Genomic DNA, 48,468 nt, shown 5'->3' with positions numbered 1-48,468 from the left:
GCCCCACGCCCGGGGCGGGCTGCGTCAGCGAGTTGACCTTCAGCGGCAGCAGCGCGGAGTCGGCCGGGCGGCTGTTTTCCGCCAGGCCGTACAGGCCGCCGGCCGCGACGTGCGTGACCGGCCGGAAGGGCTGCGCCACGTTCACCGTCAGGGTGGCGCCCGCCGCCTCGGCGGGCGCCGGTGGGACGAGTGCCCCGGTCAGCGCCCCGGTCAGGGACACCGTCAGCGACCCGGCCAACGCGGACAACAAGGTCGTGCGTCGGGGTCTGCGCATACTTACCTCGCTCTTTCTGTGCTCAGGTGGGGGGTGGAGAGGAGGTGAAGCCGGGACCGCCCGCCCCGATTTCGGCGGCGTGCGCCGCGAGCGGTCCCTTCTGTCGCCGCGGGCCGCATGCTGCGGCCCGCGAGGTCATTCCGTGGCGGCGACCGGGATCCAGACCCGCATCGGGCCCTCGCTCCGGTTCCCCCACAGGAAGTACGGCACCGCCGTGAGCGCGAGCGGCGCACCCGGCCGCTCCCGCCTGATCCCGGTGGCGTACAGCGAGTCGCCGCCCTGGGCCACCAGCCCGCCCACATTGATCACGACGGGAATGTCCGCCAGGTCCTCCCGGTGATCCGCTGTGGCCGGAGCGGCGGCCGCGGGGACGGTGAGGTCCAGCCGCACGTCCTCCAGGAGCGTGCCGGGCGGCAGGTCGGCCTGCTCCAGGCAGTAGACGAGCGGACCACGCGCCAGGGCGACGCAGCCACGCACCGCGTCCACGCGCGGATGCGCGGTCACCTGCCTGACCGGCATCTCCAGGTCGAGGACGACCGTCGTGCCCGGCGCCCAGGCCCGGGTGAGCCGGATGTAGCCGTCCCGTGCGGGGGCCATCACCGGGCCGCCGTCGATGCGGACCGTGTACGCGTCGCACCAGGCCGGCACGCGCAGCGCGAGCGTCCAGGGGGCGGTGGTCCCGGAGGTCACGGTCAGCTCGACCCGGCCCTGCCAGGGATATTCGGTGCGCATGTCCACCTGTACGGCGCCTCCCGCGACCTCGGCGTTCACGCTGCCCGCGGCGTACAGGTGGATCTGCAGGCCGTCGTCGTGGGCGGTGGCCAGGTAGCCGTGCAGCGAGGCCATCAGCCGGGCGATGTTGGGCGGGCAGCAGGCGCACGAATACCAGGGCAACCGGCGCGACGCCGCCTCCTCACCCGAGCCGGTGTGTCCCGTGCGCAGTTGCAGGGGGTTGGAGTAGAAGAAGTGCCTGCCGTCGGACGACACGGCGGCCGCGACAGCGTTGTACAGCGCCCGCTCCATTTCGTCGGCGTAGCGGGCCCGGCCGGTGGCCAGCAGCAGCCGCCAGTTCGCCTGGACGCTCGCGATCGCCGCGCAGGTCTCGGCGTAGGCCCGGTCGGGCGGCAGCTCGTACGGGTCGCCGTACGCCTCGTCGCGGTGGCGCGAGCCGTGCGCGCCGGTCACGTAGGAGCGCCGGTGGACGGCGTCCTCCCACAGTCGCTCGGCCGCGTCCAGCAGCATGTGGTCGCCCGTCTCCACGCCCACGTCGACCATCCCGGCCAGCAGGTAGAGCTGGCGTACGGCGTGGCCGGTGACCTCGCGGGCCTCCCGCACGGGCACGTGGTCCTGGTAGTAGGCGGGCCCGAAGCGCCCGTGCCCGAGCAGCCCCCGCCCGCGAAGGTCGAGGAACCGGCGCGCCAGGTCCAGATAGGGGCGGTGGCCGGTCAGCCGGTAGAGCTCGGCGAGCGCGGTCTCGATCTCCGGATGCCCGCAGACCTCCTCGACACCGTCCGAGCCGAACCGCTCCACTAGCAGGTCGGCGAACCGCCGGGCCACGGCCAGCAGCGCGGGGCTCACGCCGGTGCGGGCCGCGGCCACCGCCGCCTGGAAGAGATGGCCCGCGCAGTAGAGCTCGTGGCTCCAGTCCGGCTTGCGCCACCGATCGTCCGGCGCGACGAGGGTGAAGTAGGAGTTGAGGTAGCCGTCCGCCTGCTGGGCGCGGGCGAGCAGCGCGACCGTGTCCTCCACGAACGACCGCAGCGCATCGTCGCCGGACGAGGTGCCCAGCTCCCAGGCCGCGGCCTCCAGCGTCTTGTGGACGTCGGAGTCGGCGAACCACATGCCGGCGAACGCCGCGTCCGACTCGCCCGCGGCGGCTTGGAGGTTGCCGATGTTGCCGGCGTGGTGCAGGTTGTCCACGCAGTGGGGCAGCGTGTCCTCGGCGTTGCGCCGCTGCCACCGCCCCAGCAGACCTCCCGTGTCGAGACGGGCCTGATCCGGGTTCAGCGGCCACAGCGCGGCGACCGCCCCGGGCCCCGGTGCGACCGGCCCCGCGGAACCGCGGAGCTCGAACGGGGCCGACACCTGCATCGCCCGGGCGCCGGGAGCGGCAGAGGTGCCAGACAACTTCTGCTCAGTCATGCCTCATCTTTCGTGGAGCAGGGGACGTCCTTCACGCCGCCGAACGATTTCCCGCTCACGGCGAGGGACGCGGGAAGCCCGTCAAAGCGGACCACCCTGGTGACTGCGAAGCGAGAAGCCAGGGGCGTGATCGCTTGCAGTAGGAAACTAGGAAAACGATTGCCGTCACGGTATCCAACCGGCTTCCAGACCGTCAATAGCCCGTTTCCACGTTGTTACAGGGGCTTCGGAGTCGCACGTGCGGCCTATAGAGTGGTGCTCAGGCAACCCCCTAGGAAAGTGGAGGAAACGTGGGAAAGCTGGAGCGTCATGCCACGATCGCCGACGTCGCGGCGCTGGCCGGGGTGTCGGTGGGCACGGCCTCCAAGGCGCTCAACGGACGCGGATCGCTGCGGGAGGAGACCCGCATGCGCGTGCGGGAGGCGGCCCGGCAGCTCAGCTTCGAGGCGAACGCGGGCGCCCGGAGCCTGCACTCGGGCCGCACCTACACGGTCGGCATGATCACGACGGACACGATAGGGCGGTTCAGCATCCCCGTGCTGATGGGCGCGGAGGACGCGCTGGGCGCCGGGGAGATGTCGGTCTTCCTCTGTGACGGGCGCGACGATCCCATCCGCGAGCAGTACTACGTCAAGACCCTCCTCAGCCGCCGGGTCGACGGCATGATCGTGACCGGCCGGCGCACCGAGGCGCGGGCGCCCATCGGCGCCAACCTGCCCGTGCCCGTGGTCTACGCCTTCATCAGCTCGGCCGACCCCGGCGACTGCTCGGTGGTCCCGGACGAGGCGGGCGGCGCCCGCAAGGCGGTTGAGCACCTCCTGGCCGTCGGGCGCACCCGGATCGCGCACATCACGGGACCCGAGCACCACAACTCCGCCCGGGTACGCGCGGCCGCGGCCACGGAGCGGCTCGCCGAGGACGGGCTGTCCCTGGTCGCTCCGCCTCTGTTCGGCGGATGGAGTGAGGTGTGGGGTCGTCAAGCCGTCGGCATCCTCCTGGCCGGCCGGACCGAGTTCGACGCCGTCTTCTGCGGCAGCGACCAGATCGCCCGGGGCGTCTGCGACGCACTGCGAGCCGCCGGCCGCCGGGTCCCCCAGGACGTCGCCCTCATCGGCTTCGACAACTGGGACGTCATGACCGAAGCCTGCCAGCCGCCGCTGACCAGTATCGATCTGGACCTCGAAGGGCTCGGCCGGTCGGCGGCGCAGATGCTCCTGGCCGCCATCAACGGCTCCCCCTCCCCCGGCCGCCACGCCCATCCCTGCCGGCTCGTGGTCCGGGAGTCGACCGTCCGGGAGTCGACCACCGTGCCGCTCCCGTGACCGGCCCGGCCCCCGGGGTGCGAGCAGCGGGGGCCGGTCAGCGGTGGACCGCGTCCGGGGCGTCGTCCTCGATGAGGAAGCCTCCGGACTGGTGGTGCCAGAGCCGGGCGTAGGGGCCTTCGGCCTGGAGCAGTTCGCCGTGGGTGCCTTGCTCCGCGATGTGTCCCCGGTTGAGCACGACAAGCCGATCCATCCGGACGACGGTGCTCAGGCGGTGCGCGACCACGAGCGCGGTCCGGTCCTGCATCAACTGCCACAGGGCCTCCTGGACGAGGATCTCGCTCTCCGAGTCCAGGGCGCTGGTCGCCTCGTCCAGCAGCAGGACGGGGGCGTCGCGCAGGATGGCGCGCGCGAGCGCGATGCGTTGCCGCTGACCGCCGGAGAGCTTGACGCCGCGCTCGCCGACCAGGGTGTCGAACCCGTCCGGCAGTGACTCGACGAACTCCGTGACGTGCGCCGCCCGCGCGGCCCGGAGGATCTCGGCGTCGGTCGCGCCCGGCCGGGCGAACGCGAGGTTGTCGCGCACGGACCGGTGGAACATGGCGGGTTCCTGAGGGACGTAGGCGATGAGGCTGCGCAGGTCGGCCTGACGCAGCCGGGCGATGTCCTGGCCGCCGATCAGGATCCTGCCGCCGTTCACGTCCATGAGCCGCAGCAACAGCCGGGTGAGCGTGCTCTTGCCGCCGCCGGACTGGCCGACCAGCCCGATCTTGGCGCCGCTGGGGATGTCGAGGTCCAGGCCGTCGAACAGGGGCGTGCCGCCGGCGTACCCGAACCTCACCCGCTCGAAGCGGACGCTCGCGTCGGCCGGGCGCAGCGGCTGCGGATCGACCGGATCCACCACCGTCGGCGGCACGAGGAGCAGCTCGGTGAACTGGGCCGCCTCGGTGAGCACGCTCTCCACGCGCCGGTAGATCTGGTTGAACTCGAACATGATGCCGATCGCGTTCGTGTAGTAGGTGAACGTCACCACGATGGCCTCCACGCCGAGGCCGCCGCGCAGCGCCACGGCGAGGAGCAGGCCCACGGAGCTGGTGAGCACCGACAGCGGGGCGACGACGGTGTCCACCTTGAGGTTGCCGTAATCCCAGGAGAGCAGGGACAACCTGCGCTGCTCGGCGATCCTCGCCCGATATTCGGCGGCCTCGCGCTCCTCGGCGGCGAACGCGCGGACCGTGTCCATGTTGGCCAGCACGTCGGCGACGTGACCCGACACCAGCACTCTGGCGGCCTCGCGCCGGTCCACCAGCGCCTGGCGGCGGCGGATGAGCGGGGCGACGAGAAACCCGGTGACGATGATGAGGCCCACGAGGACGAGGACCAGCAGCGGGTGGTATCGCCACAGCACCACCGAGGCGAAGGCCAGGGGCACCACCTTGGCCACGATCGAGAACGTGAGCGTGTCGGCGAAGTCCTCGAACCTGGAGGAGAAGCCGATCACCCGCTTGGTCAGCGAGCCGGCGAAGTTGTCGTGGAAGAACGCGGTGTCCTTGGCCAGCAGGTCGTCCATGCCCACCACGCCGAGCCGCTCGATGCCCCGGGCGTCGGCGCGGTTCAGGAAGTGCAGCCCCACCCGCCACAGCACCTCGCCCGCCAGCAGCATCGCGCCGAAGCCGAGCACGTACGGCAGCAGCGCGTCGACGGTGCCGTCCCCGCCGCCGGACAGGTGCCCCACGAGGCCGGCCACCGCCAGCGGCGCCAGATAGAACAGGCAGATGTTCCCCAGCGCCGGCAACGTCAGCGCGGGCACCGCGACCAGCCATTGGCGCCTCAGCTCGCCGCAGTAGTAGCGCAGCGCCAGCAGAACCGCCGACCTGCGCACGGATGGACCGTTTTCAGCATCCTCGATCGACCCGAGCGCAGCCATCAGCCCTCCCCGCACGCCAACCCGCCGTGGCCATGCTCTCGCAGTGCGTGAGGGGAGAGCGAGTGGTTTTCCCGCCACCCCGTAGGGCCGGCCGGCGCCGTACGGGAACGGCGGCGGGTGGACCTCGTACGCGGCCGGGGCACTGGGCATGGCTTCATCAGGCGGGCTGCCACCGGCGCCGCCGCTGTCCGAGGGTGGCGTCATCCAAGGCAGAGTCACACGGCAGAGTCACACGGCAGACCCTTGCCGCCCATGTCCGGCCCCTCGGTACCAGGAAGAGAGGACGCGCTGTGGCCAAGGAAATCTTCGTGGCGTTCGGGATCGACGTCGACGCGGTCGGCGGCTGGCTCGGCTCCTACGGCGGTGCGGGCTCCCCGGACGACATCTCGCGCGGTCTGTTCGCGGGCGAGGTGGGCGTGCCGCGGCTCAACGCCCTGATGAAGAAGTACGACCTGCCGTCGACCTGGTTCTGGCCGGGTCACTCCATCGAGACCTTTCCCGAGCAGTTCGAGCAGGTCGTGGCCGCCGGACACGAGATCGGCCTGCACGGCTACAGCCACGAGAATCCGATCGCGATGACCCGTGAGCAGGAGTCGACCGTCCTCGGCCACTGCATCGACCTCATCGAGACGCGCACCGGCCGGCGTCCCACGGGGTACGTCGCGCCGTGGTGGGAGTTCTCGCCGGTCACCAACGAGCTGCTGCTCGAACGCGGCATCACGTACGACCACTCGCTCATGCACCGCGACTTCGAGCCGTACTACGTGCGCGTGGGCGACACCTGGTCGACGATCGACTACGGCAGGGACGCCCGCGAGTGGATGAAGCCGCTCGTGCGCGGGGAGGAGACCGACCTCGTCGAGATCCCGGCGAGCTGGTACCTCGACGACCTGCCGCCGATGATGTTCATCAAGACCAGCCCGAACAGCCACGGCTTCGTCAACCCTCGCGACATCGAGGAGATGTGGCGCGACCAGTTCGACTGGGTCTACCGCGAGTCGGAGTACGCCGTCTTCACCATGACGATCCACCCGGACGTCTCGGGCCGCCCGCAGGTCCTGCTCATGCTGGAGCGCCTCATCGAGCACATCAACAAGCAGGAGGGCGTCCGGTGGTCCACGTTCGACGCCATCGCGGACGACTTCACGGCCCGCCGGCCCCGGGCGTAACCGTCCTTGCCCCGAGCACAGGAGGGGGTGTCCGGATGAGCGGCGCCTGTGAAGGTCCGGCCGCACGACCGGGCCGGGCCCCTCTTGCCGGCACTGTCGCGCCCCTGAGATTGCCCCGCCGCAACGGGTTCGGGTGCGTGGCTCCTGACCAAGGTGGCTGACATGGAGCGGTGATGCGCATACGTGATCTACGGAAGGACAACCGCCGCTTCCGCTCGGACGTGTATCACTCGCGCCTCTTGCGCGTCAGTTGCCCCTTATGCCTCAGAGAGGGAAGTCCGTGGCTATCAAGTTGCCGGGCGGGCGGAGCATCGGCCTAGTGACGGCCGGCGCCCTGGTCGGGTCGTTCCTGGTTCTGGGTGGCGCGGCCACCGCTTCGTCGGCGGGCGACGCCGCCTTCTACGCGTGTGTGAACAAGAGCACGCGGTATATGCGCCTGGTCAACGCCACGACGAGGTGTAAGGCGACCGAGACGAAGGTGTCGTGGAACAAGACCGGTCCGCAGGGTCCGGTGGGTATCGGCGGCACCGGCGCGAAGGGTGACACCGGGGAGCAGGGCCCGCGCGGTCTGCGCGGTCCTCAGGGCCTGCGGGGTCCGCAGGGCCTGCGCGGCCCGGCCGGTCCGCAGGGCCTCAAGGGCGAGCCCGGCGCCCCGGGCAAGGACGGCACCCCGGGCAAGGACGGCAAGGACGGCGACCGCGGCCCCGCCGGCGCCGCGGGCGCGAAGGGCGACACCGGTCCGCGCGGCCTCACCGGTCCCCAGGGCCCGAAGGGTGAGAAGGGCGAGACCGGCGCGCGTGGTCCCGCGGGGCCGGCCGGACCTGCGGGCCCCGCGGGCTCCGGGGGTGGCTCCGCCAACGTCATCACCAAAGCGGAGGCCCTCTACCTTCCGGCCAACGGCGGCGAAGACAACATCATGTGCCCGGACGACATGGTCGCCACGGGCGGCGGCTTCATCGCCGGCACCACCCCGAGCGCGCCCTACATCATCACGAACGCGCCGTACCTCATCAACGGCAAGGCGGTCGGCTGGAGGCTCTACGGCAAGAGCGTGACCGGCACCATCTATGTGATCTGTATGGGGGGCTAGGTCGTGTCAGACGCTCCCTAGCGGCACCCGGTGGTGCCGGTGATCGGCACCACCTTGCCGTCGGGCGTTCCCGTGGAGCCCCTCCTGATCCCCGTGTCTCGCGCGGACTTCAGCGGGCGCGCAACGGTGCGAGTGCCACGCTCCATGCCACGACCTGGTCCAACATCGTGGTGAGCGGCCCGACATGGCCCTCGTTGGGCGTGAACACGCTGTAGTCCTTGAAGTCGGTGAGCAGGGACAGCGCCACCTGGGCCCGCACGTCGGCCATCTGGAGCTCGCCGGCGATCAGGCGCAGGTGTTCCACCGCACGGGTGCCGCCGACCGAGCCGTAGCTGACGAAACCGACGGCTTTGTTGTTCCACTCGCCGTACAGGAAGTCGATGGCGTTCTTCAGTGCGCCCGACGTCGAGTGGTTGTATTCCGGGGTCACCATGACGAACCCGTCGAACGACGCGATCTTGTCGGCCCACGCCCTGGTGTGCGGCTGCGCGTACTGGCCGAGCGACGGCGGCAGCGTCTCGTCGAGGTGCGGGAGTTTGTAGTCGAGCAGGTCCACGAGCTCGAACTCCGCGTCGGTCCGCTGCGTGGCGATCTGGTGCACCCAGCGGGCGACGGCCTCGCCGTTGCGTCCGGGGCGGGTGCTGCCGAGGATGATCCCGATTCTGGTCATGACAATCTCCAATTCCGGTCAGGGCATAATTCGTCGCGTTGGAAGAGTATGGATACTTCGTTCGTGAAGCAAGTAATCTGTGACTATGACCACACCACCGCCGGTGCCGCCGGTGCCACCGGCGCAGCCGGAGCCGCTGACCGCCGACGAGGAGGCGTTGATCCGCGCGCTGCCTCGCCTGATCTACGCGCTGCCCCGCGCGATCGACGCCGACATGGTGCGCGAACAACAGTTGCCGCTCATTGAGTGGATCACCCTGATGCGGTTGTCGGAGGCGCCGCAGCGACGGATGAGGATGGGCGAGCTCGCGGTCGCCTGCGAGCTCTCCCTGAGTGGGATGACCCGCATCGTCACCGTCCTGGAGCGGCAGGGCTGGGTCGAACGACTCAGATGCGACGCCGACGCCCGCGGGTTGAACGCCGTCCTCACCGACGCCGGCCTCGCCCGCCTGGAACGGGCGTGGCCCAGCAACCTGGCCAGTTTGCGCCGGCACTTTCTCGACCACCTCGAAGGCGTCGATCTCGCCCGCCTCGCCCGCGCGGTCCAGAACGTCGCGGGCAACGCCTGACGCGGCGGGCGACAGCCCGGGCCCGGCGACGTACGGCCGGGACATGGCCGGCATTCCTGACGAGCCCGGATCGGGGAGGAGAGCGGGTCATCTCTCAGGGATGACCCCCGGGTGCGGGTGCGGTCACTGAGCGGCGAGGTGGACGCCGTTGGCCGCGCCGATCACCCGGGTCAACGCCTGGTGCAGGCTCCGCAGCTCGGTCAGCTCCATCCCCAGCCGCTCGACGATCGCGACGGGCACCTTCTCGGCCTGCTCACGCAGCGCGCGTCCCTCGCCGGTCAGCACGATCGCCAGGGAACGCTCGTCGTCGCTGGCGCGCCGGCGCTCGACGAGACCGGCGGTCTCCAGGCGCTTGAGCAACGGTGACAGCGTGGCCGGCTCCAACTGCAGCAGCCGGCTGAGGTCCTTGACCGACAGCGGCGCGTACTGCCACAGGGCCAGCATCACCAGATACTGCGGGTGGGTCAGACCCATCGGTTCGAGCAGAGGCCGATAGAGGCCGATGACCGACCGCGAGGCGACCGCCAGGGCGAAGCAGACCTGGTTCTCCAGAGCCAGAGGGTCGACGATGTCGCCAACGTCACTCATGTGCACCTCCACCGCCATGCTACAAGCTTAGTACACTAACTATTAGTGCACTAAGCAGCGCCGAGAACACAGGAAGTGTCATGGCCCGTAGGAAGAGTCTCGAAGAGCGCATCGCCGACCGCGTCGCCCAGCGCCCGCCGATGAAGGAGAGCAAGAACTTCGAGCACGGACCCGCCAAGTGGATATTCGCCAGCGTCCTGGTGTTCGCGGTGCTCGTCCACTTCATCATCGTCGGCGTCGTCATGATTTTCGGTCACTGACCGAGGCGGCGCCCCGCTGCGGGGCTCGGCCGGCTCCGGCGGGATCATGAGACATCGCGCCCGGCGCATATGCCGAGGGCCCGCGGCGCGGCGGCCGCGGGCCCCGATCGTCGGAGTCCGGTCACCCGTGGGTCACGGGCTGGTGCAGGTGGCCGCCGGGGTGGCCGAGGACCCTCCGGCGAGGAAGCCGAAGGTCGTGCTCCCGTTGGCGGCGACCGAGCCGTTCCACGACTCGTTGCGCACCGTCACGTTCGAGCCGGAGCCCGACCGTACGCCACCCCAAATCTGGGTGATCGTCTGCGAACCCGGCCAGGTCCAGTTCACGGTCCAGCCGTTGACGGCGGAGTTCCCCGCGCGCACCGTGACCTCACCCTGCCAGCCGCCGGACCAGGAGTTGATCACCCGTACCGTCGCCGAGCACGCTCCGCTCACCCCGCCGGACGGCGAGGGGCTCGGGCTCACCGGCGGGCTCGGGCTGGTGCTCGGGCTTCCGCTGGGTGAGGGGCTCGGGCTCACGGGCGGACGCGGCGAGGAACTCGGGCTGGGGCTGGGGCTGGGGCTGGGAGACGGGCTGGAGTCGGTCAGGACCGGGGTCGTCCAGTCTCTCCACTGCGACAGGTTGCCGGACTTCCTGGACGAGACCCGGAACACGGCGGAGGCGTTGCCCGTCTTCAGCAGGAACTTCTGGATGTTCTGCTGCAGCGGAGTACGCCATTCGGACCGGGTGGCGCAGTGGGTGCCGTCCTGCACGTCCGACCAGTAGCTGATGTTGTCTCCCGCGCCGAGCGCCTTGTAGATCTCGGCTCCGGCCAGCGCGGCCACGCTGCCCGACTGGGCGCCCAGCCAGTCGACGTGCGGGTTCTCCATGATGAACAGCCCGCGCGGGGCGATCATGCCCACCATCTCGTGAGTGTCCACCGGCAGTTGGGCGGGATTGCCGGTGAAGGAGCCGAACGCGTCTCCCAGCCACGGCTGCTCGGAGTAGGCGCTGCTCAGCGGCTGCGCGCCGGACTCCTGGGCGACGCCGCGCAGGATCGGAACGCCTGCGCTGCCCGACTCGATCGGCATGGTCAACGCGATGCGCTGGTCGAACACTCCGGCCGTGAAGGCACCCTTCCCGAACCGGGAGCAGCCCGTGACACCGGTCGCATCCGCCTTGAGGATGCCGCCCCCCGACTGCTCGATGACGTCGATGATGCGGCTCACGCCCCAGGCCCAGGCGGCGAGCAGTCCGGTGCTGCTCGAAGAGCCGTAGATGCTGTAGTAGGCACCCTGCTTGTTGTTGCGGGCGGTGCCTTCCTTGCCGACCGTGAAGGGGTCGTAGCTGATGACGGCGGCGCCGCTCGCCTTGATCGTGGCCGTGTCGGCGCCGAATCCTCCGTAGACGATGACGGCCGGGAACGGCCCGGTGCCGCTCGGCAGGTCCACGCTCGCCGAGAAGCTCGCGCTCCTGCCGCTGTCGGACACGTTGACCGTGATGCCGGTTCGCGAGACCGTCCCGGTGACACCTGCCGGCTTGCCGTGCTTGTCACCGTAGACATACCGCTCGGCGAGCTTCTTGATCTCTTCACGGCGGCACCGCCACTCCGACTTGGAGGTGATGCGCTGCCCGTTGATCTTCTTGAAGGGATCGGGAAGCCTGGAGTTGGCCGTCAGACTTCCGAGGTCGGACACCGCGCAGTCGGCGCCCTCGTCCTCGACGCCGGCGGCGGCAGCGGCCGCCTGCGCCGTCCAGGGCGCGAGCGCGCCCACACCGGCGTTGCCACCGGGGATCTCGACCACCGCGAGACCCAGCGAAAGCGCCGCCACGGCGCCGATGACGAGCGCGCGGCGGACACCCGGGGTGCGGCTCCCGCCGCCGGGAGTGACGTCGCCGATCATCGGCCGCCTCCGTGGGAGGGCCGACCGGCGTCGTCGGCGTGTGCGGGCCCGGCCTGCACCGGGCTCGCCGGTGTTGCTCCCGAGACCTTGAGATCTTGCAACACAGTGCTTGACACAGTGCGTCCTTCCTCCCGAGGGGTCCCGGCCCTGTGATGGGTCCGGAGAGAACCGCAAGCCGAATGGAGACGAATGTTTTCGAAGCATCAATGAAACGTTGCAGCATCGCAAGGCCCAAATCAGAGAGGGTCTCCGCCACCCGATGAGAGGGGACGACAGTGCTGTTCGCGGCAGGATTACCGCTACTCTTGCGAAGATTTTTCCGAAATACTCACGAAACTTTCAGCATCGGTGATCGTCTGAGCTGCGGCGACGTCTCACGGCGTTCCGGCGGACGGCCTGACGACGTCGGCGCCCCGCTCGTCGAGCAGCGGCCAGGAGTCGCACGGGGGGACCGGCTGCGTCAGCAGGCGGCTGGTTCCGCGCTTCCTCCCTTCGCGTTTCGCCTCTCCGCTGCATGCCGAGGGCGATCTCCACTGCCCGGCGTGACGCGGGCGACGCGGGTCACCGGCCGCGCGCCGACCCGCGCAGTCGATGACATAGCCTTTGAGCAGGCAAAACGACGACCAGAGGAGAACCCCGCCATGGGTTCGCTCAGCCCTGTTCACTGGATGATCGTGTTGGTGGTGCTCGTGCTGCTCTTCGGCGCGAAGAAGCTGCCGGACACCGCGAAGGCCGTCGGGCAGTCGCTGCGGATCCTCAAGAGGGAGACCGGCAGGATCGGCGACGAGGACGACGCCCCGGCCGCCCGGGCCCGTACGGCACCGGTCTCCCCGGACGCCGAGGAGCGGCTACGAGCGCTCGAAGCGGAGAACGCCCGGCTCAGAGCCGCGGCGGACGCCGCGCGGCGGGACGAGCCCGAGGTCCGCTGAGGCGTTCTCGGCGCCCTGCCGGTGGCGCCGCATGCCAAGAGCCGGCGAACGGCGAGCACCGCGCTCGGCGTCCCGGGCGACAGACACGGGCGTCGTGGGGCCCGTGCGTGGGTGCGTGCGGAGATTCGCCCAGATCGCGCGAACTTCTCCGCGAGGCCCGGACTCCAACAAGGCATGAAGCTCACCCTCTCGCTCCGCGTCGTTCTTCCCGCCGCCGCGGCCGCCGCGTTGCTCTCCGCGGCGGCGCTCCCGGCCGACGCCGCCGCCATGCCGAAGTTCGCCGCGCCCAAGGCGTACGGCACGTCGTTCCAGAGCGACCCCCACCATGACTTCACCAGGCACATCTCGCCGCGACACGACGGCATCCTGCGGGGCTGGGTCACGTATTACCGGTCCGGGGTGGCGGAATACGAGCCGATCAGGTGGGTGAAGGACAGGACCGGCCACACGGAGGGGCACTTCGCGGGCCCGCCCGAGGGTGACGTGACGGCCTACGCCTCTCCCGTGGCGAAGAACGTCGTGTTCTACAGCGCCACCGGGTGCAAGGGCACCACGGTGACCGTGAAGAGCGGCGGCCTCGGGTCGAAGCTGTGCTCCCGCAGTGAGCTGATCTCCCGGATGAAGTCCAAGCATCGCCCGGCGCTCATCACCGTCTATCGCGGCGCGATCGTCAAGGTGCAGGAGATCTACACCCCCTGAGCATCCGAAAGACCGCCGGTCACCCGGCATCGCTCGGCACAGGGCCGGACTTCCCATTTCCCGGAAGCCCGGCCCTTTTCGTGCGGGCCTCCTCCGCGCGCAGGCGCGGTGACCTCGACGTCGGCGCCACTTTCGGCCGACGACGCGGGGGCCGGTCATCGCGTGACGATCGCCGCGACGAGCCGGAGACGCCGATGAGAGGCACTCACCATAATGAGAGGATGTCAACGCCGCGGCAGCGCTACCGGGACCAGGTCCGTTCGGAGATCAAGCAGATCGCCCTCGTGCAGATCGGCGAAGGCGGAGCGGCGGCGCTGAGCCTGAACGCCGTGGCGAAAGAGCTCGGCGTCACGGGCCCGGCGCTGTACAAGTACTTCCGCAGCCGCGACGACCTGCTGACCGAGCTGATCCTGGAGGGCTTCGACGAGGTCGCCGCGGCCGTACGGGCCGCCGCCGGCGAGGGCGCGCCTCGGGAGCGGCTGCACGCGCTGGCCCGGGCCTTCCACGGATGGGCGGTGGCCAATCCGCACCTGTTCCAGTTGCTGGCCGGCACGTCCTCGCCCGGCTACGACGCTCCCCCGGAGAGCGTGCTGCGGGCCCGGAGCGTGCTCGGGCCCTTCCTTCCGGTGTTCGCCGGAGGACACTGCCGCCCGGGGACCGAACCGCTGCGGGAGCAGATGCGGCGGTGGGTGGAGGAGACCCCGGTGGTCGCCGAGTGGGTGCGCGCGTTCGCCCCGGAGGGGGATCCGGCGACCGCCCTGGCCGGCACCGTGATGGCCTGGGCGCAGCTCCAGGGCGTGGTGAGCCTGGATGTTCAGGGGCAGTGCGCCGGCATGGGGCACAGCGGTGCCACCCTGCTCGACGCCGTCATGGACGCCCTCGCCGACAGCATGCGCCTTTAACGGGCATCCTGGAACGATGAGTGAGGAAACGATCAACGCAGCGGCGGCGGGGACCTGGAAGCTCGGCGACCTCACGGTCAACCGGCTGGGGTTCGGCGCGATGCGCCTGACAGGAAGCGCCGCCTTCGACCTCGGCACGCCGAGCGACCGCGAACGGTCGATCGCGGTGCTGCGGCGCGCCGTCGACCTCGGCGTGAACCACATCGACACGGCGGCGTTCTACTTCTCGCGACTGCGCTCGGCCAACGAGCTGATCAACCGGGCGCTCGCGCCATATCCGGACGACCTGGTCATCGCGACCAAGGTGGGCCCCGGACGGGACCCGTCCGGCGAGTGGCTGCCGTTCGCCCGGCCGGACCAGTTGCGCGGCCAGGTCGAGGAGAACCTGCGCCAGCTCGGCCGCGACCACCTCGACCTGGTCTATCTGCGCCAGCCGGGGCTCGACTCGATCGCCGAGCACTTCGGGGCGCTCGCCGAGCTGCGCGAGGCCGGTCTCATCCGGCACCTCGGGATCTCCAACGTCCGGCCAGGGCATCTCGCGCAGGCCCAGGCGATCGCGCCGGTGGTGAGCGTGCAGAACCTGTACGGCGTCGGCGCCACCCGCAGCCGAGGGCAACTGCGCACCTGCGGCGAGCAGGGCATCGCCTTCGTGCCGTTCTTCGCGATCGCCGGCGAGGGCCGCGACCAGGGGGCGAGCGGCACGGACCGTCAGGAGGTGCTCGCCGTGGCCCGCGCGCACGGCGCGACCTCCGCGCAGGTGCGACTGGCCTGGACGCTCCAGCAGGGGCCGCACGTGCTGGCCATCCCGGGCACCGGCAATCCCGATCACCTCACCGAGAACGTCGCCGCCGCCACGCTGCGTCTCACGGACGAGGAGATGGCCCGCCTGGACGCGCTCTCCGACGCCGGCTGACCGGAGGACACGGCCGGCGGCGCGCGGGGTGGTCGCGCGACGGTCACTGGTCGCTCTCGGCCTCCGCCTTGGCCGACTGCGTGTCCTCGCCCTTGCCCACCCTGGCCAGCGCCTCGCGAAGCTGCGCGGCGGTCATCTTGGAGCCGCCCTCGACGCCCGCCTCATGGCCCTGGCGGCCCGGGTCGTGGAGGTCCTGCTCTTCACCCATGACCCGTCCCCTCCTGCGAATCTCCTGCGTACCGGCGTCAGAGCCGCTGGTCCCCGCGGACGCGCCGCCCACACGGCCGCCGGTCGAAGTTGACCTGATTTTTCCGTGCGCGTTCAGGCGGCGGCCGAGACGCTGCCCGGGGACCTCCACGAGCCGGTACGCCAGGTGACCGAGCACCAGCAGGACGAGGAAGAACACCGCAAGGTTCGGGACGACCCGCAACAGCAGCGGGTGCAGCAGATACAGGGAGAAGCTGATCACTCCGAGGTGGGCGAGCCACCGGGGGAACGGCCGGTGCCGCAGCCGGAACGCGAGCGCGAACACGCCGGCCGCCAGCACGACCGCCGCGGCCCAGGCGGGCTCATCGGCCACCAGGACACCGCAGACGAGCACCGTGAGCAGGGCGGCGACGGCCCAGACAGGTCGGAGCGTGCCCTGCTCGGCGCGCCACACGGCGGTCCCGGCGAACATCGTCGCCGCGATGACCAGGCCCTCCCCCGCCCCGATCCGGCTGCCGAGGATCACCAGCGCCAGGCCGAGCAGGCCGCCGATCACCGCGGCGGCCGTCCTGAGGCGGCCGTTCGCGGTCACGGTCACGACGATGACCAGGATCACCGCGACACCCATGAGCGCGGCGACCAGGTCCGCGCCGCCGTTGATCGTCGCGCCGGGCATGAGCAGGCCGAGCGGCACTGCCACGACCGCCAGGACCACGGCGATCGGCGCCGACCTGTGCGCCTGCCGTACGGCGAACAGCCCCGCCGTCATCAGGTAGAACGCCATCTCGTAGGAGAGCGTCCACATCACGTTGATCACTGAGGGGACGCCGAGGAGCTCCTGCAGCATCGAGAGGTTCGCCAGCGCGACGAGCGGCGGCGGCCGGCGGTCGATGCCCGGCGACATCGCGAACACCCCGGCGTACGCGAGGAGCAGCGCGAGGGCGAGCGCGGCGAGCAGCAGCGGGAGGAGCCGGAAGACCCGGCCGGTCCAGAAGGCCCGCAGGTCGCCCCGGCGTTCCAGCGAGGCCGGGATGATGTATCCGCTGACCAGGAAGAAGACGAAGACGCCCCAGGTGCCGACGTCGACCCTGCGGTCCACCTCCGCCCAGACGGCCGGGACGAAGGTCCAGGCCGAGTGGTGCAGCGCCACGGCCGGAGCGGCGATCCCGCGTAAGGCGTCCAGCCACGCCAGCCGGGTGCGGTTTGCTGCCATTCAGGTGACTTTAGGCGAAATACGGCGTCGGCAGCACCGCGCTTGGTACGCCGCGGACTCTGCAGGAATGCTAGGAAACGGGGATGGACCATCGTGATCTTCGGCTCCTGGACGACGACGCTCTGGAGCGGTCCCCGGTCGTGGCCAACAGCGACATGAATCGCGAGCGCCGGCTGCCGGCCTACCGGCGGGAACTCGGCGTCGACGTCCTCGCCCTCCTGCACGGCGCCGATCGGGTCGTCCGGTGGCTCGACCTGTGCTGCGGCACGGCGAGCGCGCTGTTCGAGGCCGCACACGCGCTGGGAGACCGGGCGGAGATCGTCGGTGTGGACCTCGTCGGCTACTTCGCCGGGCCGCCTCGCGGGCCCCAATTACACCGGCCAGGGGGCGGTGGACTCCTACTATGCGGTGGCCTGATCGCGGAAGGACAGGCCGTGCTCCTCCAGGGCCCGGCGGAGCATGGACATCGCCTTCGGTCCCATGCCGTGCAGCGCGAGGAGCTCGGCCTCGGTCGCCTGCGCGAGGTTCTCCAGGTCGGTGTAGCCGGCGTTCGCGAGCGCTCGCGTGGCCGGAGCGCCGATCTTGGGCAGGTCCGTCATCGGGTCCCTTCCTCGTGTGTCCGGTCGCCGTCCGGCCGGGGGCGTACGTCGCAGTCTGGCAAACCCGCGAGCACGCCGGCGAGCTGGCGGGCGTTGGTCTGCGCGTAGTCGCGGTAGCAGTTGTTCATCAGCACGTGGGTCGTGGACGCCCGGCCGCCGAGTTCGCGCAGCCTCGGTGCCCACTGTTTCAGCTCGTCGAGGGAGTAGCGGTAGCCGAAGCGCTCGTGGATGTCGTGGCTTGTCCACTTGTCGCTGTGCCCGTGGAACCGCACGACCTCCAGGTCGGACGTGGCCGCGACGACCGGCGGGATCGAGTCCGGATAGCCCTGCGGCATGTCCACGCACACGTACGGAATCGCGTACGAGCGGAGGAAGTCGAGGGTCTCGGCCTGGTTCTCCTCGCGCATCCACGTGTGGTTGCGGAACTCGACGGAGATCCGCAGCGGCTCGCAGCGCCGCCTGCACTCCAGGATGTAGTGCTTGTTCGCCCGGCCGATGGGGAACCACCGGGGGAACTGGAAGAGCACCGCCCCGAGCTTGCCCGCCTCCCGCAGCGGCAGCAGGGCGCCGAGGAACCGCTCCCAGACCTGGTCCACGACCTTCGGGTCGAGGTCGCCGGCGTACAGGTTCTTGCCGCCGCCGCTCGGACGCAGGTCCTTCGGCAGTGCGGCCGGGCGGGTCGGATGCCGCGTGAGCAGCGAGAACGCCTTGACGTCGAAGACGAACTCCGCGGGCGTGCGCTCGGCCCACAGCCGCACGGTGGCCTCGGCGGGCGGCGCGTAGTAGGTGGAGTCGACCTCCACCAGCGGGAACACGCTCGCGTAGTGGCGCAGGCGTTCCTCCGGCGTCGTGACGCCGGGCGGATACCACCCCGACTCCAGCAGCGTCTTGTCGGTCCACGACGCCGTGCCGACCAGGATCTCCCCCATACCTCACGATAAGGAGCCCGGCTCGCCCCGGCCGTCGCCGGGGCTCGGTGTCACGGCGGCGGGGGCAGGCCTTCCGGCGGCGGGGCTGAGGCCTTGGGGCGGCGGAAGAAGAGGAAGGCGACGAACAGGAACAGCAGGCCGACCGCTCCCGCGCCCCCGCCGATGACCAGATAACCGGTGTCGATGGGCGGGTGGGTCATCTGCGCATCGGTGGGGCCGTTGCCGAAGTACTTCTTCCCCTTGTACGGAACGGGCTGGACCGCGGGCTTCCTGGGAGAGCCGGCCGCCGCGACCACGGCGGCCGCGTCCACCTGACCGAAGCCCACGAGTGGGTCGTACCCGCCCGCCGGATGCCGGGCGGTCCTGGTCAGGATGCCCCGGATCTGTCCCGGTGTGAGCTTCGGGTTGCGGGACAGCGCCAGCGCGACCACCCCGGCGGCGAGGGCGCAGGCCGGGGAGGTGCCGGAGACCGACTCGTAGCCGCCGGTGTTCCTGGCGCTGTAGATTCCGACGCCGGGGGCCGCGATCGCGGTGTAGGTGTGCACCTGGGAGAAGTCCGCCCGGCGGCCGTCCGGCCCCAGCGCCGCCACCCCGATGACCCCGGGATAGGCGGCCGGGTAGGACACGCTGTTGTTGGCGTCCACCTCCAGCGGGTCGGTCGAGCCGCCGTTGCCGGAACTGGCCAGGATCGTGACGCCCTTGCTCACCGCGTAGTCCACCGCGGCGGCCGTGTCCTCCTCGTAGCCCGAGAGGATCGCCCACTCGTCGGTGCCGAGCGACATCGAGATGACCTTCGCCCCCTTGCCGACGGCATACCTGATGCCGTTGGCCAGGGCGTGCGCGGCCTTCTCGCTCTGCGCGTCCTGCGTCATCTTCAGCGCCCGCCGCCGCGCGGGGTCCTCGTCGTCCCACAGGACCCGCACCGACAGGATGCGGGCCTTCGGCGCCACTTTGAGCACGTCGGACGCCATCGCGGTGCCGTGCTCGCCCCAGTAGGACTGGCCCGGCCTGGCACCGCCTCCGATCAGGTCCGGGCCGGTCGTCACCCGGCCGGCCAGCGCGGGATGCTTGGCCACCACACCGGTGTCGAGCACGGCGACCAGGACGCCGTCTCCCTGGGCCGTCCGCTGCGCCTCGGGCAGCCGCAGCGCCGCGACGTCCCAGTTCCTTGGTGCGTCCGCCCACGCGGGAAGCGCCGTGCCCACCACCGAGACGACCACTGTGCCCGCCGCCGCGAGAACCGCCGCGGCGACGGCGGCAAGGGCGGCGCGGAGCCCGCGCCCGGTCATGCTCCCCCCTTGGAGGTCAGATCCGCCAGCCGCCAGGCGAGGGACTTGGCCAGCCCTTCCGCCACCGCGCTCCACGGCTTGCGGTCGATGCGCTGATCCTCGCTTCGCACGCCCCAGGGCCGCGGGAGCCGGCCCGTCTTCCTGCCGTCCGCCGGTCCCGCCGAGGCGACCACCGCGCACGGCGCGTAGACGTCCAGCACCTTGTCGCCCCCGCTGCCCGCCCGTACGGCGTCGCTCCAGGTGATCCCCGGGGCGGCGAGGGCGTGCACGGCCTGGTCGGGCCGGTCGGCGTCCCCCTTGTCGTGGACGAGGTCGCCCAGATCGAGGGCGACCTTCGGGTCGCGGAACACCACGATGGCGACGGTTGCGGCGGTGCCACCCGTGTCGTCCACATATGTGGCGCGGAGGGCCGCGACGCAGCCGCGCCTGGCGGCCTCCTTCGCCACGGCCCCGCTCAGCGCCTTCGCGCAGGAGGTCTCCGGGGAGATCGCGACCCTGGTCCAGCCGCGCTCGGTGTTCGGATCGCCCTGTCTTTTCTCCGGGTCCTGCAGGCCGAGCGCCGCGGGGAACAATGTCTCGGCGGGCTCGTTGCGCCACAGGTTGCGCGCGTATTCCTTGTTGCGGATCTCCTGGTGGCTGTTCGACACGGCCTGCGCCACGACGGCGCCCCCGCCGAGCAGGAGCAGCAGGCCGAGACCCCCGCACAGGACCCCGCCGAAGACCCGCCCGGCTCCCCTCCGCGGCCTGCCGTCGTCTTCGGGCTCGTACGGACCACCCGGCTCGTACGGCCCGCCGGGCACGGGCCACTGACCCGGCTGCGGCGGATGCCCCGGCATGAACCCGGGGGCCTGCGGCGGTTGCCCCGGCAGGAACGCCGGGGCCTGCGGCGGTTGCCCCGGCCACGGCTGCCCGGCGGGCGGGAATTGCGGCCCCGGCCCGGCCGGCGGATATGGGCCCGGCGGCCGGCCCTGTGACGGCTGACCTTGCGGTGGCTGTCCCTGTGACGGCGGCCCTTGTGGCGGCTGACCTTGGGGCGGCTGGTTTTGTGACGGCTGACCTTCGGGCGGGTAGCCCGGCCACGGATGGTGCGGCGCTGCGGGCGGCTGCCCGGGGCCATGATGCCCTGGACCGTAGGGATCGACGGGAGGCCGACCCGAATATGGGCCGGTAGGTGGGGGATGTGCCATCGTTCTCCCGTTGTGCGTACCGTACGCGGCACGCACTCCGGCAGCCGGCCGTACGGCTGGGAAGTACGGCAGGCACACGCCGGCCACGCTCCCCATCCCCGATCATGACATTTCGCACTATAGCCATGTCTTCGGTCACATTCGGGCGTCTCCGACGGACAGAAGGGGTGTGACGTACGTGACCTGTGAAGCGTTCGCGGGACTATGATGTCGGAAAATAAAGTGCCCCCGGTGTCCGGTGGCCACTGGTCTCGCGGCTGGTCTCGCGGCCAATGGTCCAGGTAGCACCGAAAACCAGCACCGAAAACCAGCACTGGAAACCAGCACTGCGCGGAGCACACCGGAGGTGGCGATGCTGTCGACCTGGGCCATGGAGACGTTCGGCCCGCGCGCCGAGCAGATCCGCCAAGGGGTGACCGAGGCGCTGGCGCTCGCGCTGGACAACGCCCAGGACGCCCAGAAGACGGCGCGGACCGAGCTCCTGCACCCGTTCGGCTTCACGCTCATGTCCCGCAAGTTCGAGGCTCTGGCCAGCACGTTCGCGGACATGCCCGACGTCGAGACCGTCAAGCCGCCAGGCTCCCAGCACGAGCTCGTCGTGCTCGGCGGCAACCTGCTGTTCCCCTTCCGCTACGCCAAGGACCGCTCGGTCAGCGTGGTCAACGCCAGGATCGGCGACGGCAGGCCGTCCGGGCTGGTGCAGGCGCTGTTCACCAGGTTCGGCCCGCGGCCCTGGGCCGAGCAGCTCACGCTCGGCGGCGTCGAGGCCGCCCTGCCGGCGCCCGCGACTCCGGCCGCCCGCGCGCTCACCCGGCTGCCCGAGGGCACCCGCCTCGTGCTCATCGCGTACGCGTGCAACGCCAGGGCCGGTCTGCTCGACGTGTGGTGGGGCGAGGCCGAGCTGCTCGACCGCACCGGCAGCCTGCGCTGGCACCACTGCGAGCCGATCCCGCTCGCCGGGCAGGCCCCTGCGGCCGAGCTGCCCGGGGTGACGACCCCCGTCGGCGAGGCGTCCGCGTTCGCCCGGGGCGCGATGCCGACCCCGGCGTTGAATCCGCGCCCGGCGTACGAGCGCGCGGCCGCCCTGCCTCCCATGAGCGAGGCGCCGTACGCACCGGACGCCGCCGCCGATGAAGGACGATGACCGGCTGCGCCTGGTCGAGGAGACCGTCTCCTCCGAATCCGGCGACACGGCACCCAGCCCGCAGGCCGTGGCGGACGCCTTCGACGGAACCCGCCTCACCCAGGCCCGACGGCTGGCGGCGCTGACGAAGAAGGAGGTGGCCGAGCGCATCGGGGTGTCACCCGCCGCGGTCGGCCAGTACGAGGCCGGGGTGACCCGGCCGCGTCCCGATCTGGTCCCGTTCCTCGCCGAGGTGCTCGCGGTGCCCGCGGCCTTCTTCCTGCCGGGCCGCCCGCACGGCAAGCTGGACGGCTCGATGGCACACTTCCGCAGCCTGCGCTCCACCCGGGCCTACCAGCGCGCCAAGGCCGTGGCCTTCGTGGAACAGGTCTGGGAGCTGACGTACGCGCTGGAGAAGCGGGTGCGGCTCCCCTTCGTGGACCTGCCCGGCTTCGCCTGGGGCGAGGTGCACTCGGGCAGCGCCCTGCCCCGCGATCCCGGGGGCGCGGCCCGCGCGCTGCGGGCCCACTGGGGGCTCGGCGCCGGGCCGATCAGCCACCTGGTGCGGCACATGGAGTCCCGGGGGATCGTCGTCGTCTTCCCCCAGGCCGACGAGGACGCGGTCACCGTGGACGCCTTCTCCACCTCCAGCCTGCCGCGGCCCATCGTCGTCCTGACGCCCAACCGCTTCGACGACGTCTACCGGCACCGCTTCACCGCCGCCCACGAGCTGGGGCACCTGGTGCTGCACGGGGACGCGGCGGCCGGCGACAGCCAGCAGGAGCGCGAGGCCGACTCCTTCGCCGCGGAGTTCCTCACCCCGCGCGACAGCATCCTCCCCAGCCTGCCCGCCCGTGCGGACCTGCGGCGGCTGGCGGAGCTGCGACGCGTGTGGGGCGTGTCGGTCGACTCCCTGCTGTACCGGTGCCGGGAGGTCGGCCTGCTGTCCGACTCCGCTGCCGGCCGCGCCTACCAGCGCCTCGCCGCGCTGCGCGGGCAGCCGGGCTTCGCCACCGATCCGGTGTCGGGCTACCCCGGCGAGCAGCCGGTCCTGCTCGCCCAGGCCTTCGAGATGGCGGCGGCCGAGACCGGGCTGACCGTGCCCGCGCTGGCCCGGGAGCTCGCCTGGCCCATGGCGCGCGTACGCGAGCTGGTCGGCCTGCCCACCCATCGCCCCCAGCTGAGACTCGTCCCCTGACGCCGCGCACCCACGCGCCGGGCGACAGGTGATCTCCGGGCCGAGGACCGTTCAGGCCGCGACGGTGCTCTGCACGACCTGCACCTTCAGCGGTGCCAGTGCTCCGGCGACGGAGCCGATCGTCTCGGTGTCGATGCCGCACGACTCCAACGCCCCCACCAGGTGGGAGACCACCTGCTCGAACTCCTCCGCCGTGACGCCGAGCCCGGCGTGCGCCTCGTCCATCGACTTGCCCCGGTATTCCCGAGGGCCACCGAGCGCGGCGGCGACGAAGCTGCGCTGGTGCGCGTTGAGCTTGGCCATGTCGACGTCCGCGAAGTAGCCCCGCAGCATCGGATCGGCGACGATCCGCGCGTAGAACTCGTCGACCACGGCCGCGACCGCGTCCGAACCACCGACCCGATCGAAGATGGACGCCATAGCGCTTTCCTCCCGCGTGTGCGCGACCTCGTTGCCAAGATGATCGCCACTCTTCGTTACGGCCCGATTACCAGATGGGAATGCCTACGTAGCCGGGCGCTCACGCGGTCGACACGACCGAAAAGGCCGCAGGCAGGAGCGGGTGCGGGTGTCGGTTGCTGCTCCAAGTAGTTGCCTGTTCTCGCTGGCGACGAGAGGGAGGCGGGGATAAGTTCCCGCTCGGGAGGACGTTTTTCGCCTTCACGACAAGAAAAGCGTCAGCGAATTCGCTCTCGATATACCAGCTATTTCGGGGTTGCCGATGCTATAGGGCGATGTCTACCTCTAACATCAAATGTGACTCGGGGGCGAGCAGCGGGCGGCAGCAGGGGGCGGTGTGGCGGAAGAGATGGTGCCCAACCCTCGCCACGCACAGCTGGTGGAACTTCTGAAAGAGGTGCACAACCGATCTCAGGAGGTCGGGCAGGCATACCAGCGCGTCCACGCGTCGATGCAGTCGGGCAAGGTCTGGACGGGACCGACCGCCGTGAAATGGACGACCGAGATCGCGGACCGGCATCACCGCCTGGCGCAGCTCGTACGGCAGATGACTCACGCGATCGAGGAGGAACTGCACCGGCATCCGGCGATGGTGACCCGTTCCCAGGCCGAGCTCATCCGCCGTCAGCTCACCGGACGCCCCTGAGCCAGGCAGCCACGGGAGGAAGGACGCGATGACGACCCCCAGCGGCGACTTCTGCGGCATCGATCCGGCGGCGATGAACGCGATGGCGGCCGACCTGCGCCAGGCGTCCGACCGGCTGACCTCCTTCGCCACCGACTTCGAGGGACTCTTCCGGGCCAACGGGGTGAGCACCACGCCACTCGCGCAGATCGCCGCCATCGCCGACTGGGGCAGGAGCCAGGCCCCCACGCTGTCCGAGCGGGCCGAGCTGATCAAGGCGCTGAACGGGAGCGGCGACCACGCCTTCGCCCGGTTGCCCGACGCGCTCGACAGCTTCGCGGCCGGCCGCGGCCTGGGTCTCATGTACGGCACGGACATCCTCACCAACCCCGCCACCAGTGTCGAGACCAAGGGTGAGCTGGCCCACCAGCACATCAAGGAGATCGCCGCCCTGGCCGAGGACCCCGCAGCGGCCGCGGCGTTCTTCGCCACGCTGCCGGCAAAGGTGCGCGACGCGCTGCCCAACCTGCTCTTGAACACCGGCAGCCCGACGGCCAAGCAGGATCTCGCCGCCTTCAGCGCCGCCTTGGGCGCCGCGCTGCGCGCCCCCGGCGGCATCCCGGCATTCGAGAAGGTGAAGGCCGAGATGCTGAGCAGACCCGGTAGCCGCGAGACGGCGTGGAACCGGCTCGCGCTGCTCGCCGGAGCGAAGGCGCCGACGAGCGTGCGCGTGGCCGCCGCCCGCTCTCTCGCCCTGGACGACTTCGTGAAGAACCCTCGCCAGGATCGGACCGGCGCCGGCCTGGACGAGACCAGGACGTACGGCTACTCCCCCGACACCGTCGCCCTCGCGCTGGAGGTCCTCGTGGGGGACGGCAAGGCCGCACGGGCCGCCTTCGCCCAGATGGGCGGTGACGGGGTCAAGCTCACCCAGGTCGAGACGATGAAGCGGTTCCTGGACTCCAGCAGATCCGTCGCCTCGGGTTACGACATCGCCGAGGCCTTCGGCCGGGTGCTGGCCACAGCCTCGGGAGCGTACGACGAGAAGGACGGGGCCCATTCGACCGAAGCCGCGAAGTTCGCCTTTGACGTGATCCGAGAGATGCCGAAGCTCGGCGTCCCGGAGCCGATGCGGACGTCGATGGCCGAGATCGCGGGCTCCTACGCCACCGAGTTCACCGAGGGCGCCAACCTTAGTGATGCCAACCGCACCCAGCCCAGCGCCTTCGAACCGGTCAAGACAATTGTGCCCGGCCTCAACCCGGTGTTCCGCCTCAGCCCGAAGGACGCCGGAGAATTCGTCAGAACGTTCGCTGATACGGCTGCGCACATCAAGCCCTTCGAAGAGGGGATGGGCAACCTCACCGACAGGATCGTCAACGCCGCCGCGAAAATGGACCAGGGCAAGAGCACCGACCACCTCGAACGCGCGATGCGTGCGCTCGGCTACGTCGCTGGAATGCAGTTTGCGACGGAACGCGACGTGCAGGGGAAGCTCGACGCCGAGGACCAGGCCCGCGTCAAGGCGGAGATGTTCGCGTACGGCCTCGGGCTCGGCATCGTCGGACTGGCCGTTCCGGGCATGGCTGGACAGCTTCTGTGGCTGGGGGTGTCCAGCCTGTCGCCGCTGGGGGTAGAACCGGGAATCACTCCGGGCAAGAGCCGGGTGAGCGGGCTGGACGAGAAGAATCACGCCGCTTGGATGGCCCGCGAGACATGGCTGGCGAACATCTTGATGTCCAACGGCTTCACGGCCAAGGTCCGGCCGAACGACCCCCGCCTCTCGAACGCGCCGATCACCGGAACCGACGGCAAGCTGCTGCCCTACGCCGAGATCGCCAAGAACAAGGAGGCCGTACGCAACTTCGACAACTGGCTCATCGCCAACGGCTCCGGCGGGACGAACGAAACACAATTCGGCGAAGCACAGGTAGCGCTTAAGATCGCTTTCGGTGGAGCGAGAGCCGACGTACAGGACAAGGGGTCGTCGCCGTATGGATAAGGCGAGATCACTGTAACGGCAGGCAGTCCGTCTCCCCTTCTATAACCATATTTCCTTTACTAGGAGAGGAAATCAGCATTCGCGTGTGGTATTGCCTGCTAACGGCCTCCCGCTTAGTCAAATCCGTGCCGACGTCATGTAGTTCGTACCTAGCGACTTCGTGCAGTCCGCCGATCAACGCGAGAGTGACCATCTCAGGGTTTCCGGAGCCCACGCCGGCCTTTGCTTTCACGGCATAGGTGCGCCTGTATCTGTCGCTGCCGCACGGGACGTCTTTCCCACCGGGATCGGTTATCTCTACATCCACGGCGAAGGCGTTCTTCATGGTCTGGTCTATGTGGCGTTTGAGGACCTGGCCGGCTTCGGCTGGGGTTGGTTCCGATTCGGTGCATGCGGACATCATCAGCCCGGCCGCCAGGGTTATCGGGACGATAAGCCGCAGGCGAAGCGTCATGGAACCCTCCAGACGACCGAATCCACGTGCCACGCACCATCATGACAACCGACCGGCCCATGGTACGTCCCGTTTACCGAACCACCCAGCCTTCTGTCGAAGGTGAACTGTTACATCTGGCCCCGGTTCAGCGGCTCCAATTAGCTCAGCGCTTTCTCGAACTCATCCGAACGAGACGGTGCCCGGCCCCGATGGGCGCGGGCACCGTTTGGCGGGAGGGTCAGTGCCTTCCGGGCCTTCCGGCGTCGCGCAGGGCGTCGCGGATCGCGTCGTAGGCCGGCTTGGGCTGGAGGTTCTCGTCGTACGGCAGGGCCGCGCCCTCACCCTGGAAGACGGCGGGGATCCAGGAGTATTTGTCGGTGTAATCCCAGATCGTGATGCCGACACAGCGGCGGACGGCGAGGCACGCCTTGGTCACCCTTGCGTACCAGTCGGCCTGGGTCGCGAGCTTGGCCTCGTCGGCCGGCACGTACATGCGGATGTCCAGCTCGGTGATGGCCACGTCCAGGCCGAGGTCGGCGAAGCGCTGCAGGTTCTGCTGGAGCGTGTCCGGATAGCCGTACTGCAGCGCGAGGTGCCCCTGGAAGCCGACGCCGTCGATCGGCACGCCCTGGGCCTTGAGCTGCTTGACCAGGGTGTAGTACGCGTCGCTCTTCGGCCCGATCGCTTCGAGGTTGTAGTCGTTCAGGTAGAGCTTGGCGTGCGGGTCGGCCTCACGCGCCCAGCGCAGCGCGTCGGCGATGTAGCCGGGGCCGAGCGTCCGGTAGAAGATCGTGTCGCGGTAGGTGCCGTCCTCGTTGAACGCCTCGTTCACGACGTCCCAGGAGTAGACCTTGCCCCGGTAGTGGCGGGCCTCCGTGAGGATGTGGTTCTTGAGGATCGCCCGGAGCTGGTCGGCGGTGAAGGTGCCGTTGTTCAGCCAGTCGGGGAGCTGGTTGTGCCAGACCAGCGTGTGCGCCCGGAAGGACATGTGGTGCTTGCGAGCGAAGTCGAGCACCTGGTCACCCTGGGTGAAGTCGAACACCCCCTGCTGCGGCTCGGTGGCATACCACTTGAGCGCGTTGCCCGCGGTGGTGGAGTTGAACTCGCTGCCGAGGATCTTGAGGTACGCCGCGTCGGAGAACTCGGGGTTGTCGGTGGCCGAGCCGAGGTAGCGGTGCGACGCGGCGGCCAGCTCACCCAGGGTCGTGTCGTGGTGCGGGCCGGGGTGGGCGGAGGCGGGGGTCGCCGCGATCGCGGTGACAAGCCCGGCCGCGGCGAGGGCGGCGGCGAATCTGTGCGGCATGAGGAAGGTCCTCCGGTCGGGGGTACGTGGTCGGACGTCCAGATGCACATGCCGGGAATGCTTCGCGAGTCGAAACTTTTCGAAACAATCCCCTAACTTTCTGTCGTCGTACCCTAGGAAATTGACCCGTCCTGAGTCAAGACCGCAGGAAAAATCCCTTTAACTACCAGCAGAAACACCATCGGAGCGCAGACAACAAGCACAGTAAGGCCCGAAAGTTTCAGGGAGAGAAGCCACTCAGCTGACGGCCTCCGCGTCGTACCGCGCTCCCGCCGCACCACCACGGCCGTCATGTCCGCCGTGGTCTCGGGCGGCCCCGGAACACCGGGTCGAGGGCCGGGCTCGCTCCCGAGCCCGGCCCTCGTGTTGTCATGGTTCGAGGCTCTCCGGAACGGAGTCGGAGTGCCCCTTCGGGCGTTCGGTGCGGCCGCTGGCGTCGTAGATCTTCACCCAGCGGATGCCCGGTAGTCGCTTGAGCGTGGGCGTGATCTCGTCGGCGACGGTGAACGCCGAGCCGCCGCTGCGGAGGGACCCGGTGAGCCGCACGTGGGCCACCCCGTCGCGGACGACGACCGAACGGACGCCCGTGGCCGCCGAGGCGACGAAGCGCAGCCCCTTGGCGTGCTCCGCCTGCGTGGGCCCGGCGAACAGCCGCTGGAGGGCGCCGCGCGCAGTGGACGGCGGGATCACCGGCCGCGACACCGCCGCCGTGTACGGCCGCCGCCCGGCCGCGTACGCCCGGGAGTCGAGGAAGTACGTGCGCACCGGCACCGTCCGGTAGGGCGTCTTGACGTCCACGACCACCCGACTCGGATGGGTGAGGGTGTAGACGCGGTAGGACGCCTTCCTGCTCAGCCCGATGCCGAACGTGAGCCCCGCCTCGAAGTCGCCGGCGTTGACGACCTGGATCACGCCGGGCAGCGCGAAGGTCTCGCGGGTGGGCCCGTAGGTGGGCCGCCCCTTGTTGTCGTGGCCGACCGCGCCGCCGAAGCGCAGCCCGAGGATCGCGTCGCCGGCCACCGGGACCGTGCGGCCCGAACCGTCGGCGATCAGCCGGGACACGTAGCCGGCGCCCCGCCGCGCCGGGAGCGGCCCGCGGAACTCGAAGACGACCCGGTCGAGTCCGGGGTGATGCGAGGCGCGCACGTCGACCAGGGTCGCCACGCGCGGCGCCGCGTGCACGGCGGTGCGCATGGCCGTGCGCACGGCCGCGTGCGACGGGACGGGTGTCGCGGCGGCCGGGGCCGCCAGCAGGCTCACCAGCGGCACGGCCAACACCGCGAGCGAGCGCTTGGGGGGCAGAAACATGAGGGCTCCTCTGCCGGGTTCCTTTCGCGAGTTGGGGGACCCGCGGGTGGGACGCAGGACCGGTTCCGGACCGGCGCCTGCTTGAAGTATCCCCAGGTAAACCCCGGTCGGGGACGGGACAGACCTGTCACCTTCCGTTCGGCTTTACCGACCCGTTGACGGCACGATGGCCCCTATGTAACATCTGGGCAACCTGATGTGAATAATTTGCAGCTCTAAATCGAGAGTTTGCGGTTCTCCGCAAGTTCCGGCAGGAAGCACTGCGTCCGTGCGCCCCGCCACCGTCACCTTTCGCGTGAAAGGACACGAGGTGATGTCGGCCACGGCAGTGGGCAACCGGTCGCCGCCGCGACCCCAGCGAGCCCCGATCTCCGAAATCCCCCCGCGACCGCGGATCGGATGATTCGCCGGTCGGTTCCTGCCGGACAGAGGAACGCAAATGTCGAAAACGCATGTCCCGTTATTGCGCTTGATCGCTGTGCTGGCCACGGTCTGCCTGCTCGCCGTGGCCGCGCCCCTCTCCCCCGCCTCCGCCGCCGGCGGCCCCAACCTCGCCGCCGGCCGCACCGCGACCGCGAGCAGCGGCAACAGCCCGTACGTCGCGGGCAACCTCAACGACGGCAACCAGGGCACCTACTGGGAGAGCTCGAACAACGCCTTCCCCCAATGGGCGCAGATCGACCTCGGCAGCGCGACGAGCATCGACCAGGTCGTGCTCAAACTGCCGGGGGCGTGGGAGGCCCGCACCCAGACGCTGTCGGTGCAGGGCAGCACCGACGGGTCCTCCTTCAGCACGATCGTGAGCTCGGCCGGCCGCTCCTTCGCCCCCGGCTCGGGCAACGCGGTGACGATCGGCTTCACCGCGACCACGACCCGGTACGTCCGGATCAACGTCACCGCCAACACGGGCTGGTCCGCGGCGCAGCTGTCCGAGATCGAGGTGTACGGCGCGGCCACCGCCTCCGGCAACCTCGCGCTCGGCAAGACCATGAAGGAGAGCGCGCACGCCGACGTCTACGGCGCGGGCAACGCCAACGACGGCAACCAGGCCACCTACTGGGAGAGCGCCAACAACGCCTTCCCCCAATGGCTCCAGGTGGACCTCGGCGCCTCGACCGCGGTGAACAAGGTGGTGCTGAAGCTCCCGCCCACCTGGGAGGCCCGCACCGAGACGCTGGCCGTGCAGGGCGGCACCGACGGCACGAACTTCTCCACCCTCGCCGCCTCCGCGGGCCGCGCCTTCAATCCCGCGAGCGGCAACACGGTCACCATCACCTTCTCCACAGCCGGCGTCCGGTACGTCCGGATCAACGTCACCGCCAACACCGCCTGGCCGGCCGCGCAGGTCTCCGAGTTCGAGGTGTACGGCCCGGCCCCCACCGGTGACGCCCAGGCTCCGACCGCGCCCTCGAACCTCGTCTACACCGAGCCCGGTTCCAACCAGATCAGGCTCACCTGGTCGGCCTCGACCGACAACGTCGGCGTCACCGGCTACGACGTCTACGCGAACAACGTGCTGCGCACCAGCGTCGCCGGAAACGTTCTGACCTACACCGACAGCCAGCCCACCAGCGCCACCGTGACGTACTACGTGCGGGCCAGGGACGCCGCGGGCAACGAGTCGGCCAACAGCAACACGGTCACCCGCAACGGAGCGACCGGCGACACCCAGGCCCCGACCGCCCCCTCGAACCTCGCCTACAGCGAGACCACGCCGGGGCAGGTCAAGCTCACCTGGACCGCCTCCACCGACAACGTCGGCGTCACCGGCTACGACGTCTACGCGAACAACGTGCTGCGCACCAGCGTCGCCGGAAACGTTCTGACCTACACCGACAGCCAGCCCACCAGCGCCACCGTGTCGTACTACGTGCGGGCCAGGGACGCGGCCGGCAACGAGTCGATCAACAGCGGCACCGTGACCCGCAACGGCTCGGGCGGCGGCTCGAACATGGCCGTCGGCAAGCCGATCACCGCCTCCTCCTCCACGTTCACCTACGTCGCGACCAACGCGAACGACAACGACGTCGCGACCTACTGGGAGGGCGCGGGCGGCTCCTACCCGCAGACGCTGACCGTCCAGCTCGGGGCCAACGCGGTCGTGAGCGCGGTCGTGCTCAAGCTCAACCCCGACGCCGCCTGGTCCACCCGTACGCAGACGATCCAGGTGCTGGGCCGCGAACAGAGCACCTCGGGGTTCGCCACCCTGGCCGGTGCGGCGACCTACACCTTCAACCCGGCGAGCGGCAACACGGTGACGATCCCCGTTTCCGGCACGGTCGCCGACGTGCAGCTCAGGTTCACCGCCAACTCCGGGGCCCCGGCCGGGCAGGTCGCCGAGTTCCAGGTGATCGGCTCCCCCGCGCCCAACCCCGACCTGACCGTCACCTCCCTGTCGGCCTCCCCCGTGTCCCCGGCCGAGACCGACGCCGTCACGCTGTCGGCGACGGTGCGCAACGCGGGCAGCCTCGGCTCCGCCGCCACCGCCGTGAACTTCTACCTGGGCGGGACCAAGGCGGGCACCGCCTCGGTCGGCGCGCTCGCGGCCGGCGCCTCGGCCACCGTGACGGCGAACATCGGCCAACGCGACGCGGGCAGCTACCCGCTGAGCGCCAAGGTCGACGAGTCGAACGCGGTGATCGAGCAGAACGAGACCAACAACGCCTTCACCGCCTCCTCCCCGCTGGTCGTGAAGCCGGTGGACAGCTCCGATCTGGTGGCCTCACCGGTGAGCTGGTCGCCCGGAAACCCGGCCGCCGGGAGCACGGTGACGTTCACCGTCGCGATCAAGAACCAGGGCACGGTCGCCTCGGCGGGCGGCGCCCACGGCATCACGCTCACGATCACGAACGACTCGGGCGCCGTGGTCAGGACGCTGACCGGCTCCTACAGCGGCGCGATCGCGGCCGGGTCCACCACCGGCCCGGTCACCCTGGGCACGTGGACGGCCGCCAACGGCAGATACACGGTGAAGACCGTGCTCGCCACCGACGCGAACGAGCTGCCGGTCAAGCAGGCCGACAACACCTCCACGCTGCCGTTCTTCGTCGGCCGCGGCGCGAACATGCCGTACGACATGTACGAGGCCGAGGACGGCGTGACCGGCGGCGGGGCGACGGTGGTCGGCCCGAACCGGACCATCGGCGACCTGGCCGGAGAGGCGTCCGGCCGCAAGGCCGTGCGGCTCACCACCACCGGCAGCTACGTGGAGTGGACGACCAGGGCCGACACGAACACCCTGGTCACCCGCTTCTCCATCCCCGACGCGGCGGGCGGCGGCGGCACCGACGCCACGCTCGACGTCTACGTCAACGGCAGCTTCCTCAAGGCGGTCAACCTGACCTCGAAGTACGCGTGGCTGTACGGCCCGGAGGCGGGCCCGGGCAACTCGCCGGGCGCCGGCGCCCCACGGCACATCTACGACGAGGCCGACGTCCTGCTCGGGACGACCGTCCCGAAGGGCAGCAAGATCCGGCTGCAGAAGGACGCCGCCAACACCTCCACGTACGCGATCGACTTCGTCAACCTGGAGCAGGTGTCGGCGATCCCCAACCCCGACCCCGCGACGTACGCCGTACCGACCGGGTTCACCCACCAGGACGTGCAGAACGCGCTCGACAAGGTGCGGATGGACACCGCGGGCACGCTCGTGGGCGTCTACCTGCCGCCCGGCGACTACCAGACGTCGGGCAAGTTCCAGGTGTACGGCAAGGCGGTCAAGGTGGTCGGCGCAGGGCCGTGGTTCACCCGGTTCCACGCGCCGTCGACGCAGGAGAACACCGACATCGGCTTCCGGGCGGAGTCGTCGGCCAACGGCTCGACGTTCTCCGGGTTCGCCTACTTCGGCAACTACACCAGCCGCATCGACGGGCCGGGCAAGGTGTTCGACTGGCAGAACGTCGCCAACATGACGATCGACAACATCTGGGTCGAGCACCAGGTCTGCATGTACTGGGGCGCGAACACCGACAACATCACGATCAGGAACTCGCGGATCCGCGACACCTTCGCCGACGGCGTCAACATGACCAACGGCAGCACCGGCAACCTGGTCGCGAACAACGAGGCGAGGACGACCGGCGACGACAGCTTCGCGCTGTTCTCGGCCATCGACGCGGGAGGCGCCGACGAGAAGGACAACGTCTACGAGAACCTGACCGCGATCCTGCCGTGGCGCGCGGCCGGCCTCGCGGTGTACGGCGGCTACGCGAACACCTTCAGGAACATCTACATCGCGGACACGCTGACCTACTCCGGCATCACGATCAGCTCGCTCGACTTCGGCTACCCGATGAACGGCTTCGGCGCGAGCCCGCCCACGGTCTTCGACAACATCTCGATCATCCGCGCGGGCGGCCACTTCTGGGGCCAGCAGACCTTCCCGGCGATCTGGCTGTTCTCCGCCTCGAAGGTGTTCCAGGGCATCCGGGTCAGCAACGTGGACATCGTCGATCCGACGTACTCGGGGATCATGTTCCAGACCCAGTACCTCGGCGGCCAGCCGGTCAACCCCATCAAGGACACCGTCTTCACCAACATCTCGATCTCCGGAGCGCACAAGAGCGGCGACGCGTTCGACGCGAAGTCGGGCTTCGGCCTCTGGGCGAACGAGCTGCCGGAGCCCGACCAGGGACCGGCGGTCGGGTCGGTGACCTTCAACAACCTGAAGCTCAGCGACAACTACCAGGACATCAAGAACACGACGTCCACCTTCACGATCAACGTCAACCCCTGACGACGTGACGGCGCCGCCGGAGGGACGTCCCTCCGGCGGCGCCGTCTTTTTTGGGGGGTGTCAGGGGGTCAGGAGCAGCGGGTGCCGTTCAGCGTGAAACCGGTCGGGTCGCCGTTCGAGCCGCTCCAGGTGCCCTGGAAGCCGAACTGGGTGTTCCCGCCCGCCGGGATCGACCCGTTGTACGACAGGTTCCTCGCGGTCACCGACGATCCGCTCTGGGTGACGTCGGCGTTCCAGTAGCCGGTGATCTTCTGGCCGCTCGGGAAGGAGAAGCCGAGGTTCCAGCCGTTCACCGCGCTGGAGGAGGTGTTGGTGACGGTCACGGTGCCGGTGAAGCCGCCCTGCCACTCGTTCTTGCTGTAGCTCACCCGGCAGGCGCCGCCGCCGTTGCCGTTGCCGCCGGTCGGCGAGGCGGTGGGGGTCGGCGAGGGGCTCTGGACGACGCCGCCGATGCTGTAGGAGAAGTTGTTCACCGCGAGGCCGGCGCCGCCGATCCAGGGTTCGAATCCCGCCTGGACGCTGGTGAGGTACCACGACCGCTGGGCGTACCCGCGGTTCACCGCGTCGTCGTAGAACGAGCGGACGGCGAAGTTGATCGAGTTCGTCGGCGAGGTGCGGACGTAGGAGATGACGTTCCAGCCGATGTTGCCCTCCCAGACGTCCCAGGTGCCTCCGGCGATGTTCGCCGTGCCCACCCGGGAGCCCACGGGCTGCACCGAGCCGGTGTGGTTGAGCCACACCATGATCTCGGCGCCGGTGTTCTGGCCGTCCTTGCGAGGCGTCGGGTCGAACCAGATGTCGTAGGCCGCGTCGTAGACGCCCGAGCCGGGGTAGCTCATGCTGACGCTGGTCTGGACCGTGTTGAACTGGCTGTTGCTCGCCTGGAGGGGCAGGCCGCTGCCGCTGGAGCAGTTGGCGTAGTGGCAGCCGGCGTAGATCGCCGGGTACGCCGCCGGGGTGCCGCCCGTGTTGTTGTGCCCCGCCTGCGTCACGGTGAAGCCGGAGTTCGTGACGTTGATGCACTGCGGGGCGTTGCTCCCCCACACGTTGTTGATGACGACGTACTTGCCGCCCTGAATGGTGGTGCTGCCGTACTTCTCGCAGATCGTCGTGTCCGCGTGCGCCGCCTGACCGACGACGAGCGACGCGGCGACCGAGCCGAGTAAGGCGAGGCCCGCCGTGATCATTCGCATCCTCATGTCCCGGACCATAGACATGGGACGAGTACGGCAACACGGGCGGATTTAATCGACAACTTGGACGAAATCCCGACCAGCGACAATGCCCTTACGGAAAGTGAAACTTTCAGTCACACGTGCTGTCCGGCTGCCGTACACCGGCGTGCGGCACCCTCCACCGGGGAGTATGGCGGCAGGAGGAGGTGGCAGCCCATGTCCGTAACGGTCCGCCGCGTGTACGAGGATCCCGCGCCCGGGGACGGCACACGGGTGCTGGTCGACCGGGTGTGGCCGCGCGGCCTCACCAAGGAGGCCGCGCACCTGGACGAATGGGTCAAGGACGTCGCGCCGTCCGGCGCCCTGCGCACCTGGTACGGCCACGTCCCCGAGAGGTTCGCCGAGTTCCGCACCCGCTACCTCGCCGAGTTGGACGATCCCGAGCGGCAGGCCGCCCTCGACCGGCTGCGCCGGCTCATGGAGAGCGGCCCGCTGACCCTGCTCACCGCGACCAGGGACGCCGGGCACAGTCAGGCCGCCGTCCTCGCCGAGGTCCTGTCCGGCCGCTCGTCGCAGTGATCCGCTGCTCCAATGATTCTGGCTCGGCCGGGCCGCCGCGTCCCACGGGCGTGCCGCCCACCGCGGCGGGCGCGTTCAGTGGACCTCGCGGGTGCGGCGGCCGCCGGTGAGGTTGAGCCGGACCATCGCCGGGAGACGGTGCAGGCCGAGCGTGGTGCGCAGGTCCGGGACGGCCTCTTCGTGCAACCGGGTGACCAGTGCCCCCAGATCGGCCGGTTCCACGGCGGAGACGCCGAGGTCGAGGTGCGGGTCGTCGGACGGGCCGCGCAGCACGGCGTGTGCCCTGCGCACGTCCGGGTAAGCGCTGACCTGCTCGGCCAGGGCCTCGCTCGCGGGATGCGCGTCGACCTCGGTGACCCCGGTCGTGCCCGACTCCAGTCGCAGTCGCCGCGGCCGGTCGACCCGCAGCAGCGCCAGCAGCCAGGCCAGCCCGATGAGCCCGATCACGAACGCGATGGCGGCCACGACCGGCCAGAACCACGGCGCCGTCGTCGCGAGGTTCCTCGCCCCGGCGTCCACCACCGGCTCCCGCACGGCGGCATCGCCGAAGGCGCCGAGCGCCCGCGCGAGCGCGAGGCCCCCCGCGGTCAGCAGAACCAGGCCGAACAGCGCCAGGCCCGCCCGGTTGCCCTTGCCCGATCTCGTCTTCACCGGTCCTGCCTCCTTCACCTGGGACGGGCCGTGCACGCGTTCACGGGTCCTGACCTCTATCTAGGACGGGCCGTGGACGCGCAGGTGCAGCGCGACATGGTGGGCGGGGGCGAGCCGGGCCAGCTCGTCCTCCACGGCCGCCCGCACGCGCTGCCCGAGCGCCGCCGTGTCGCGCAGGTCCGTCCGGACCGACACGTCCGCGTGCCAGCCGTACATCCGCGCCCCGGCATCGCGCACGCCGTCCACCTCGTTCGCCCTGGCTCTCAGTGCCCGCGCCAGCGCGCGGCGCGGCAGGCCGACCACCAGGTCGGGGTCCCCGGTGCGCAGCGCGACCATCCGGCCCCTGCCGGGGACGGCCGCGATCAGGATCAGCACCAGGCCGAGCAGGGTCAGCGCGGAGGCCACCGCGAGGACCCGGCCGTCGTCCCAGGCCGTGGTGCTCGCCCACCGGGCCCACTGGTCGTACGGCACGAGCTTGACGGGGAGCCCCAGCAGCGCGGAGACCACGTGGACGGCGGTGAGACCCCCGATCCCCAGCAGCGCGAGCGCGGCGACCGCGGCCGGCAGCCCCCGGCTGGGCCGGAAGGCCCGGCGGGCTCCCCCCTCTGCGAACCCCCGCATCGGGACGAAGCGCGGCGCCCTCTCAGGCAGGCCTCGGCCTTCGCTCATCGCCACCCCTCCGCTCGTGCTTGCGACCGGACTTCCGCTCGGACTTCCGCTCGGGCACCAGCTTCACGACCTCGATGTCCACGTTCTCCACGGCGATGCCGGTCAGCTCGCGCAGCCGCCGCCGGACATGCTCGCGGATCTTCGCGGCGAGCCGCGGCACCGGCGCCGGATAACGCACGGCCAGATCGCAGTGGACCGCCGAGACCGCCCCGGACACCGACGCCGACACATGCGGCAGGCCGGTCACGTGCTCGTCCTCGCTCGCCAGTTGCTCGGCGATCCTCGTGAAGGCGCGGTCCGAGATCGTCGTCGTCCCGTGCGCGGTGGGCACGCTCATTGTCTTCTCGGGTGCATCTGCGGCAGGTGTACGCCGCCTTCGAGCACCAGGCCGACGAGGAACCCGACGATGCCGAGGACCAGGACGATGATGAACGCGCTGAGGCCGCCGAAGGCCCCGACCACCCCCAGCACCGTGCCGAACAGCAGCCCCGCGATCCCCCAGACCGGATAGCCTTGCATGATCATTCCTTCCTTCCGCCGTCGTCTGTGACCACGTCGGCGATCGTCACATCCACCTTGCGACCGCCGGCCAGGCCGCCGATCGCGTCGCGGACCAGGTCGGCGATCTCCGGCAGCGGCCTGCCGTACCGGGCGACGATGTCGATCTCGACGGCGTCGTCCCGTATGGCGACGCCCGGGACGAGACCCCCGGGCAGGTACGTCGCGACCACGCCGAACGGTCCCCGGGACAGGTCGGCGACGTCGGCACACGACAGCACGCGGTCCGCGATCCTGCGGGCGGAGACCCCGAGTTCCTCGCCTTCCCGGCCCGCTCCGGCATCCCGCTCCGGCGGCGGGCCGCCCGGGGAGCCGGGCCCGGCCCGCTCGGGCGCCGCGACCTGCGGGCCGCCGCGTTCCGTCCCCGCGTTCTCCGGGAAGGCGCTCATTGGACCCGCGGCTCCCCGTCCTCGGGCGCCTGCGGCTCCTGTTGCCTCGGCAGGTGAACGTCGTCGACCGCGATGTTGACCTCGGTGACCTCCAGCCCGCACATGCGTTCCACCGCGCGGATCACATGGCTCCGCACGGCCTGCGCGAGATCGGGGATCGCGACGCCGTACTCGACGATGAGGTGGATGTCCACGGCGGCCTGCCGCTCGCCGACCTCCACCGACATGCCCCGGGTGACACCGTCCTCCCCGCCGAGCGCGCCTTTGATGGCGCCGAACGCGCGGGCCGTACCGGTGCCAAAGTCGTGGACTCCGTCGATCTCGCGGGCCGCCATGCCGGCGATCTTCGCGACCACCTCGTCGGCGATCGTGGTGCGGCCCCGCTCCGTCATCAGGCCGGAGCCGCCCTGCGTCCCAAGAGGCCGCCCGCGTGCCGGCTCGACGGTCGCGGTCGACGTTCTGGTCTCGGTCATGTGACTCCCCCGCTTCCAGCGCGCGGTAGGTACCGGTTACCGCCGATACATGGCGGTACTACCCCGTTTGCGCTGAGTAATCATCCGAGGTCGGACGAGTTTGGGTCATCGAAAGCCCCTCAACACACCAAGACCCGCGAGCCCGGCGGGGGGAGGAACGGACACCCTAAGAACGGGATCAAGTCTGGCCAAAACTGTCCGCTATGTACCGCTGTGAGTTTTTCTGTGCCCGTCTAGGGCATTCATACCGTTCAGTCGGATCGCAGCGCCGGACGGCGAGACGGGCGGATGACCGGAACGGCGCTTTGGGGCAGCCAGTAGGAGGCGCGATCATGAAAGACGGACTGAAGGTGGCCCTGGCTGTCATCGCGGGTTACTACCTCGGCCGACACCACAAGCTGCGCCTGGCGCTGGTGCTCGCGCTGGCCATCCTCGCCGCCCGCCTCAAGGGAGAGGGAGCGGCCGGCGCCTTGCTCGAACAGGTCCCCAAGATCCTGGGCGGCGCCGCCCCCGACCTCGGAAAGATCACCGAGCGCGTGCGCGGCGACCTGCTGGACGTCGGCAAGGCGGCCGCCATGCGCGCCACCAGCCACCAGATCGACAACCTGAGCGACAAGCTGCACGAACGCGCCGAGGCGCTCCGGCAGCCCAAGGGCCGGGGCCGGGCCGCCGAGGAGGAAGCGGAGGAGGAGGAGCGGCCGGAGGAGGGCCGCCGCCGGGTGCCCCGCCGCCGCCCGCAGCAGCGCGAGCCTGAGCCCGAAGAGGCCTACGAGGAGGAAGAGGAGTACGAGGAGGAGCCGTCCGAGGAGGAGGCCGAGGAGCCCGAACCCGAGGAGCGACGCCGTCCCCGGATCCGTCCCAGCCGTCCCGTGATTCGGAAGAGGTGAGACCGATGACCGAACAGACGCGGGAACGTGCCCAGACGGAACAAGCGCAGGGTGCACGGGGGCAGGGTGCACGGGCGCCGGACGAAGGGGCGCTGCCCACGCAACGGCTCGGACAGGAGTTCCAGAACCTCGCCACGGCCGTGGCCGAGCGCGCCCTGTCCCGGGTCACCGGGAAGATCGACGGCCTCGCCGGCCGTCTCACCGACTACGTGGAGCACGGCGGCTCCGGGCTGTTCAGCGCGCTCACCGGGAAACAGGGCGGCGGGCGTGAGGCGCTCGGCGGGCTGCTCGGCGGCCTCACCCACGGCCGGAACGCCCGGGACCTGCTCAAGTCGGCGGCCGACCGGCTCGGCGCGACGGGCGGAGGCGGCCTACTCGGCGCTGTCACCAGCGCTCTGACCGAGGGCGGCGGCGGCCACCCCGTACGCGCGGCCATGCTGGCGTACGGCAAGGAGAAGATCAAGGGCCTGTTCGGCGGGGGCGGCGGAGGCAAGGGCGGCAAGGGCAAGAAGCTCAAGGTCACCAACATCGTCGAGTCGCTCGACATCGGCGCGCCGCTTCGCCTGGTCTATAACCAGTGGACGCAGTTCGAGGACTTTCCGAGCTTCATGAAGAAGGTCGAGACCGTCGAGCAGAAGTCCGACGAGAAGCTCGGGTGGAAGGCCCAGGTCTTCTGGTCGCACCGCACGTGGGAGTCGACGATCGTCGAGCAGGTTCCCGACAGCAGGATCGTCTGGCGGTCGCAGGGGCCGAAGGGCTTCCCGGACGGCTCGGTGACCTTCCACGAGATCACTCCCGAACTGACCCGGGTCCTGCTCGTCGTCGAGTATCACCCGCAGGGGTTGTTCGAGCGTGTCGGCAACCTGTGGCGGGCCCAGGGCCGCCGGGTCCGGCTCGAGTTCAAGCACTTCAGACGGCACGTCATGACCAACGCCCTGCTGCGTCCCGACGAGATCGAGGGCTGGCGGGGCGAGATCCGCGACAGCGAGGTCGTCAAGGACCACGAGACGGCGCAGCGCGAGGAGCGCGAACGCGAGGGCCGCGAGCGGGGCGAGGAGGCCCCCGAGGAGCGCGAGGAAGCGGCTCCCGAGGAGCACGAGGAAGCGGCCGAGGAAGCGGCTCCCGAGGAGCACGAGGAAGCGGCCGAGGAAGCGGCTCCCGAGGAGCACGAGGAAGCCGAGGAGGAGCCGTACGAGGAAGAGGAAGAAGAAGAAGAAGAGGAGGAAGAGGAGCCCGAGCGGGCGCGCAGGCCCGCATACGCGGGCGCCCAGGCGGGCGGACGCACCGGACGTACCGGGCCGCCGGCCACCCGCGGGCGCGGGGACGAGCCGGAGGAGCGCGGCGCGCGGGCACCGGCCGGGCGGCGCGGTGCGGAGGCCGAGCGGGGCGAAGGCGAACAGCCCCGGAGGGACGAGCGGGCCCGCAGGGGCGAGGAGACCGAGGAGACGGGCGAGGCCGAGGAGCGGCCGGCGCGCCGCCGTCCCCTGGTCCGGCGCCGCCGTCCCCCCGAGTAAGAGACACCGGAACAGCAGACACGGCCTGTACGCCGGGATGGCGGCTGGGCGGAGCGAGTGATCGGAAACACGACGGGAAACCGAGGAGGGGAAGCGCATGACGGTAGCCGTTCCACCGGCGGGTGGCGGCGGATTGCCGGGCCGGTCGTCGGGATCGGGCCTGGCCGACGTCATTGACACGATCCTGGACAAGGGCCTCGTGATCGACGCCTACGTACGGGTCTCACTGGTCGGCATCGAGATTCTGACCATCGACGTGCGTGTCGTCATCGCGAGCGTCGACACCTATCTCCGGTTCGCCGAGGCGGTGAACCGGCTGGACCTGGCGTCCCAGCAGCCGGGGCTGCCCGGCCTCCTGTCGAGCGCGCCCCAGAGCATCGCCCGCGGCAAGACCAAGGGCGTGGTCCAGGGCGTGCTGGAGGCTGCCGGAGAGAAGCTGCAGGACCTGAGGGAGGGCTACGCCGCGGAGGAACCAGCCCCGCGTGCCCGCCGGCGTCGACGGGAGGAGGACTGAGATGACGGGCTCCACCAGGCAGTCCAGGGCGGGCGACCGGGCCGAGGCTCCCCCGCGCAACACCGCGTGCTACGTCTACGGCATCCTCCCGGAGGACGTGGAGATCAGCGAGGACGCCATCGGGGTGGGCGATCCTCCCGGCCGGGTCAAAATCATCAGGCACGGTGAGATCGCCGCGCTGGTGAGCGATATCGACGTGGACCGCCCCCTCGGCCGCGCATCGGACCTGGTGGCCCACGAGCAGTTGCTCGACGAGGCCGCGGCCGAGGTCCCCGTGCTCCCAATGCGGTTCGGCGCCGTGATGACAACCCCGGAAGCGGTCGTGGAGGAACTGCTGGCCCCGCACCACGACTCGTTCGCAGCCGCGCTGAAGCAGATCGAAGGCCGGACCCAGTTCGTCCTCAAGGCGCGGTACGCCGAGCAGCCGGTGCTGGTCGAGGTGCTGACGGAGAACGCCGAGGCCAGGCAGCTGCGCGACCGGATCAGGCAGTTGCCGGAAGACGTGACCCGCAACGAACGGATCCGCCTCGGCGAGCTGATCACGCAGATCATCGCCGCGAAGCGCGAGGCGGACACCCGGGCCGTCGTCGGGCGCTTCGAGCCCTTCACCGCCGGCGCGGTGGTCCGGGACCCCAGCCACGAGCGGGACGCCGCACATGTCGCCTTCCTCGTGGAGAACGACCGCCAGGCCGACTTCGAACGCGCCGTCGGGGAGCTGCGCTCCGAGTGGGGAAACCGGGTCGAGGTCCAGATGCTCGGGCCGATGGCGCCATACGACTTCGTCACCACCTGACTCATGGGAGGAGGCCGCCGTGGGACTGATCAGCATGCTGTTCACCTGGCCGCTCGCCCCGGTCCATGGCGTCATCCGGCTGGGCGAGCTGATCCAGCAGCAAGTCGAGCACGAGCTGCGGAATCCGGCGGCGGTCCGGCGGCGGCTGGAGGCCATCGAGGAGGCCCGACGCTCGGGCCAGATCTCCGAAGAGGAGGAGGCCCAGGCCGTGGAAGAGGTCCTCAGGCTCATGAGCGGCCCGCGGAGGGGGTGATCGTCGCATGCCTCCCCGGCGGAGAGCCCGTTACGACAAGGACGCCGCGCCGCACGGGCGGTGGGCCTCCTCGGGCATGCCCGAGGAGGCCGGGCCGTACGACGAGCCCGAGGCCGAAGACGAGGACGAGCGCGGGGATGCGCGCGGGGATGCGCGCGGGGATGACGAGCGCGCTGCCGAGCCGCGCCGGCGCCGGGCCGCGCTGAACGCGGTGTCCGCCGGACGGCTCGGCCTGCGCTACATCGCGGATCTGACCTCCAAGGACACGGAGGGGGTCACGTCGGTGGAACCCGTGGAGGACGGCTGGCTGGTGGATGTCGAGGTCGTCGAGGACCGCAGGATCCCGTCCACCGGCGACATGCTGTCGATCTACGAATGCCAGGTGGACGACGAGGGAAATCTCTTGTCCTACCGGCGCACCCGGACCTACCGGCGGGGCACGGGCCTTCAAGGCGGTGGGCTATGACCGATCCCCGCTCGCGTCCCATCCTGCGTGAGTCGTCGTACGCGCCGCCGGCCGTCATGGGCCGGGAGTCGACCAACCTGGGCGACATCCTGGAACGCGTGCTCGACCGGGGCATCGTGATCGCCGGCGACATCCGGGTGAACCTGCTGGAGATCGAGCTGCTGACCATCAAGCTGCGGCTGGTCATCGCATCGGTCGACACCGCGCGGGAGATCGGCATCGACTGGTGGGAGCGCGACCCGTGGCTCAGCGGCAAGGACCGCGAACTGGCCGAGGAGAACCGCCGGCTCCGCGACCGCCTGAACGCGGTCGAGGAGCGCCTGCTCGCCTGGGAGGAGCGGGCGGAGCTCGAACCGGGCGAGCACGCGCACGAACGCCCGGGAGAGCACGCCGGAGAACGCCCGGGAGAGCACGCGCAGGAGGGACCGGGCTTCCGCGCGCACGAGCGACGGGGTGACCGCCAGGCCGAGGACCGCGCCCGGCGGCTCGGCCGCCTCGGCGGAACGGAGCCCGGCCGTGAATGACAAGCACCCCGCCGTGAGTGAGAACCACCCCGCCGTGAGCGGGAGCCACCCGGCCGCGGGCGGGAGCCGCCTCGCCGCTCCCGCCGCCCCGCCGCAGAAGGCGCAGGGGCCCCATGCCCCTGACGACCCGCGCGCGACCCCTGAGACCGCCACCCCGGGCGGCCCCGGCCAGGGGGTCTACCTGTACGCGGTGACGCCCGGAGGGGAGCCCCCTCGGGACCTGCGCGGCGTCAGCGACGGCCCGGTGCGGACCGTGTCCTGCGGCGGGCTGGTGGCCCACGTCAGCGACGTGCCCCTCGACCGGTTCGGCGAGGAACCGCTGCGCCGCTCGCTGGAGGACCTCGAATGGGTGGAGGGGGTCGCGCGCGCCCACCACCGGGTCGTCGAGGCGCTGGCGGCGGCCGGGCCGGCCGCACCCGTGCGCCTCGTGACCGTCTACACCGGCGAGGAGCAGGTCCGCGATCTCCTCGACCGGCGGCACGACGACTTCGCGGAGATCCTGTCGCATGTCGCGGGACGGCGGGAGTGGGGCGTCAAGGCCTACCTGCGCCGGGACACGCCGCCCCCCTCTCCCGCGCCCGCCGCCACCGCCGCCACGACCACCGCCAGCGCCGGCGCCTCCGGTGGCGAGAGCCCCGGCCTGGCGTACCTGCGCCGGAAGAAGGAGAGCCTGCGCGACAGGGAGGACCTGTGGCGCGCGGCGGCCGAGCGGGCCGAGCTCCTGCACGCCGAGCTGGGACAGGTCGCCGTGGCGAGCCGCCGCCACCGCCCGCAGGACCCCCAGCTGTCCGGGCGGAGCGAGTCGATGGTGCTCAACGGCGCCTACCTGGTGGATCCGGCCCGCGAGGAGGAGTTCGCCGCGGTGCTCGGCGGCTACCGCGACCGGTTCCTGGACGTCGAGCTCACGGGCCCGTGGGCGCCCTACTCCTTCACCTCGATCGACCTCGGGTCGAGCCGCGCCGGGGGCCTGCGATGACGCCCGGCGGGACCCCGGCATACCTGCCGGAGCGGCCGCGGGGCGGGACCCTCGCCGCCGAGGGCCGCCTGCCGCCCGAACGTGTGGCGCTCGTCGACCTGCTCGACCGGCTGCTCGCCGGCGGCGTTGTGATCACCGGCGACATCGTGCTGTCGATCGCCGACATCGACCTCGTCCGTATCTCCCTGCGGGCGCTGCTCGGCTCCGTACACGGCACCGAGCCGTTCGACCCGCTCGGCGAGCCGTACGCGGAGGGCGGGCGGGCACCGGACGATCGCGCCCACGGCAGGAGGGAGGGTGGCGATGAGCGGTGGTGAGGCCAGGAGCGCTCCGCGGGACACCGCGGCAGGGCCCTGGCGGATGGGCGTGGAGACCGAGGCGGGCGGCCCGGATCTGCGGGAGCAGGACCGGCGGGAGGAAGACCGGTGGGAGCAGGACCTGCGGGAGCAGGACCGGTGGGAGCAGGGCGCGGAAGCCGGCAGGGGCAGCCCCTGGCGGATGAACACCGACCCGGAGGCGGTGCGGCGCGACCTGAGCCGTCTCGTGCTGACGCTCGTCGAGCTGGTGCGCCAGCTCGTGGAACGGCAGGCCATCCGGCGGATGGACCAGGGCGACCTGTCCGACGAGCAGGTCGAGACGCTCGGCCTGACGCTGATGCGCCTGGAAGAGGCCATGACCGAGTTGTGCGAGCGATTCGACGTCTCACCGGCCGACCTCAACCTCGACCTGGGGCCCCTCGGCACGCTGCTGCCCACCGACGCACCGTGAGCGCGAGCGTGTACGGCCAGGTCGCCCGGGTAGGCGGAGGGGACCGATCGGGGCGGAAGGGGATGTCATGAGTGTCGTCGGCCGTGACGAGGTCCGGGCGCTGCTGGAGTCGCCGTCGCCCGACGCGACGCTGGTGCTGGTGGGCGGGCGGTGTGAGGTCGTGCCGGAGTCGCGCGCCGAGGGCGTCGTGATCGTCGGCCGGCGTGACCTGGAGAGCCTGCTGGGCGACGGCCCGGTGGACGACCGGCGGCTCGGCGAGCTCGCGGACCGGCTCGACACGATCGCCCGCGACCTGGGTGCGTGACGGCCCGACCGGCAGGCCCACAGCGCGTGCCGGTCGTGTTGGGGGGGAGCGTATGGGGGAGTTCGATGCGTCCGCGTACGGGCAGACGATCGCCGACGTCTACGACGAGATGGTGGAGCACCTGCCGACCGGCCCGGCGGTCGAGCGCGTCTTCCGGCTGGCCGAGGGAGGGCCCGTCCTGGAGTTCGGGATCGGCACCGGCAGGCTGGCGCTCCCCCTCGCCGCCCGCGGCCTGGCCGTGGCGGGTGTCGACGGGTCGCCCGACATGGTGGCGGTCCTGCGCGACAAGCCCGGCGGTGACCGCATTCCGGTCACGGTAGGCGACTTCTCCGAGGTTCGGGTGGAGGGGAGGTTCGCGCTCGTCCTGCTGGCCTTCAACACCGTCTTCGCGCTGCCCTCGCAGGAGGCCCAGGTGCGGTGCTTCCACAACGCGGCGGCCCACCTGCGGCCCGGGGGGCGCTTCGTGATCGAGGCGTGGGTGCCGGACCCCGCGATCTTCCGCGACCGGACGTCGCTGCGACTGCTGACCGTCGGCGAGGACGAGGTCGTCGCCGAGGCCGCCCGGCTGTGCCCGGCCGAGCAGTTCATGCACACGACGAAACTGCGGATGACCGCGGACGGCCTCCGGTTGCTGCCGGCCAACCACCGCTACGCCTGGCCGTGCGAGCTGGACCTCATGGCCCGCCTCGCGGGGATGGCGCGCGAGCACCGCTGGGCCGACTGGTCCGGCGCCGCCTTCACCGACGACAGCCGTGCCCACGTGTCCGTCTACCGCTCGATGGAGAGCTGATGCAGTTGCCCGCGCCCAGAGGCCCGCTCACCGACCGGCTCTTCGCGGAGCTGGTCCGGCCGCCGCACGGTTTCGACCCGCCGCCCGCCGATCCGTACGGTGGCCCGTGCAGCCCATGCGGCGGCCCATCCGGCGACTCGTGCGGCGACCCGTGCGACCCGTGCGACGGCTCATCCGGCAGCGAGGAGGACGCGCAGCTCGCGCTGTTCGTCTGTTACGAGCTGCACTACCAGGGCTTCGACGGCGTCGACGACCGCTGGGAGTGGAACCCGTCGGTGCTGGCCCTGCGGGAGCGTCTGGAGACGTGGTTCGAGGGGTGGCTGGCCCGGCGCGTGTCCCGCCCGCCCGCTCCGCAGCCGCGGGAGGTGCCCCGGGCCCTGGCGGCGCTGGTGGCGGCCGACGACGGCCCCTCCCTGTCGGCCTACCTGCGCGGGAGAGGCGACGCCGCGCAGTTCCGCGAGTTCGTGGTCCACCGGTCGATCTACCAGCTCAAGGAGGCCGACCCCCACACGTGGGGCATCCCGCGCCTGCTCGGGCGGCCGAAGGCCGCGCTGGTGGAGATCCAGTCGGACGAGTACGGCGGGGGCAGGCCGGAGCGCATGCACGCCGAGCTGTTCCGCGCGACCATGCGGGGGCTCGGCCTCGACGACTCCTACGGCGCCTACCTGGGCAGCGTCCCCGGTGTGACGCTGGCGATCAGCAACGTCATGTCGCTGTTCGGGCTGCACCGCCATCACCGGGCCGCGCTCCTCGGGCACCTCGCGGCCTTCGAGATGACCTCGTCGCTCCCCAACCGCCGCTACAGCCAGGGCCTGCGGCGGCTGGGCGGCGACGCCGGCGCGCGCCGCTACTACGACGAGCACGTGCAGGCCGACGCCGTGCACGAGCAGATCGCCGTGCACGACATGTGCGGCGCGTTCGCCGCGCAACACCCCGCCATGACCGGCGACATCCTGTACGGCGCCGCCTGTGCGCTGACCCTCGACCGGCTCTTCGCGGAGCACCTGCTGGGCCGCTGGCGGGAGGGGCGTGCCTCCCTGTGGCGGGCCGACGCCGAGGTGACGACTCGATGACCACGCACGGCCGCCGCCCGCCCGAGCCGGGCCCCGTCACATCGCCGGGCCCTGTCACCGCGCCGGGCCCTGCCACCGCGTCCGGCCCCGGCGCGGCGCGGATCGACTACGTGCTGCCGCTGCGCTGGGACGACGACGCCGGGCTGGCGGAGCTGACCGGCTACCTGCGCGGCCTGTCCCGGCACGCCCGGATCGTGGTGGTCGACGGCTCGCCGTCGCCGCTGTTCGAAAGGCACGCGCGCCTGTGGCGCGGCATCGCCGAGCACGTACGGCCCGACGACGACCTGACGGTCGCGAACGGCAAGGTGGCGGGCGTGCTCACCGGCATGCGCCGCGCCCGGAGCGAGCACGTCGTCATCGCCGACGACGACGTGCGTTACGACGCCGGTGGGCTCGCCCGGGTCCACGCCCTGCTCGGCCACGCCGACCTCGTCCGCCCGCAGAACCACTTCCACCCGCTCCCCTGGCACGCCCGCTGGGACAGCGCCCGCACCCTGCTCAACCGCGGCCTCCTCGGGGCGGACTATCCGGGGACTTTCGGCGTACGCCGGTCGACGTTCGAGAAGATGGGCGGCTACGACGGCGACGTGCTGTTCGAGAACCTGGAGCTCATCCGCACGGTCCGTGCCCACGGCGGCCGGGAAGTCCGCCCGCTCGACCTGTATGTCCGGCGCCTGCCACCCGGCGCCCGCCGGTTCTGGTCCCAGCGGGTCCGGCAGGCGTACGACGACCTGGCGCAACCCGTACGGATGGCGGCCTTCCTCGCCGTCCTCCCATGCGTGGGCGCGGCTCTGTGGCGACGCCGGCCGGAGTTGGTCGCGGCGGGCGCGGTGGCGGCGGTCGGCCTGGCGGAGATCGGGCGCCGCCGCGCCGGAGGCCGCCGGATCTTCCCCGCCGCGACCAGCCTGTTCGCGCCGGTCTGGGTGCTCGAACGCGCCACCTGCAGCTGGGCGGCCCTGGCCGCCAGGTTCGCGCGCGGCGGCGTGCCGTACGCGGGGCGGCGCCTGCGGGTCGCGGCGCACTCGACGCGCCAGATCCGCCGCCGGGCACTGTGTCCGCCGCCGGGCGCTGTGAACGTCCGGCCCTTCCGGGCCGGGCCTTCCGGGGCGACGGCCGGGCCTCGTCAGCCGGACGGGTCGGGCTCGCTCGTCGCCTGGAAGCCGGTCGCCTTGTGAGAGCCGTCGCAGAACGGCTTGGCCGAGGACCGGCCGCAGCGGCACAGCGC

General features: G+C 70.9%; 51 protein-coding genes and 1 pseudogene (1 of these 52 cut by a window edge). 29 read left to right on the top strand and 23 right to left on the bottom strand.

The genetic code is table 11. The annotated features are described in order from the left end of the window. Together FLX07_RS28645 and FLX07_RS28640 are read right to left on the bottom strand one after the other, a co-directional pair. A pseudogene (locus tag FLX07_RS28645) lies at nucleotides 1–274 on the bottom strand (CBM35 domain-containing protein); the annotation flags it as partial. 135 nt (nucleotides 275–409) lie between these two features. Next, complete coding sequence (locus tag FLX07_RS28640) at nucleotides 410–2,416, bottom strand: glycoside hydrolase family 127 protein (protein ID WP_208762430.1); 2,007 nt, start codon at nucleotides 2,414–2,416, stop codon at nucleotides 410–412. 290 nt (nucleotides 2,417–2,706) lie between these two features. Here FLX07_RS28640 and FLX07_RS28635 point away from each other — a divergent pair, with 290 nt between their 5' ends. Then, a complete protein-coding gene (locus FLX07_RS28635; RefSeq protein WP_208762429.1) occupies nucleotides 2,707–3,738 on the top strand; it encodes a LacI family DNA-binding transcriptional regulator in 1,032 nt (343 codons plus the stop codon). 37 nt (nucleotides 3,739–3,775) lie between these two features. Here FLX07_RS28635 and FLX07_RS28630 read toward each other — a convergent pair whose 3' ends face one another. Next, nucleotides 3,776–5,605, bottom strand: a complete 1,830-nt coding sequence (locus FLX07_RS28630; protein ID WP_142574781.1) for an ABC transporter ATP-binding protein — start codon at nucleotides 5,603–5,605, stop codon at nucleotides 3,776–3,778. A 290-nt stretch (nucleotides 5,606–5,895) separates the two neighbouring features. Between FLX07_RS28630 and FLX07_RS28625 the strand changes: the two genes are divergently transcribed. Both FLX07_RS28625 and FLX07_RS28620 read left to right on the top strand, forming a co-directional pair. Then, entirely contained in the window at nucleotides 5,896–6,774 is an 879-nt protein-coding gene (locus tag FLX07_RS28625; RefSeq protein WP_142574780.1) for a polysaccharide deacetylase family protein, read from the top strand. 280 nt (nucleotides 6,775–7,054) lie between these two features. Next, nucleotides 7,055–7,864 (top strand): collagen-like domain-containing protein, encoded by an 810-nt coding sequence (locus tag FLX07_RS28620; protein WP_142574779.1) that lies wholly within the window; start codon nucleotides 7,055–7,057, stop codon nucleotides 7,862–7,864. 109 nt (nucleotides 7,865–7,973) lie between these two features. Here the strand turns inward: FLX07_RS28620 and FLX07_RS28615 are convergent, their stop codons facing one another. Continuing rightward, the gene (locus FLX07_RS28615; RefSeq protein WP_142574778.1) at nucleotides 7,974–8,534 is read right to left on the bottom strand and encodes an NADPH-dependent FMN reductase; all 561 of its coding nucleotides are present in this window, start codon (nucleotides 8,532–8,534) and stop codon (nucleotides 7,974–7,976) included. A gap of 85 nt (nucleotides 8,535–8,619) precedes the next feature. Here FLX07_RS28615 and FLX07_RS28610 point away from each other — a divergent pair, with 85 nt between their 5' ends. Further along, a complete protein-coding gene (locus FLX07_RS28610; protein WP_142574777.1) occupies nucleotides 8,620–9,102 on the top strand; it encodes a MarR family winged helix-turn-helix transcriptional regulator in 483 nt (160 codons plus the stop codon). A gap of 123 nt (nucleotides 9,103–9,225) precedes the next feature. Here FLX07_RS28610 and FLX07_RS28605 read toward each other — a convergent pair whose 3' ends face one another. Next, on the bottom strand, nucleotides 9,226–9,690 hold the full coding sequence (locus tag FLX07_RS28605) for a MarR family winged helix-turn-helix transcriptional regulator (protein ID WP_142574776.1): 465 nt from the start codon (nucleotides 9,688–9,690) through the stop codon (nucleotides 9,226–9,228). A gap of 80 nt (nucleotides 9,691–9,770) precedes the next feature. On the opposite strand from FLX07_RS28605, the gene FLX07_RS28600 reads away from it, so the two are divergent. After that, the gene (locus FLX07_RS28600; RefSeq protein WP_142574775.1) at nucleotides 9,771–9,950 is read left to right on the top strand and encodes a hypothetical protein; all 180 of its coding nucleotides are present in this window, start codon (nucleotides 9,771–9,773) and stop codon (nucleotides 9,948–9,950) included. A gap of 132 nt (nucleotides 9,951–10,082) precedes the next feature. Here FLX07_RS28600 and FLX07_RS38045 read toward each other — a convergent pair whose 3' ends face one another. Next, nucleotides 10,083–11,831: a glucuronyl esterase domain-containing protein gene (locus tag FLX07_RS38045; protein ID WP_142574774.1), complete on the bottom strand. Its 1,749-nt coding sequence runs from the start codon at nucleotides 11,829–11,831 to the stop codon at nucleotides 10,083–10,085. 641 nt (nucleotides 11,832–12,472) lie between these two features. Between FLX07_RS38045 and tatA the strand changes: the two genes are divergently transcribed. From tatA to FLX07_RS28575, 4 genes are all read left to right on the top strand, one after another. After that, nucleotides 12,473–12,760, top strand: coding sequence for a Sec-independent protein translocase subunit TatA (tatA, locus tag FLX07_RS28590; RefSeq protein ID WP_142574773.1), 288 nt, complete (start codon nucleotides 12,473–12,475; stop codon nucleotides 12,758–12,760). Between the two features lie 174 nt (nucleotides 12,761–12,934). Then, complete coding sequence (locus FLX07_RS28585) at nucleotides 12,935–13,459, top strand: hypothetical protein (RefSeq protein ID WP_142574772.1); 525 nt, start codon at nucleotides 12,935–12,937, stop codon at nucleotides 13,457–13,459. Nucleotides 13,460–13,680: 221 nt separating this feature from the next. After that, the gene (locus FLX07_RS28580) at nucleotides 13,681–14,361 is read left to right on the top strand and encodes a TetR/AcrR family transcriptional regulator (protein WP_142574771.1); all 681 of its coding nucleotides are present in this window, start codon (nucleotides 13,681–13,683) and stop codon (nucleotides 14,359–14,361) included. Between the two features lie 16 nt (nucleotides 14,362–14,377). Continuing rightward, nucleotides 14,378–15,274, top strand: coding sequence for an aldo/keto reductase (locus tag FLX07_RS28575; RefSeq protein WP_142574770.1), 897 nt, complete (start codon nucleotides 14,378–14,380; stop codon nucleotides 15,272–15,274). A 43-nt stretch (nucleotides 15,275–15,317) separates the two neighbouring features. On the opposite strand, the gene FLX07_RS28570 is transcribed toward FLX07_RS28575, so the two are convergent. The 5 genes from FLX07_RS28570 to FLX07_RS28550 form a co-directional block, all read right to left on the bottom strand. Next, nucleotides 15,318–16,694, bottom strand: a complete 1,377-nt coding sequence (locus FLX07_RS28570; RefSeq protein WP_142574769.1) for an acyltransferase family protein — start codon at nucleotides 16,692–16,694, stop codon at nucleotides 15,318–15,320. A gap of 401 nt (nucleotides 16,695–17,095) precedes the next feature. Beyond that, nucleotides 17,096–17,293: a helix-hairpin-helix domain-containing protein gene (locus tag FLX07_RS28565; protein ID WP_142574768.1), complete on the bottom strand. Its 198-nt coding sequence runs from the start codon at nucleotides 17,291–17,293 to the stop codon at nucleotides 17,096–17,098. After that, complete coding sequence (locus tag FLX07_RS28560) at nucleotides 17,290–18,222, bottom strand: DUF72 domain-containing protein (RefSeq protein ID WP_142574767.1); 933 nt, start codon at nucleotides 18,220–18,222, stop codon at nucleotides 17,290–17,292. The genes FLX07_RS28565 and FLX07_RS28560 overlap by 4 nt, the downstream gene beginning before the upstream one ends. A 50-nt stretch (nucleotides 18,223–18,272) precedes the next feature. Next, nucleotides 18,273–19,511, bottom strand: coding sequence for a S8 family serine peptidase (locus FLX07_RS28555; protein WP_142574766.1), 1,239 nt, complete (start codon nucleotides 19,509–19,511; stop codon nucleotides 18,273–18,275). After that, entirely contained in the window at nucleotides 19,508–20,347 is an 840-nt protein-coding gene (locus FLX07_RS28550; protein WP_142574765.1) for a hypothetical protein, read from the bottom strand. Before FLX07_RS28550 ends, FLX07_RS28555 begins: the two co-directional genes overlap by 4 nt. Nucleotides 20,348–21,050: 703 nt before the next feature. Between FLX07_RS28550 and FLX07_RS28545 the strand changes: the two genes are divergently transcribed. Together FLX07_RS28545 and FLX07_RS28540 are read left to right on the top strand one after the other, a co-directional pair. Next, nucleotides 21,051–21,842 carry a hypothetical protein gene (locus tag FLX07_RS28545; protein WP_142574764.1) on the top strand — a complete coding sequence of 264 codons (792 nt, stop codon included), beginning with the start codon at nucleotides 21,051–21,053 and terminating at the stop codon, nucleotides 21,840–21,842. After that, a complete protein-coding gene (locus tag FLX07_RS28540) occupies nucleotides 21,829–23,019 on the top strand; it encodes a helix-turn-helix domain-containing protein (RefSeq protein ID WP_189105061.1) in 1,191 nt (396 codons plus the stop codon). Before FLX07_RS28545 ends, FLX07_RS28540 begins: the two co-directional genes overlap by 14 nt. Before the next feature lie 51 nt (nucleotides 23,020–23,070). Here the strand turns inward: FLX07_RS28540 and FLX07_RS28535 are convergent, their stop codons facing one another. Continuing rightward, a complete protein-coding gene (locus tag FLX07_RS28535; RefSeq protein ID WP_142574763.1) occupies nucleotides 23,071–23,439 on the bottom strand; it encodes a group I truncated hemoglobin in 369 nt (122 codons plus the stop codon). A 418-nt stretch (nucleotides 23,440–23,857) separates the two neighbouring features. On the opposite strand from FLX07_RS28535, the gene FLX07_RS28530 reads away from it, so the two are divergent. Both FLX07_RS28530 and FLX07_RS28525 read left to right on the top strand, forming a co-directional pair. Continuing rightward, the gene (locus FLX07_RS28530; RefSeq protein ID WP_142574762.1) at nucleotides 23,858–24,124 is read left to right on the top strand and encodes a hypothetical protein; all 267 of its coding nucleotides are present in this window, start codon (nucleotides 23,858–23,860) and stop codon (nucleotides 24,122–24,124) included. Between the two features lie 28 nt (nucleotides 24,125–24,152). Beyond that, nucleotides 24,153–26,105, top strand: coding sequence for a hypothetical protein (locus FLX07_RS28525; RefSeq protein WP_142574761.1), 1,953 nt, complete (start codon nucleotides 24,153–24,155; stop codon nucleotides 26,103–26,105). A 7-nt stretch (nucleotides 26,106–26,112) separates the two neighbouring features. On the opposite strand, the gene FLX07_RS28520 is transcribed toward FLX07_RS28525, so the two are convergent. The 3 genes from FLX07_RS28520 to FLX07_RS28510 all read right to left on the bottom strand — a co-directional run bounded on the left by FLX07_RS28520 (nucleotide 26,113) and on the right by FLX07_RS28510 (nucleotide 29,152). Next, the gene (locus tag FLX07_RS28520) at nucleotides 26,113–26,559 is read right to left on the bottom strand and encodes a hypothetical protein (RefSeq protein WP_142574760.1); all 447 of its coding nucleotides are present in this window, start codon (nucleotides 26,557–26,559) and stop codon (nucleotides 26,113–26,115) included. 220 nt (nucleotides 26,560–26,779) lie between these two features. Then, a complete protein-coding gene (locus FLX07_RS28515) occupies nucleotides 26,780–27,844 on the bottom strand; it encodes an endo-1,4-beta-xylanase (RefSeq protein ID WP_142574759.1) in 1,065 nt (354 codons plus the stop codon). A gap of 369 nt (nucleotides 27,845–28,213) precedes the next feature. After that, on the bottom strand, nucleotides 28,214–29,152 hold the full coding sequence (locus FLX07_RS28510) for a GerMN domain-containing protein (protein WP_142574758.1): 939 nt from the start codon (nucleotides 29,150–29,152) through the stop codon (nucleotides 28,214–28,216). 478 nt (nucleotides 29,153–29,630) lie between these two features. Between FLX07_RS28510 and FLX07_RS28505 the strand changes: the two genes are divergently transcribed. Further along, nucleotides 29,631–33,887 carry a discoidin domain-containing protein gene (locus tag FLX07_RS28505; RefSeq protein WP_229689925.1) on the top strand — a complete coding sequence of 1,419 codons (4,257 nt, stop codon included), beginning with the start codon at nucleotides 29,631–29,633 and terminating at the stop codon, nucleotides 33,885–33,887. 68 nt (nucleotides 33,888–33,955) lie between these two features. Here FLX07_RS28505 and FLX07_RS28500 read toward each other — a convergent pair whose 3' ends face one another. After that, nucleotides 33,956–35,086, bottom strand: coding sequence for a glycoside hydrolase family 12 protein (locus FLX07_RS28500; RefSeq protein ID WP_208762427.1), 1,131 nt, complete (start codon nucleotides 35,084–35,086; stop codon nucleotides 33,956–33,958). A gap of 192 nt (nucleotides 35,087–35,278) precedes the next feature. Here FLX07_RS28500 and FLX07_RS28495 point away from each other — a divergent pair, with 192 nt between their 5' ends. Continuing rightward, the gene (locus FLX07_RS28495; protein WP_142574756.1) at nucleotides 35,279–35,641 is read left to right on the top strand and encodes a DUF488 domain-containing protein; all 363 of its coding nucleotides are present in this window, start codon (nucleotides 35,279–35,281) and stop codon (nucleotides 35,639–35,641) included. A gap of 75 nt (nucleotides 35,642–35,716) precedes the next feature. Here FLX07_RS28495 and FLX07_RS28490 read toward each other — a convergent pair whose 3' ends face one another. The 6 genes from FLX07_RS28490 to FLX07_RS28465 are packed head-to-tail and all read right to left on the bottom strand — an operon-like array spanning nucleotide 35,717 to nucleotide 38,381. Then, nucleotides 35,717–36,292: an Asp23/Gls24 family envelope stress response protein gene (locus FLX07_RS28490; protein WP_142574755.1), complete on the bottom strand. Its 576-nt coding sequence runs from the start codon at nucleotides 36,290–36,292 to the stop codon at nucleotides 35,717–35,719. 60 nt (nucleotides 36,293–36,352) lie between these two features. Continuing rightward, entirely contained in the window at nucleotides 36,353–36,961 is a 609-nt protein-coding gene (locus FLX07_RS28485; RefSeq protein WP_142574754.1) for a DUF6286 domain-containing protein, read from the bottom strand. Continuing rightward, nucleotides 36,936–37,298 carry an Asp23/Gls24 family envelope stress response protein gene (locus tag FLX07_RS28480; protein ID WP_142574753.1) on the bottom strand — a complete coding sequence of 121 codons (363 nt, stop codon included), beginning with the start codon at nucleotides 37,296–37,298 and terminating at the stop codon, nucleotides 36,936–36,938. Before FLX07_RS28480 ends, FLX07_RS28485 begins: the two co-directional genes overlap by 26 nt. Further along, nucleotides 37,295–37,480, bottom strand: coding sequence for a hypothetical protein (locus FLX07_RS28475; protein WP_142574752.1), 186 nt, complete (start codon nucleotides 37,478–37,480; stop codon nucleotides 37,295–37,297). The genes FLX07_RS28480 and FLX07_RS28475 overlap by 4 nt, the downstream gene beginning before the upstream one ends. Nucleotides 37,481–37,482: 2 nt before the next feature. Further along, nucleotides 37,483–37,908, bottom strand: coding sequence for a hypothetical protein (locus FLX07_RS38040; protein WP_223854186.1), 426 nt, complete (start codon nucleotides 37,906–37,908; stop codon nucleotides 37,483–37,485). Beyond that, nucleotides 37,905–38,381 (bottom strand): Asp23/Gls24 family envelope stress response protein, encoded by a 477-nt coding sequence (locus FLX07_RS28465; protein WP_142574751.1) that lies wholly within the window; start codon nucleotides 38,379–38,381, stop codon nucleotides 37,905–37,907. The genes FLX07_RS38040 and FLX07_RS28465 overlap by 4 nt, the downstream gene beginning before the upstream one ends. Before the next feature lie 332 nt (nucleotides 38,382–38,713). Here FLX07_RS28465 and FLX07_RS28460 point away from each other — a divergent pair, with 332 nt between their 5' ends. The 14 genes from FLX07_RS28460 (at nucleotide 38,714) to FLX07_RS28395 (ending at nucleotide 48,418) form a co-directional block, all read left to right on the top strand. After that, the gene (locus FLX07_RS28460) at nucleotides 38,714–39,268 is read left to right on the top strand and encodes a hypothetical protein (RefSeq protein WP_142574750.1); all 555 of its coding nucleotides are present in this window, start codon (nucleotides 38,714–38,716) and stop codon (nucleotides 39,266–39,268) included. 5 nt (nucleotides 39,269–39,273) lie between these two features. Further along, nucleotides 39,274–40,782 (top strand): SRPBCC family protein, encoded by a 1,509-nt coding sequence (locus tag FLX07_RS28455; protein ID WP_142574749.1) that lies wholly within the window; start codon nucleotides 39,274–39,276, stop codon nucleotides 40,780–40,782. 97 nt (nucleotides 40,783–40,879) lie between these two features. Beyond that, nucleotides 40,880–41,296, top strand: a complete 417-nt coding sequence (gene gvpJ / locus FLX07_RS28450) for a gas vesicle protein GvpJ (protein WP_142574748.1) — start codon at nucleotides 40,880–40,882, stop codon at nucleotides 41,294–41,296. Between the two features lies 1 nt (nucleotide 41,297). Then, nucleotides 41,298–42,089 carry a GvpL/GvpF family gas vesicle protein gene (locus FLX07_RS28445; RefSeq protein WP_142574747.1) on the top strand — a complete coding sequence of 264 codons (792 nt, stop codon included), beginning with the start codon at nucleotides 41,298–41,300 and terminating at the stop codon, nucleotides 42,087–42,089. Between the two features lie 19 nt (nucleotides 42,090–42,108). After that, complete coding sequence (locus FLX07_RS28440; RefSeq protein ID WP_142574746.1) at nucleotides 42,109–42,342, top strand: gas vesicle protein GvpG; 234 nt, start codon at nucleotides 42,109–42,111, stop codon at nucleotides 42,340–42,342. 7 nt (nucleotides 42,343–42,349) lie between these two features. Continuing rightward, nucleotides 42,350–42,808, top strand: coding sequence for a gas vesicle protein GvpO (gvpO, locus tag FLX07_RS28435; RefSeq protein ID WP_142574745.1), 459 nt, complete (start codon nucleotides 42,350–42,352; stop codon nucleotides 42,806–42,808). Further along, a complete protein-coding gene (locus FLX07_RS38035) occupies nucleotides 42,805–43,332 on the top strand; it encodes a gas vesicle protein (protein WP_223854185.1) in 528 nt (175 codons plus the stop codon). Before gvpO ends, FLX07_RS38035 begins: the two co-directional genes overlap by 4 nt. After that, nucleotides 43,325–44,308 (top strand): GvpL/GvpF family gas vesicle protein, encoded by a 984-nt coding sequence (locus tag FLX07_RS28425; RefSeq protein WP_229689919.1) that lies wholly within the window; start codon nucleotides 43,325–43,327, stop codon nucleotides 44,306–44,308. The genes FLX07_RS38035 and FLX07_RS28425 overlap by 8 nt, the downstream gene beginning before the upstream one ends. Then, nucleotides 44,305–44,625 carry a gas vesicle protein gene (locus tag FLX07_RS28420; protein WP_142574744.1) on the top strand — a complete coding sequence of 107 codons (321 nt, stop codon included), beginning with the start codon at nucleotides 44,305–44,307 and terminating at the stop codon, nucleotides 44,623–44,625. Before FLX07_RS28425 ends, FLX07_RS28420 begins: the two co-directional genes overlap by 4 nt. Continuing rightward, the gene (locus FLX07_RS38030; protein WP_223854184.1) at nucleotides 44,612–45,076 is read left to right on the top strand and encodes a gas vesicle protein K; all 465 of its coding nucleotides are present in this window, start codon (nucleotides 44,612–44,614) and stop codon (nucleotides 45,074–45,076) included. Before FLX07_RS28420 ends, FLX07_RS38030 begins: the two co-directional genes overlap by 14 nt. A 67-nt stretch (nucleotides 45,077–45,143) precedes the next feature. Beyond that, nucleotides 45,144–45,380: a hypothetical protein gene (locus FLX07_RS28410; protein ID WP_142574743.1), complete on the top strand. Its 237-nt coding sequence runs from the start codon at nucleotides 45,144–45,146 to the stop codon at nucleotides 45,378–45,380. 52 nt (nucleotides 45,381–45,432) lie between these two features. Then, the gene (locus FLX07_RS28405) at nucleotides 45,433–46,170 is read left to right on the top strand and encodes a class I SAM-dependent DNA methyltransferase (RefSeq protein ID WP_142574742.1); all 738 of its coding nucleotides are present in this window, start codon (nucleotides 45,433–45,435) and stop codon (nucleotides 46,168–46,170) included. Then, nucleotides 46,170–47,243, top strand: coding sequence for an iron-containing redox enzyme family protein (locus FLX07_RS28400; RefSeq protein ID WP_142574741.1), 1,074 nt, complete (start codon nucleotides 46,170–46,172; stop codon nucleotides 47,241–47,243). The genes FLX07_RS28405 and FLX07_RS28400 overlap by 1 nt, the downstream gene beginning before the upstream one ends. Further along, the gene (locus FLX07_RS28395) at nucleotides 47,240–48,418 is read left to right on the top strand and encodes a glycosyltransferase family 2 protein (RefSeq protein WP_189105062.1); all 1,179 of its coding nucleotides are present in this window, start codon (nucleotides 47,240–47,242) and stop codon (nucleotides 48,416–48,418) included. The genes FLX07_RS28400 and FLX07_RS28395 overlap by 4 nt, the downstream gene beginning before the upstream one ends. On the opposite strand, the gene FLX07_RS28390 is transcribed toward FLX07_RS28395, so the two are convergent. Beyond that, nucleotides 48,367–48,468, bottom strand: partial view of a CDGSH iron-sulfur domain-containing protein gene (locus tag FLX07_RS28390; RefSeq protein ID WP_308424433.1) — the end only. It continues 180 nt past the right edge of the window; the window shows 102 of its 282 coding nt (coding positions 181–282); its start codon lies beyond the right edge, outside the window; its stop codon occupies nucleotides 48,367–48,369. The two genes, FLX07_RS28395 and FLX07_RS28390, sit on opposite strands and share 52 nt — an antisense overlap.

The sequence above is a fragment of the Microbispora bryophytorum genome (assembly GCF_006874465.1).
GTDB lineage: Bacteria > Actinomycetota > Actinomycetes > Streptosporangiales > Streptosporangiaceae > Microbispora > Microbispora bryophytorum.
Note: the sequence above shows the minus strand (reverse complement) of the source record. Positions and strands in the feature narration are given on the sequence as shown.

Bases quoted from the DNA above. Each gene is read 5' to 3' on its own strand.
- FLX07_RS28640 (WP_208762430.1), bottom strand. From the start codon at position 2,416: ATGACTGAGCAGAAGTTGTCTGGCACCTCTGCCGCTCCCGGCGCCCGG.
- FLX07_RS28630 (WP_142574781.1), bottom strand. From the start codon at position 5,605: ATGGCTGCGCTCGGGTCGATCGAGGATGCTGAAAACGGTCCATCCGTG.
- FLX07_RS28615 (WP_142574778.1), bottom strand. From the start codon at position 8,534: ATGACCAGAATCGGGATCATCCTCGGCAGCACCCGCCCCGGACGCAAC.
- FLX07_RS28610 (WP_142574777.1), top strand. From the start codon at position 8,620: ATGACCACACCACCGCCGGTGCCGCCGGTGCCACCGGCGCAGCCGGAG.
- FLX07_RS28605 (WP_142574776.1), bottom strand. From the start codon at position 9,690: ATGAGTGACGTTGGCGACATCGTCGACCCTCTGGCTCTGGAGAACCAG.
- FLX07_RS28600 (WP_142574775.1), top strand. From the start codon at position 9,771: ATGGCCCGTAGGAAGAGTCTCGAAGAGCGCATCGCCGACCGCGTCGCC.
- FLX07_RS38045 (WP_142574774.1), bottom strand. From the start codon at position 11,831: ATGATCGGCGACGTCACTCCCGGCGGCGGGAGCCGCACCCCGGGTGTC.
- tatA (WP_142574773.1), top strand. From the start codon at position 12,473: ATGGGTTCGCTCAGCCCTGTTCACTGGATGATCGTGTTGGTGGTGCTC.
- FLX07_RS28585 (WP_142574772.1), top strand. From the start codon at position 12,935: ATGAAGCTCACCCTCTCGCTCCGCGTCGTTCTTCCCGCCGCCGCGGCC.
- FLX07_RS28580 (WP_142574771.1), top strand. From the start codon at position 13,681: ATGTCAACGCCGCGGCAGCGCTACCGGGACCAGGTCCGTTCGGAGATC.
- FLX07_RS28575 (WP_142574770.1), top strand. From the start codon at position 14,378: ATGAGTGAGGAAACGATCAACGCAGCGGCGGCGGGGACCTGGAAGCTC.
- FLX07_RS28570 (WP_142574769.1), bottom strand. From the start codon at position 16,694: ATGGCAGCAAACCGCACCCGGCTGGCGTGGCTGGACGCCTTACGCGGG.
- FLX07_RS28565 (WP_142574768.1), bottom strand. From the start codon at position 17,293: ATGACGGACCTGCCCAAGATCGGCGCTCCGGCCACGCGAGCGCTCGCG.
- FLX07_RS28560 (WP_142574767.1), bottom strand. From the start codon at position 18,222: ATGGGGGAGATCCTGGTCGGCACGGCGTCGTGGACCGACAAGACGCTG.
- FLX07_RS28555 (WP_142574766.1), bottom strand. From the start codon at position 19,511: ATGACCGGGCGCGGGCTCCGCGCCGCCCTTGCCGCCGTCGCCGCGGCG.
- FLX07_RS28550 (WP_142574765.1), bottom strand. From the start codon at position 20,347: ATGCCGGGGCATCCGCCGCAGCCGGGTCAGTGGCCCGTGCCCGGCGGG.
- FLX07_RS28545 (WP_142574764.1), top strand. From the start codon at position 21,051: ATGCTGTCGACCTGGGCCATGGAGACGTTCGGCCCGCGCGCCGAGCAG.
- FLX07_RS28540 (WP_189105061.1), top strand. From the start codon at position 21,829: ATGAAGGACGATGACCGGCTGCGCCTGGTCGAGGAGACCGTCTCCTCC.
- FLX07_RS28535 (WP_142574763.1), bottom strand. From the start codon at position 23,439: ATGGCGTCCATCTTCGATCGGGTCGGTGGTTCGGACGCGGTCGCGGCC.
- FLX07_RS28525 (WP_142574761.1), top strand. From the start codon at position 24,153: ATGACGACCCCCAGCGGCGACTTCTGCGGCATCGATCCGGCGGCGATG.
- FLX07_RS28520 (WP_142574760.1), bottom strand. From the start codon at position 26,559: ATGACGCTTCGCCTGCGGCTTATCGTCCCGATAACCCTGGCGGCCGGG.
- FLX07_RS28515 (WP_142574759.1), bottom strand. From the start codon at position 27,844: ATGCCGCACAGATTCGCCGCCGCCCTCGCCGCGGCCGGGCTTGTCACC.
- FLX07_RS28510 (WP_142574758.1), bottom strand. From the start codon at position 29,152: ATGTTTCTGCCCCCCAAGCGCTCGCTCGCGGTGTTGGCCGTGCCGCTG.
- FLX07_RS28500 (WP_208762427.1), bottom strand. From the start codon at position 35,086: ATGAGGATGCGAATGATCACGGCGGGCCTCGCCTTACTCGGCTCGGTC.
- FLX07_RS28495 (WP_142574756.1), top strand. From the start codon at position 35,279: ATGTCCGTAACGGTCCGCCGCGTGTACGAGGATCCCGCGCCCGGGGAC.
- FLX07_RS28485 (WP_142574754.1), bottom strand. From the start codon at position 36,961: ATGAGCGAAGGCCGAGGCCTGCCTGAGAGGGCGCCGCGCTTCGTCCCG.
- FLX07_RS28480 (WP_142574753.1), bottom strand. From the start codon at position 37,298: ATGAGCGTGCCCACCGCGCACGGGACGACGACGATCTCGGACCGCGCC.
- FLX07_RS28475 (WP_142574752.1), bottom strand. From the start codon at position 37,480: ATGCAAGGCTATCCGGTCTGGGGGATCGCGGGGCTGCTGTTCGGCACG.
- FLX07_RS38040 (WP_223854186.1), bottom strand. From the start codon at position 37,908: ATGAGCGCCTTCCCGGAGAACGCGGGGACGGAACGCGGCGGCCCGCAG.
- FLX07_RS28465 (WP_142574751.1), bottom strand. From the start codon at position 38,381: ATGACCGAGACCAGAACGTCGACCGCGACCGTCGAGCCGGCACGCGGG.
- FLX07_RS28460 (WP_142574750.1), top strand. From the start codon at position 38,714: ATGAAAGACGGACTGAAGGTGGCCCTGGCTGTCATCGCGGGTTACTAC.
- FLX07_RS28455 (WP_142574749.1), top strand. From the start codon at position 39,274: ATGACCGAACAGACGCGGGAACGTGCCCAGACGGAACAAGCGCAGGGT.
- gvpJ (WP_142574748.1), top strand. From the start codon at position 40,880: ATGACGGTAGCCGTTCCACCGGCGGGTGGCGGCGGATTGCCGGGCCGG.
- FLX07_RS28445 (WP_142574747.1), top strand. From the start codon at position 41,298: ATGACGGGCTCCACCAGGCAGTCCAGGGCGGGCGACCGGGCCGAGGCT.
- gvpO (WP_142574745.1), top strand. From the start codon at position 42,350: ATGCCTCCCCGGCGGAGAGCCCGTTACGACAAGGACGCCGCGCCGCAC.
- FLX07_RS38035 (WP_223854185.1), top strand. From the start codon at position 42,805: ATGACCGATCCCCGCTCGCGTCCCATCCTGCGTGAGTCGTCGTACGCG.
- FLX07_RS28420 (WP_142574744.1), top strand. From the start codon at position 44,305: ATGACGCCCGGCGGGACCCCGGCATACCTGCCGGAGCGGCCGCGGGGC.
- FLX07_RS38030 (WP_223854184.1), top strand. From the start codon at position 44,612: ATGAGCGGTGGTGAGGCCAGGAGCGCTCCGCGGGACACCGCGGCAGGG.
- FLX07_RS28410 (WP_142574743.1), top strand. From the start codon at position 45,144: ATGAGTGTCGTCGGCCGTGACGAGGTCCGGGCGCTGCTGGAGTCGCCG.
- FLX07_RS28405 (WP_142574742.1), top strand. From the start codon at position 45,433: ATGGGGGAGTTCGATGCGTCCGCGTACGGGCAGACGATCGCCGACGTC.
- FLX07_RS28400 (WP_142574741.1), top strand. From the start codon at position 46,170: ATGCAGTTGCCCGCGCCCAGAGGCCCGCTCACCGACCGGCTCTTCGCG.
- FLX07_RS28395 (WP_189105062.1), top strand. From the start codon at position 47,240: ATGACCACGCACGGCCGCCGCCCGCCCGAGCCGGGCCCCGTCACATCG.